We start from the raw sequence: 57,671 nt of genomic DNA on the forward strand, positions 1-57,671 counted from the left end.
TTAAACAGGACTTGAAAGATCAATTCTAAAATGCCATTTAGTACAACAACTTCTGCTTTTTTCAAGCAACAACTCTGGGGGTCAATTTAAAATTGGCGAAAGGGGGTCAAATTTATTGGTATATGCAATTATAAACCTGAAAAGTTTCTTGTAGCGCCTTTTTTGCCGATTCACCTAAGGAATTGCCTTTTGCACTGCAAACCCATTTATATAAGAAAATAAGTAAGATCAGAATCAGCGGAAATAATACAAGTAAAAACTTCCATAGACCTATCTCCATGTCTTTCGCAAATGCGGTAACCGAGGGAACATAAACAATCAGGAATAGCGAAAGAATAAATCCGACGCTCAAGGATGGCCTGTTTACTGTAGTGACCTCTTTCTCTTTAGCTAAAAGCCTTTTGTATTTTTCTTTCCATTTATGTTTATCGGCGACCAAGTCTGTACTGTCGGCGCAGAGATGATCGGTTAATTCTATCAAAATTGATCTGCGCTGATCATCCTCCTGGTGCCCCCAGACATCGTAAAGGAAAAAAGCATGATTTTTCATCCGTTTTTCCAACATCCTGACAAGGTTGCTTTTCCCTGTACCCCAACCGCCATCGATTCCAACAATCTGGAACTGGTCGTCAACTAGTACTTCTTCAAGTACCGTTGCTATCTTTTCCTGGGACTTCCCTTCAAACAAGTCTTCCCCTAACGGTACATTGCTTAGAAATTTTGGTTTATCGGTTTTCTCCATGGTATAGAAGTTTTGGCACCTGCATGCAATATCCATCGTAAAAAAAAGGATATGGAGATAAAGATGAGAGCTATTTTTTTTCTAAATTATATATAATATACCGATTTCAAAAATATTCCCTGCTGACTGCTAACCTCGCTCTTCGAGATGTTGAGCAAAGCGTATCTCGAAGTAACAATGAAAACAGATTTGCAATCTATACATTAAAAATTAGTCTTATTTATTAGAGATTTTTTGAGCAAAGCATTTCTAAATAAGTTGAACAAAGTGAATAGCGCAGGGCAGGATTGTAATAAGTAACTTGTTGTATGCAAATCTGCGTTAAACAGCTACCTATCTATACAATTTTATTAAGTTTTGTTTTGTTAACATCACTTAAGCTTAATGCACAACCAACTACGGGTTGCGGTAAGAACCTTACTGGTATCATACACTACAATAGAAATGGATTTGGCACCGGTGCGGGGAACACTTCTAAATTCAAATATGATGTGTCTCCTTTTTCCACGCTAACAACGAATACTGCTGTTTGTCCGCGATTTACTGTCTTCTCTCTCAGAGTGCCAACAACACTTTGCTGCATAAATACGGATTGTGGTATTGACAATTTTCTGTATGATTTCACAAATATTCAGTGTCCCTTAGACGACTACACTCCTATTCTATTTATTTCAATTGGAGCATTAGGGTTACTTGTGATTAGAAAAAGAAAGTAATAAAAAAAAGCCTTCAAGTAATTGAGGGCTTTTTAACCAAACTAACCAAAGTATGAATCACCATAGGTTGATGATGCTATATTAACCAAGTAATGTTACAATTGTTTTAAATTTATTATAAAATAAAAGAGTTAGCCGAAATACGCCGGCACTTTAATACAGGCGTTATAATCATTTTAATGCTCTAACTGGCATTTAAGCTGTTAAATCTTCAATCGTTTTCCATGAAACCTTCTTAAATGAAAATATGAAATTGTGCCAACAACAATGATTAAATAAATTATGTAATCATCTAATGGCACGGGGCAAGCACTAGTAAATGGAGATGAGACAGTTGGATAATATATCCCATTTCGAGTTACCCCAGATTCAGTCACACTGCAAGTTCCATTAGCAGTGCTTGTAATACTTACATAAGTATGTGGCCCACAAACGCCTTCCCATCTAACAAAATTACGTCCATTACCTGGTAGAAATGTTCTTGCTCCTGCCCCAGTTGGCGCATTAAAAACCCTATTGAAATTGTTATAATTATCTATAGCACAACCCTGTGCATTTGAATCTACTTGTCCTATGACCAATAAACAAAGAAACATTAAGTATATCCATTTAACGCTCATATTATTCACGATTTCGTATGAAAAGTTCACTGAAAGATGATTCTAATATTCCGGTGTACCACAGCACTACTAATACCATTAACACTACTAAAAGAAAATTATATTTTTCCAAACTGAGATATATGATGCGATAGCCACTATTCTGCATGGGATCAAATAGTTATAATGCATTTTGCACCATTTCAATAGCATTATCATATTTAATTTAGTAGGGGTGGCGCAAGATATACAATAAGTATTCTTACAATACGGCGCTGTAGGATAATAAATACAACCCTAAAGAATGAAAGCACAACTAGATGTTTTAATCCCGCTCTTCGTGATTTTCTTTAAGTGCCTTTGGCAGCAAAAATTACAACATATTTGCAATCTATTAAGAAAGAAAATCCAGATCTTCGAAATGTTAAGCGAAGCGCATTTCGTTAACTGTTAATACAGATTTTTAATCAGCTGATGTGAATTTTATAAGGAAGTATAGGAAGAAGGCTGTGAATTAAGCATCATCATCGGTATTTAATGGCAACAATAAATCTGAATCATTGTTAGGCTTTTTTAAAGTAGATACAGCATTCACCCGCTTACCTACTTGCACCCTTTTCATAAGTTCTTGAGGAAAAGGATCTAGTACGCTCATTTTGCTTTCAAGCGATAATGTTTTACTTAACCATATTTCTTCTTCCGTTTTAGTTAAAATAACGGGCATGCGTTTTTTAACATGTATTTCGGCCACTAATGGATTAGCTTCTGTAGTTAAGATGCCATAGGTGCGGAATGCCTCTTTTGTTTCTGGGTCAACCCATTGAGACCATAAGCCTGCAAAGCAAAATAACTTTCTATCCTTAACGGTAAAACGGTAAGGCTGCTGTTCTCCTCTTTGATCCTTCTTCCATTCGTAGAAACCATCGGCCATTACTAAGCATGTTTTATGATGAACTAAAAGTGGCCGCCACAACTTACTTTCCATAGCCGTTTCACTTTTAATGTTCCAGGTATCTCGGGTTAACTTTAAGCTATCGGCAAAGTGAGGCACAATACCAAAACTCATTTGCTGTATAATATCTGGTTCATCAGCTGTGATAACCAATCCTTTCTGTGTAATGGCTAGATTATAATTTGGTGTCCACTCTCCTTGAATTTGATGTGGATGTGTTTTGAGAATTTCTTTTTCCTCAGCAGTTAGGGTATATCTGGCACACATGATTACTATTTAAATTGATAACACGCTATGCCACTATATGGTTTTACTTCTTTTTTCGCCTGGCTTTTGGTTTGTCAGAAATTTGGTTTAATGTAGAAGCCTCCTTTATCAGATATTTTTTGATTAGCGCTAATAGTTCTTTCATATTATTTTACTTTTATTATGTCGTTCCAGTTTGTTGTGTAACAGGGTTTGAGAAACTCTCGTTTCATTGTCCACTTTTGCTTTAATCCTTCGCCAGCCATTCTTAAAGTGCCAGCCCCGTAATGCATATTCAACTTATCCAATACCTTCGAAACCTTATCGTGTTTTACACCTTTAAATTCATTAAAGATGTTCAGTTGCACTTCTGATTCAGGGATTAATCCTGTGGCATTTACTTCTACCTTTTGATACTGATAACCGCGTAAATAGATTTTCTTTAAACCCCAAAGTGCGGTATTAATTAAATCAACTGTATTATTTATAGGGTGTTCCAATGGTATTGAAATACTAGGATAAGCTTGTAACTTTTGGTCTACAAATTTATTAGTCAGCAATTTTACAGAAAGTACTGTGGCGCATAACTTTTCCTTACGCAGTTTACTGGCAAGCCTTGCCGCATAACTTGATGTAGCTTCTTTAAGTTGATTATAATCGGTTGTAAGTTTTCCAAATGCCCTGCTGGTGCACATGCCTTTTTTTGGATCAAGAACGGTTTTTAATGGGATACAACTTTCACCCCAAAGCTCACGCCACATCCTTACCCCTACTATCGTCATGTGAGCTTGTACCCAATCAACTGGTAACGCCCTGAATTGTGCAGCGGTTTCAATACCGCCCTTAATAAGTTTATGTGCAAATTGCCTCCCTACACCCCATAAATCTTCAACTGGATAGTGCTCCAATGCAGCAGCAATTTGTTCTGCACTTTCAAGTACCATTACACCGTTATTTTTTTTGGAAGTTTTATTAGCAACCTTTGCCAATACCTTAGTTGGTGCAATTCCTATACTGATTGGTATTCCTGTATTGTTAATCACAGTGTCTCTAATTTCTTTGCCATAGGCACTTAAATTATCAAAACCACTCAGCCCTAAGAAACATTCATCAATACTGTATACCTCTACATCAGGTGTAAATCTTGCTAGATTAGTCATAACCCTTGCACTGATATCTCCATACAAAGTATAATGACTGCTAAAAACAGCTATATTATGTTTAGCAATCTCTTCACGTATCTTAAAAAATGGTGCGCCCATTGCAATACCGCAGGCTTTTGCCTCATTACTCCTGGCAATTACACATCCGTCATTATTGCTCAACACAACTACGGGTACGCTATTGTATTGTGGTTCAAATAGTCGATGGCAACTTGCGTAGAAATTATTACAATCTGCTAGTGCGAACATGCGTATTAGAATGTGGTAAGCAAGTCCAGGTTACCGCACCAAATATGGTAATCATTTTACCAGTGATATTCATGCAGGCATCCATACTATCATTAATACACAGATAAGTATTTTCACCTTTAATAATCAGTTTTCGGGTAAGCCACTCATCATCAACACAACAAACAATTAATTTCCCTGAGCTTACTGGCACCGATTTATCAACCACAATTATACTCCCTTTCATAATGCCATAATAACGCATATGATCATCATCCGCTTCAAAGTAGAAAGTATTCGTGGGGTCGGTAACAATCCTTTGTGCGATATGCAATCTACGCTGTTTATAATCTTCAGCAGGTGATATAAAGCCAGAAACTTTTCCCGGATTATCCAATGTTTCCAGTGCACTATTCTTTGGTATTTCTAATTGTCTTATCATAATACTTAAACTTAAACACAACAAAATTACTAAATATATTAGTAATACAAAGGTGAGTTTTCAACACTCTAAATCAGAATAACACCATTTATTGGCTTTAATAAACAATTGTTTTTTTGTTATAAATTATATTTGGCAATTACTAAATTAATTAGCAATTTTGAATTATGATAAGTAAAAATGGATATCAGCGTATAGTAAATATTGGTAAAGATTTAATCGTTTTGAATAAAGTCGAAGGTTCCGATAATTTAATCAGGGTAATGATAAACAGTAAATTCGTTGGTTTCATGGAGAAAAAAAATGGTGAATATTATCGCCTTGATGGGCATGATATCCATAATCTAATATTTGCCCGGTTATGCCAAATGCTTTCTTAATATTCACGCCATCCATTATTAAGGATGGTAAACGTATTACTATTAATTAAATAGGCTAAAATTTGATGACTTATTAGAATCATTAAAATTTGTATAAGTTAAACTAATACCATTATCGTTATCGAATTCCACATCATAATTTCGATCAATTACCGAATATCGCTTCTTATCATGTAAGTTATTATATTTAATTCTGAAAAAACCTCTCAAGTTTCTTTCTTTTAGTGCAGAAAACAGCACACTATGTGTTTCATTATGGTTAGGGCAGAGATGTATTTTAGGAAACGAAATTGGCAATTTCTCGGCTGGGTTCAGTATAATCTTATTCAAAATATTCTCCTCTGATGATAGCTTACCATTATTGTCCTCCAAGATAAATTGCTCAAAAACAATCTCTACAGGGGTATGCCCTATGTTTTCAATATCTCCTTTCATTTCCAATGTTTCTGCACTGTATTCCATAACATTCCTTTTAACATCAGGGGCTATAATATTAATGTTGCCTGTAAGTTTAAAGTTAACTACACCTTTATTTTCAGTATAAAATTGTTCATTACTAAGTTTAAGTTGCCAAACAGTAAATATCAATCCTAGTGAAGTCAAAATTGTTGATAAGGCAACAGCAAGGTTTATTATATAAGGCAATTCTTTCTTATCTTTTTTTTCCGGCGTCTTAGTTTCTTTAATAAGAGGCGCCTTGATAACTCTATCCTTGGTGTATATTTTAAAAAAATTCATATTTGAGGGCGATTAAGACTCTAATATACTGAAATTAAGGCTATAACATAAAGTAATATTGCAAAAATGCTTCATTAGATGATAATATACTGTAATTAAAGATCATTAGATTAAAGTAATATAATTGTAGTTTCTAGGTATAATCATATATGCTCTATATTCAAAACATATCATTGAATATAAATAAGAAAACTTTTTTAAGATTTGATACAATTGGTAGAAATCTATTTGATTGTTACAGTATATTAATACTAATATGTAGTAGTAAATTATATCTAAAAATACCTAAATTCAAGTATAGTGTCCATCAAAACGTATAGCTATATTTATGTTCAAAACTGGCAACAAAAAATTAATTAAACTCAACGCTCATGTCAAACCAAAATTTATCATGCTATGCTTCTTCACGCATCAGTTTATGTCTTAAAGTAGATGTTAAACCAATTGAGAATTTAAATATAAGCAAGATTAAAATAGCCTACATAAACCTGTTAATTCAAAAAAAGATCATTTATGTACTTTTCCCCATAATATTTTTCAGCTGTAAAACACACAAAGAGATTTTTGAAAAAGGCCTTACATATGATAATTTCAGAAATTTTGTTCCAGTAGATCCAATTGAATACGATGATAAAATACAGTTGAGTAGCCAGAACCAAATGTATAATAAAGAAATTAAGTTATTAAGTACAGATGAAATACTTGAATTCTTAAATAATGAGACTGTATTGGTTAGCATTGGTAAAGTAACTGCTGAAGGTGGTATTTCTTATACACCTATAACAATTTCAGCAAAGCACTCCAGCTATAAAGTCACAATGGATTACATGAAATTTGCTACCCTTCCTCAAGTTGATGATACTAAAAAATTTATTGGGTTTAATAGAGTCGGAGTAGGTCTTAGACTAATTACACTGTTAACAACTAATGAAGCAGGTATCAATATTGGAGATTTATCATCTATAGGCATTGCTGCTAAGGCAGGTAAGGTCAAGGGCACTATGATGATTGAAGTAGTCGGTATCAAATCGAAAGAGGTCACAACACTCTTACCACTTCCATCTGAAATAAATCAAACAACAATTCAAAATGCGATGCAGGCATTAGCAACTATAAAATCAAAAATTTACGATAAAGATACAAGGTTATATCCACAAGTAATGGCTATAAAGCTGGATACCACTTATTCTAAACGCGTTAGTCCGGAAAAGGATAAACAAATATCAGTAACGACAATAAAGAATGCAAACATGGAAAATGCTTTGATTTTACAAGTTGGCAACAATAAAATGATTGGTAATAGGTATCAGCTTGCTCAAGAATATGAAAATGATGCATTCAAATTATTATTTAGTAGACAAATTGATGAGGCCATTTCAAAGTTCGAGGAATGTGAAACAAAATACCCAGGTTACCATAGTGTTTATGACATCATCAACATTCTAAAAGCGCAAAAATCTCAACTTTCGAATTCAGATTCTGCGAAATGGAGAGAATTATATGCAAGGATCTTAAAAGACTATTCATGGAAACTATCGCCTCAAATTATCAATAAATTGAAGGAGGAAGCTAAATAGCTATATTATCTTTTATTTTAGATCTTTCTTGTTTTTTTATTCTCTTTTTTTAGTCCTCAAGATTAAAAATCTTTCTTAAAAAACACGGGTATACATTTCTGTATACCCGTTCATAAATTATATAAAAGCTGCGCTACTATTATTTTATCTTACTTAACCACTGCAATATTCTGCTTACAAAAAAACTTACACAAGCCCCTAAGGCAGCCAGTAAAACCGTTTGCAATATATTGCTAGGCATTTGCCCAAGTACACTTAGTGATACACCACCAAACATACCCATTTTAGTCTCGCTGTTGCTCATTATTCTCAGTAGCTTTTACAATGCCTGCAAACATGGCAAGATATTGAGCCAGACTAACAATTTTGCCTGGTAACTTAAATGGCGCAACCATTAATATGCCCGCTATACGCCCAGCAATAGCAACACTTTTCTTAACAACTCGTAACCACTTCTTCCCCGAAGATGGAGTTACATTATTTTTCGATTTGATTTTTAAAAAATTTAATAATAGACAAACCCACAATACCCTGCCCTCTGGCATAGGAAATGATGGAAGGAGAAAACATTAAAGTTTCAGAACCAGCTTTCAATAACTTAGCTATAAGGCAACGCGTTATTCCCGATTCTACACCGGGCGCTTGTGTTGCCGCAATCGAACTTTAATGAATTTATCCGCCATCCGATCCACCTGTCCCGAGCATTTCGGGAAGCCTTGGGTTTTTGGTTACTTTTGGGCTATGCCATAAGTGACACCAGCATCTCTATTTCACCGAAGTAATTATCAGGTATACTTTTTCTCCTGCATCCAAAATGGGATAAACCAGATTTTGCAATCTGTCTAAGGCAACTCTACTATAGTTTCCTTTTCCCTCTCCGGTGCATTTAGTCACCGGTGCAATACAACCTTGCAACTCTCTTAATGCAAAATTTGCAGGATGGATCAATATTGCTTCACGGTTTGGAACAATACTTAAAGCAATCTGTAAACCATGTTTTTGATGCTGTCTTTTTATCAACAAATATCGCCCTTCCGGTACATAACTGATATTTTTCTTATTGTTTCGCCACGGCAATTCAATAGTTTCACAAATATGTTCGCCCCTGTAACTTATTTTTCCGTTTGTACCACCTTTGTAATAGGTTCGGTTTAAAACAAGCTCCATTACAAGCCGCTAACTTGGGCAACTACTAAACCATTATAAGCACCATTGCTTAAAATATAGTCAACCCCATTTACGCGTTGGTAAAAGCTAATGCCAAGCAAAAGAAAAATTGGTTTAATTGCGGCAGGCGCAACATTACAACTTAAAATAGTAGCTGGCACTGCAACATCACTAACGGGCAAAGTACTACTGTCCTGCACATTTAATTCAAAAACTCCATCTTCGAAATTGATAACCGCAGTTGCTGCGCTAAGCTTAAAATGGGTAGATCCTCTCGGCGACACAACTAAATCTCTCGCGTTAAATGCCGCAAAATTAATTGTGGCCAGCCCGGCAGCTCTGTCAATGCTTGTGGTGTACGGCATGTTTACCGTAGTACTCATAATTCCGTTAATATTGAATTCAAACCTCGATAAAAGTTCTGTTTTAGCATCAAGTACCAAACGCATGCCTCGCTCGTTAATGGTATCCGCTTGTATAACCTTTAACATCTGCTTAGCCAATCTATTGCTGATTTTATTATCAGCCAACTGACTTGTTAAAGTTTTGAAAGCAGTTCTAAACAGCTTGCCAGCCTTAGCAGCCCTGCCAAACTCTGCACCATTTTCTCTGGTGCGTTGAAACCTTGGATCCTTTGCAATTCTATCTGCCGATATACCGCCTTTTGTACGGGCTTGATATCCATCCTGAGTTTTGTAAAAGGCTAAATCCCCGATTTGTCCTTTTAATTTAATGATTCCTTCCTGACGTGCCATAATATGGTTCTTACATCTGCTTACAAAATTGCAGTCTATTAACTAAAGCAGATTCGCAAACCAACCATTGCTTCGTTAAGAATCATAATTAACCACCTATTTCGTCTGTTTCGCTTTATACGCTTTTAGCTCTTTTATTCGCTTGCAGCCTTTAAATCAAAGCATTAACTTAGTCGTAATTAATAATCGTTCTTTTAGAAAACGCTCGGGCAGGGATAGTAATTTGAAGCATCAGCTAACTAGCTAGGTAGATGAAGCATAGATCAAGTAGGGATAAAGCATAGATAGAGTACTGTAATAGTACTAAATTGGTTTTTCAATATTTTGTTCAAATAAGTTACTAAGGGCACCTCCAATCTGTTTCGGCATCAAACCTTAACACATGAAAAGAGTATGCATTTATCCGAAAGATGTTAGTTTATTAACAGGTAAAAGTTTAAGGCACGCACAAATGATGCTTAAAAATTTGAAACATTTATTAGGTAAAGATAAATTCCAATATGTAACTATTGAGGAGTTTGCAGATTATTCGGGCATCAGTATTGAGCTAATCAGAAAAATTTGATTCGTCTTTATCTAAAAAGTTAGTTGTCCTGTTAATAGAAAACCCGCCCCACATCCCCGGGTTTTTTATCATATCCACAATACTTTATGCTTAAAGGTTCAAAGGAGTTTGCAACAAAAACAATAAATCTTAATGATTTTATAAAGCTCAACATATCAACAACAACCTCAATTCATTGGCTTTTTCGAGCGGTGCCCGGTGTACGCAAGGCAATACAGCCTGCCCGGGATAATCTACCGCCAGTTTCCACAAATGCCCTACACCAAGGTTAACAATTGCGCCACCCGCTTTGGGCTGGTAATGTAAATCAAAAAAATAATCCGATAAAAAATCTTCAAAATCCCCTTCATCACCATCATATATTTCGGCTAATTTTTGTCGGATTTCAGGCAAGAGCACCTTTTGCTCCACATCTTCATTGGCAATAATATCACTGGCAGCCCCGTAATAGGTGCATAAAAAAGTATCCGCAGCTACGGGCGATCGGTCAACATGGAAAGAATAAACATCTGTAGAAATAAAATCGAAGGTATCATCCCGCGGATAAGCTTTAAGCAGATTAAGCGTGGGCTGAGCACCAAAATCTTTTAGGCATTTCAGGTCATTTAAAATTGTGTTCCTCGCCGCACTACCCGCTGCCGATAAATTTAACTTTAATAAATCTTCAGCAGACACTTCCGTAACATCATCTTTAAGTTGTAATTGATGCACAAGCGCTTCAAAATCCCCTTCCGGCTGCCTGGCCCAGCAAACAGCATTTTGCTGTCCCTCAAAAGGGCTTTCAGCCAGTTCAGTAAAGCTCGAAACAACCTTCACCTGGCGGCTGTCAGAAAATTCACGCATGGCTCAATATAAACATTTACCACAAAATTAAAAGAGGATTTTAAAAAAAACCAGCCAGAAAAAAACCGGAACAATAGCCTTTGTTAAAGCCATCATTCCGGTTGTAAAATCTGATAGAGAATTTAAAATCTACACCTAGCGGTTATAGTCTCGATTGGGTTTCACGCACCAGGTTCCCACGGTCAAAATGATGGTGTCTGTAAAAATTTTCACGATCAATTTCTACAATTTCATCCTCCATCCGTAAAGCGGCCGGGCTGCCAATAACCCTTCTGATTTCATCTTCCATTTCATAACTCACCTCATCCATAATATACCTTGGCATGGCAGCATACTGGTCTAAATGGAAATCAGGCACAATAATGGTTTTCGAATCATCAGCCAGGTCGGCTACACCAATAGGGATAAGCACCATTTTTTCTTCGTTAAGCAATGCCAAATCCAGTTCCACAATAATGTAACGGATGGCATTGTTAGCAGGGTCGAAAAGCAGGTCATTCACTTTTCCAATAACCGCACCTGCTTCATTCTGTACCGGCCAGCCCGTAATGTCTGCGCCATCATTGGCAAGGCGGTAGTCTGAAGTGGAAAGCGTTTCTAAATTGCTGTAATTTATACTGTTCGTATGCATATCAATTAGGTTTTAAATAGGTAAATAGATATAAACAAGAACAGCATCGCTTAAAAATAGTTTCATTTTTTAATCGCATGCAGGCCTGCCGCAGCAGGCAAGCCAGTAAAAAAACATGAAATATGGCTTAAAGTATTGAAACAAATCTGCCAAATGCCTTAATAAACACGAACCATAAATTCATCCGTAAAATCGGAATTATAAACCTTAAAGGTAATTTCCCATTCATCCTCTACCAGCTGACCAATAAAAGCACTGAAAACACTTTTAAACCGAAAGAAATCAGTATTTGCCCGGCAGATAACCAGGTATGAACTGTCATTTTCCATAATCACTTCCTGAACCCAGTCGGCCCAGTGGCTTTTAATTTTGCCCGGCAAAAAATTAAAATGCTGTTTATCAATAAAAGAACCAATATGGTTCAATCTCGAAACATCCAGGCTCGAATCGCCAACAGCCACCCAACGGCCGTCTGTTTTATCCAGCGTAGCTAGCAACTCGTCATCATCAAGCACCAGCCACACCGCTCCGCTCACCTGGCGAATCAGCTGGTAGGCCTTTAATCCGGATTGGTCTTCAAATAAATAATCCAGCACCATCATTTTACCTGGGCTGCTCTGGTTGGTTCGGTTAGCGTTCGAAGCGGGTTCCATATTTATCCACAAAATTAATCTGAATGTCTTTTATCTTAATTTCGCTATCCTCATGTATCAGTTCAGCCATATTGCGGATAGATTTGGCATCTTCCTTCGTCGATACAATAATATCGAGCGTTCTTCCGCCACTTTGTACAATGTCGATAATGGGATAATCCTTTAAAGTACTTTTTAAAATATTAATGAGTTTTTCCATGGGCTTGCGCTATATAACCATCAATGGCCTAGAATGTTTTCACACACAATTTATGGCCATAGATCAGAAAAAGGGGCTCATAAATGAACCCCTTTTTTACTGTAAGATGTGTATTAACTATAATGCTTTATGAGCATCTCTTAATGCCTTAATGGTATCATGGCTGGCATTGATACCTTGCTGCTGATCCAGTAAAAGATTTCTAACTTCTTCACCCAGTTCATTTTCCTGTAAAGCATCTCTGTAAGCTTTTTTAATAGCATCCTCACCTCTTTCACATTCCTCTAAAATACTGGTGCGGTCATCACCACCAAAGCTCGATTTAATGTCAATCCAGGCACGGTGTAAACTACCTAAAATGGTATTGCCGGTATCCGGGTTATCACCATGTCTGCCCACTAAACCTGCAAGCTCAGTTACGTTTTTACGGCTTTGAGAAGATAACTGCTCAAATGTTGCTTTCAAATCTATGTTCTCCTCACTGATATCTTTAGCAGCTTTATCAAAGCCATCAGCACGGTCATTATTAATTTCAATTAAGTCATTTAAGACTTCAACGGTTTTTTCTTGATTTTCCATATTTTTATTTTGATAGATTGTATGTAAAACAGCCGTTAATTCGAGATTGTTTTAAAAATAAAAATTCTCAAAAGGTTTATTTCTCTCTCATCCACCTAACATGTCAAAACTTTTATCCACATATCTGCAATTTTGAAAACATATAGGAATAGATATGGTTTCATGATTATGGACAAAACAATGCAGGAAATATTTGATGATTTCGAAAACAAATCAATCCAGGTAGAAGAAGCTAAAAAAGTACTCGATTCAGCTACCCTTCCCGATTTAAAAGATAAGGATTATATTAGTGCAGAAGAGGCCGATGCCCATTTAATCGCAGCAATGGAACGCGAAAGGGCCGAAAAAATATTGGAAGATTTAAGTGCAGAATGGGGAGAAATACAGGATGTATTAGTTGGCAAACTTTGTAAAATTAACACCAAAGTAATGGTAAAAGATAAGCGTGACGGTAGCGATGTGCTTATTCATTGCGAAGGGGGTTATATAATTATCGAAGAAGCAGAAAAATAGATGAGTACATTAACCATACAGGAACAGTTTAACGATTATATATCGCTGCTCAGCGAAGTACACGATATCGACCAGCAACTGGAAGAACAAATTAATGAAGTGGAAATATTTAATCTTCGTGAAAAACGGATGTATCGTAAAAACAGGTTAAAGCTTTTGAAAGCACAGCTGATAGAATCTTTATCAAAACTGGGCACTAAATACCCGATACACAATTACCTGGCCAGCAAAACCACCTACATTTGGGTAGAAGACAACAAGTTGCAGATAGCATATTACTAAAACTCAGGCTCTTCAGCACCAGCGTCATTTGTTGAGGAGCCCTGTCCCTCAGTCCATTCGCCTATACCCATTCTTTTGGTGAGCAGGGTAAACACACCCATAGGCAAAATATAACCCGGGGTATGGGTCCAGCCCTCCTCGGTAAGTTCTAAAATACCTTTATAGGCACCGTCTATATAAATTCTAAATTGTTTTTTATCAGGAGCTATTCTATTGACAACGATGGTGCGACTTTTAAAGACGATAATGCGTGTCCCGGTTTGCGGGTTACTGAACATGAGGGCGTGTATCTGGTTAATTGGGTGATAAATATATTGAATAAATTCAGTAACAATTACGATATTCCTATTGGTGCTGTGATTAAGAAATCTAGGCCAATGCTTATCCCCTTTTTGTTCGATTGCTAATTAACCGGATGCAATTTATTACGTACAAATACGCAGTAAATTAGCACTTTCCTCAACGTAGCAAAAGGCGATTTATTTGTACTTTTGCCACTAAGATAATGAATAGCGAAGGTTTAAGCAGGTACTTGGTTGCCCAAAACGAAACATATATGAGGGCGGTAGACGAACTCAAAAACGGTAGAAAAGAAAGCCATTGGATGTGGTACATTTTCCCGCAGTTAAAAGGTTTGGGTAAAAGCGAAACTGCACAGTTCTACGGGCTCAACGATTTGGCAGAAGCACAGGCTTTTCTCCAGCATCCCGTACTCGGCGAAAACCTTTTGGAGATAACTAAAATTACCCTGAACATTAAGGATAAATCTGCCCTCGATATTTTTGGAAACCCCGATAACCTTAAACTCCGCTCCTGCATGTCCTTGTTTGCACAGCTGGAAGAGGCAAATCCACTTTGTCAACAGGTGTTGGATAAGTATTTTAATGGCGAAGCCGACCAACAGACTTTATCCATACTTCAGAATCAAGCGTAAAACATTAGCCTAAATCTTCCGTATTTAAATCATCTAAACTCGTGTGCGTACTGGGTAATGATTTTTTAACAACCGTAAAAGTTCCGTTAAGCTCCATAACAACAGCCTGCACGTCTTCCATACGGTAGAGCCTGTACTTCCGGATTTCGGCATAAACCTCCTCTTCTGTAATCACCTCCTTGTCCATCGCATCCCTTATAAATTGCCCGTTGTAAAAAAGAAGGGTTGGAGAAGAATTAATAATCGCTTCAGCTGCCGCAGATTTTCTGGCTGTCCAGGCAAGCGCATATTGCAGTAAAATAATAATGAGCAAAGCAACCAAACCCTCCGCTATCGTAACTTTGGCTAATATCATCGAAGATAAGGTAGAACCCAAAGTAACCGTCACTACAAAATCAAATGCATTAAGTTTAGCAAGCGTTCGTTTACCGGAAATGCGGATGAAAATAAAAAGTGTGATATAACCTATAAAAGCACAAAGCGCAATGTTTGCCAAACTCTGCCAATCTTTAAAAAATAATTTTTCCATATTTACACATTGTGGATTTACCAAAAAAAACAGGCAGTGAGCAAAGCCTACTGCCTGTTGAAATCAAATTGCATTTACGGACGCTTATCTCCTGCCTATAAATAACCTGAAGCCTGCACTTTAGTTTTCCCTAATTCACAACCTGCAGCACTTTTCCTTTTTAAATTTTAGCCTTAAACCACCCAATGTTTAAACTAAATTTTTATTCTTAATAAGTGTAAAAATTTGCGAACTATTAATATAGGGAAAGGTTATCTAAGAAACTTTGCTATGAAAGAAATCTTGGAAGGATTAAAGCTATTGCTTGGAGATAAGGTGAAAGACATTTATCAATACAACCAAATGGAGATAAATTTAATGCTCTTTAAACCCGAAGACTTGGATAGCATTTACAGCCAGACAGAAACTTTCATACAGCAGTTAAATCCTGCTTACACCTTCACAAAAATTAACTTTATCAATTATAAAGAAGAAGTTTTAAAGTCGTTTTCCCTTTTACAATAATCCGGGTTTAACCTTCTGATTTTACCAGACTGCGCAGGCATTGCAGGTTTTCGAGCGCCGAACCCATCGTATTATTAAAATAAGCATATACCTTTTTGCCCTGAGCCATCCAGTCGATGATATAACTTGCATATTCTGCTAAAATAGTTTCATCATAACTGCTGCGGTAGTTACCATCCGGCCCATGGAAACGTAAATAAACAAAATCTGGATGTGTATCCAACAACGGACTTGGAGCAGCTTGCTTATCATGGAGAACCATACCTGCATCATGTTCTGCCAGGAGTGTGTAAACTTCAGGCTGGTAAAGCACATTGTTCCTAAATTCTACCGCAACTTTCCACCGCTTTCCAAGGTTATGTTCCTGCACAATCGATAACAAGGCATGTATTTTATCAAGCTGATGCCCAATACTCGGCGGAAACTGAAGGAGCAAACAGCCCTTTTTATCCCCAACACCATTCAATGCCGACATATAATCTGCAACAACCTGTGGCTCAAAATCTAAACCTTTACTATGGCTGATGCCCTTAAAAAGCTTAAAGCTAAACTCAAAATTTTCGGGAACCAATGTTGCCCATTTTTGCAAAGTAACAGCCCTTGGTATTTTATAAAAACTGCTATTTACCTCAATCGAATTATACAGAGCGCCATAATACGCCATCCTCGGTTTGTCTTGAAACGCTTCAGGATAGTGCAGTTTATTTGGCACCGGCAATAGCAATCCACTGCTACCGCTGTAATAATTTGAAATCATATTGGAAATTACATCACCCATAGTGCAAACTGGTAAAGGCTGTTTTATAACATCAAAAGAAATACATAAGGCAACACAACTTTTATGTTCAGCTACCTTTCATTATCAGAACCTTTTTTAAGATGATTTGTTCAGGTATTAAATCATAAAAGTAAAATGATAAGGGACAATTGTTTTCAGTGGATGCCGCATTTCATTATTGCGCAAATCTTTACAAACAAAGGCCTGCTGTGTCATTATTTTCCAATAGACCTATTTTTTGTAAACCTTTATTCCTAAAAGCTTGTTGTTTCAGAGAAGATACCATGCAAATAAACATTAATCAAAGAACAATTGGTCTGAATTTTAAAGACGGCGTTGCCGGGCTTTGGGTTTGGGCGCCTAAAGCAGAAGCAGTTAACCTTAAGGTTCCATCCAAAAGCCTTACCTTGCCACTGGAAGAAAAGGATTTGGGTTATTGGACGCTTTCCACAAACGCAGTTACGGAAGGAGATGATTATATGATAGAACTTTTTGGCAATGAAACTAAAGAATCTGAAATTTTCCCCGACCCGGCATCTCTTTTTCAACCGGATGGCGTTCAAGGAAAATCAAAAGCATATAACCAGCAAACCTACAAATGGCAGCATCTAAACTGGAAAGGAATACCTTTAACAGACTACATTATTTATGAATTGCATGTTGGCACTTTTAGCACCAGCGGCGATTTTAAAGGTCTGGAAGATAAATTAGATCATTTAGTTGATTTGGGCGTAACCGCAATTGAACTGATGCCCCTGGCACAGTTCTCCGGAGAACGAAATTGGGGTTATGATGGCGTATTTCCTTTCGCAGTTCAAAACAGTTATGGCGGCCCCGATGGTTTAAAACAATTGGTTGATGCCTGTCACGCAAAAGGAATTGCCGTGATTTTGGATGTGGTGTATAACCATTTCGGCCCGGAAGGAAATCATGCACCTAACTTTGGCTTTTATTTTACAGATAAATACAAAACGCCCTGGGGTTCTGCAGTAAATTTCGATGATGCATGGAGTGATGGAGTAAGAGATTTTTTTATAGAGAACGTATTAATGTGGTTTCGCGATTTCCACATTGATGCCTTGCGGCTGGATGCGGTACATGCCATCAAAGATTTCGGTCCGAAACACATTCTGGCCACCATTAGTGAACACGTAGCACGGTTTTCCGCACAATCTGGAAAAGCACATTACCTGCTCGCCGAACTCGACCTTAACGATAAGCGCTTCATTAATCCGGTAGAAAAAGATGGTTATGGCATGCATGGGCAATGGGTTGATGAATTTCACCATGCACTAAGGGTTGCCGCCGGGCAAAAGCCAATTGGTTATTATTCAGATTTTAATGGTATCGAAGATTTAGCAAAAGCCTACAACGATGCTTATGTGTATACGGGCGCCTATTCTCCTCACCGCAAGAAAAAATTTGGCGTTCCAAATGATAATCCTGGAGAGCAATTTATCATATTTTCTCAAAACCACGACCAGGTAGGCAACCGCATGCTTGGAGAGAGAAGCAGCCAGTTAATTGGTTTTGACTTAGCTAAGGTATTGGCCGGAGCAGTCTTTTGTGCTCCTTTTCTTCCATTAATATTTATGGGAGAAGAATGGGCGAGCGAAAAACCCTTTCAGTATTTCGTTAGCCATACAAACCCCGAACTAAATGAAGCCGTTCGAAAAGGCAGAAAAGAAGAGTTTAAAGATTTCCACCATCCGGAAGAACTGCCCGACCCAGCCGCTGAGGAAACCTTTATGAACTCTAAATTGGATTGGGAAAACCTGCCAAAAGAAAAACACCGGCAGATGTTAAACTATTATAAAGCGCTTATCGCCTTAAAAAAATCAAACCCTGCCTTAGGTTTAAATCGTAAAAATACGCTGGCAAAGGCTTATACCGATAAAAACCTGCTAACACTTCATAGAGAAACTGCCGGGCAACATGCAGTCTGTATATTAAATTTTTCAGAGGCTAACCACGATCTTGGCTTTCTATCCAATCTGCAAGGCTTTAGCCTTGCGTTAAACTCCGCATCCATCCAATACGGAGGTTCATTACCAATGGTTAATGCGCTAACAATTCCTAAAATTATTCAAGCACAATCGATATTAATTTTTATAAAATAAATGATCATCCCTGCATCTACTTACCGTATTCAGTTCCACAAAGAATTTACTTTTAAAGATTTTGAAGAAATTCTCCCGTACCTACATAAACTTGGTGTCGATACCATATACGCCTCCCCTATTTTCAAAGCTTTTCCAGGTTCAACACATGGTTATGATGTAATTTGCCCCTTGGAAATCAATCCAGAAATCGGGACAGAGAAAGAACTTTTAGATTTATCAGCCAGGCTTAAAAAACTAAAAATGAATTGGATACAGGATATTGTACCCAATCACATGGCCTTTCATCCAAACAACAGCTGGCTGATGGATGTGCTTAAAAATGGTCAGAAAAGTATTTATTCAAGCTATTTCGATATTGATTTTAAATCAGGAGATGGCAAAATAATGGTGCCTTTTTTAGGTAAATCACTTCAGGAGGCCATCGAAGATAAATCCATACAAATTAAAACCCGTGATAAAGATTTCTATATCGCAAGTGGTGATGATTATTGGCCGGTGAACATGGCTACCGCAAGAGCCTTATCCAAATCAAACCTGACAACGATAAACACCTCTGCAGAATCAATTCTAAGGATTGCCGAAAGCCAGCATTATCGGCTTTGTAACTGGCAGGAAACCAATGAACGCATTAATTACAGACGATTTTTTACCGTAAACAGTTTAATCTGTCTCAATATTCAGCATCCGGATGTTTTTGAGCATTACCATCGCTACATTCTTGCGCTTTGCAAACAATGCGTATTTCAAGGACTAAGGATTGACCACATTGATGGGCTTTTTGATGTAGAAGCTTACCTGAAAAGATTGCGTACAGAGGTTGGCAAAGATGCCTATATCGTTGTAGAAAAAATCCTGGAGTTAGGCGAAGAATTACCAGAAACCTGGCCTGTGGCCGGCACAACAGGCTATGAATTTCTGGCGCAGTTAAATAATTTATTTACCAATCGCGATGCAGAGAAAACCCTTGATGATACTTATGCAAAATTTACCGGAAAGCAGCATGTACCAGAAGTGTTAATGGAGGAAAAGAAGAGGGCAATTTTAACAAAAAGCATGCAGGGTGAACTGGAAAACCTTTGTAAACTATTTTACGATTTAAACCTTGATGAAGGTTTATCATTTGACCGCGATGCATTTAAAGCCGCTATAGCAGAAATGCTGATTGCAATGCCTGTATATCGCTATTATGCTTATGATTTTCCGATGGAAGGTGAAAACCTTGAGCAATTGAAATCATTAATAGCAGGTTTGAAAGCGACTAAAGAACATGCAAATGCTGCCGATATCCTTAACGAAGTATTTATTACCCGACCATCAACTTCAGATAAAAAGATTAACCAGCATCTTAGCGCATTTTATCAGCGCTGCATGCAATTTAGTGGCCCGCTAATGGCTAAAGGTGTTGAAGATACCTTGATGTTTACTTACAATCGTTTCACCGGACATAATGAAGTTGGAGATTCTCCCCTTCATTTCGGTACAGACGTTGCCGCTTTTCATAAACTAATGCAGCAGCGGCTGAAAACATGGCCGCATAGCCAAAGCGCAAGCACAACTCACGATACAAAAAGAGGGGAAGATTTCAGAGCAAGATTGAATGTGCTTAGCGATGTTCCGAAAGCCTGGTCTGCTTTTGTAATGGATTTAAAAACAGTCATGGAGCAAGATAAAAAAAGCTTCCCAACCTTAACCACTGTCCACCCAAACGACCTTTACTTATTAATTCAAACGCTTGTTGGCGCTTTACCTTATGAAGATTTTGAAGCTGAAACTTTCGCTTCAAGAATGGATGCATTTTTAGAAAAAGCAGTTCGCGAGGCAAAAAAGAGATCAGACTGGGCTTCGCCTGATGAAGAATACGAACAAGCTTTGCAAGCATTAAGCAAAGCAATGCTCGACCCTGAAAATACAATCTACAGCAAAATCAGAGCATTTATTAAAGAGATTCAGGATTATGCCATTCTGAACAGTTTAGCGCAGCTTTTAATCAAATGCACCGCTCCAGGTGTTCCCGATTTTTACCAGGGCAGCGAATGCTGGGATTTATCACTGGTCGATCCGGATAATCGCCGCCCTGTAGATTATGAAAGCAGAATTTCAGTATTCGAATCGATAAACGAAACAATGCCAATAGCATCACTATGGGCAGAAAGAGCAACCGGAAAAGCAAAAATCGGACTTTCCTCACGCTTATTAAACATCAGGAAAAAGTATCCGAAGGTATTTAGCCAGGGCGATTACATCCCCTTAAAAACTACCGGAAAATATGCTGCACAGCTTTTTGCTTTTGCCCGCAAATGGAAAAATAACTGGATAATAACTGCAGTACCATTAGGCCTCGCGAAACTAGCTGAAACTTCAGAATTTAAGGCAGAAGATTTCGATTGGAGCGATACACAAATCATTTTACCCGCTGGTGCACCACTTGGCTGGACAGATTTATTAAATGGCACAGATGGCCACAAAGATATTTTAAATGAAGGCATTTTAGCTGCGCAATTATTTAAGAAATTGCCGTTGGCGATGCTTAATTTGGTTGATAGACAACCGGCAAGAGCAGCCGGTGTATTGTTACACATCAGCTCGCTGAATACGGATTTTGGTATCGGTGATATGGGCAGCTCCGCCCGCGATTTTGTTGATTTCCTGCAGAAGGCTAAACAATGCTACTGGCAAATTTTACCTTTAAATCCAACTAAGTCTGCAAACGGAAATTCGCCTTATTCCAGTGCATCGGCAATGGCGGGTAATGTGTTGCTAATAAACCCTAGTATGCTTGGTGAAGCAGGATTATTAAGCAAGGAAGATTTGGAGGCAGCGAAGATATCCAGAGCAGGTGATGTTGATTTTGATGGTTCAGAAAAAACGAAATCAGCTTTGCTAAAAAAAGCTTTTAAGGCATTTGATAAGGCGGCAAACAGCGATTTGAAAATTGAATTTAAAACTTTTTTGAAGGAAGAACATCATTGGTTGCCCGACTATGCATTATATGCGGCAATTAAGAATCACCAGCAAGGACAAGAATGGATTAACTGGGAGCATGATTATAAGTTTAAAGACAAAGCAGCTTTAACAAAATTTAAAAAAGATTATGCAAAAGAAATAGAGGAAATCTGTTGGCAGCAATTTATCTTTTACAAGCAATGGCTGGAGCTAAAATCTTACGCAAACGAAAAGGGCATACACATTATTGGAGATTTACCTTTTTATGTTGATGAAGATTCGGTTGAGGTATGGACAAACCCGCAACATTTTTTGTTGGATAATGATTTGAACAAATTGCAGATGGCAGGCGTTCCACCTGATTATTTTAATGCTTCGGGGCAACTTTGGGGCATGCCGATATTTGATTGGGCAGCATTAAAAAAAGACAACTACCAATGGTGGGTAAACCGCCTGAAACAAAACCTAAAACTTTACGACCTATTAAGATTAGATCATTTTAGAGCTTTTGCAGCCTATTGGCAGGTTCCGGCTGGCTCAAAAGATGCAACTAGTGGCGAATGGGTTAAAGGTCCGGGGACTGCCTTTTTCGAAATATTAGAAAAAGAACTTGGCGAACTTCCTTTTATTGCAGAAGATTTAGGGGAAAGCGCACCAGAGGTGGAAGCACTTATGGATGATTTTAATTTACCGGGTATGAAGGTTTTACAATTTGCCTTTAGCGAACAACTTCCATCATCTCCACACGCACCCCATAATTTTAGTTCGTCAAATACCATTGTGTATTCTGGTACGCACGACAATAACACGGTTAAAGGCTGGTTTGATAAAGAGGCTGATGAAAATATGCACAACCGAATATCTGATTATACTGGAATTAAAGTATCTGAAAGCAATATAAATCAGGTGATGATTAGGTTGTGTTATAGTTCTGTTGCCAAACTGGCGATTTTGCCTATTCAGGATATTTTAGCGCTCGATGAAAAAGCCCGTATGAATGTACCCGGAACAGGAACTGGAAATTGGGACTGGCGTTTACAACAAAACGCCTTAAACGAATCAATTAGTAAAGCTTTGGCATTGGAAGCGGAGCGTTACGGAAGAGTTTAACCCGACAAAGGCTAAATTGGTTCGGTTCTGACTTATTTCTAAGTCAAAACTGAACAAAACTGCCTCGAAGATGTTATCATGAAATATTAATTTTAAATGAAGAAAACTATATATGTACTCGAAGATAATGAAGACATCTTGGAGGTAATCAGCGAAACTTTGAAATCTGAGGGCCATGATGTAAACGGCTACACCAATACGGTAAGTTTTAAAACAGCTATTAGGGAAACAAAACCCGACTTATGCCTGATTGATGTGGTGCTACCAGATGGCCACGGCATTAATATTTGCGAAGAAATAAAGTTAGACCGGACGATGAAAAACCTACCGGTAATTTTATTAACAGCTAATGCAGAGATTGGAAAAATGAAGTTGCGCAGCAGAGCGGATGATTTTATTGCAAAACCTTTCGATTTATCTGATTTGATAAAAAGAGTTAATGCACAACTTCAAAGCAACTAAAAATAATTTCCTAAAACCTATTCCAATATCCTTCTCTTCGATTTTCACAAAGCCAGCAGAAGGATATTGGGAAATAAAATTTTATTTAGGAAGGCTAAAGTGAAATACGGAGCCTTTTGATACTTCACTATCTACACCAATTTCCCCGCCATGGCGGCTGATGATTTCTGCGCAAAGATATAGTCCAACACCAAATCCTCTAAAGCCTTTATGGGCACTATCGGTGCGATAAAAACGCCTGAATACATGCGGCATTTCTTCTTTCTTAATTCCTACGCCAAAATCGCGAACACTGGTTACAATTTTACCATCTTTATGTGTAACAGATACTTCAATTTTAGGTGAGCGAGGGGCATACTTTACTGCATTTACGAAAAGGTTTGTTAATACCTGAGCAATTTTTTCCCTGTCGGCAATAACATGATGGCTTTCTCTGTGCTCAAAACTAAACTCATGTTCTGGTGAAGTAGATTGTACATCGCCAATGGTTTCTTTAATCAGCGCTGTCATGTCAAACGATTCAGGATTTAACCTTAACATACCTTCATCAAGTTTACTTACGTCAAGTAAGTCATCAACCAGTTTAGCCATTTTAGTTACCTGATACCTTGCCCGTTCAGCTGCATGAACGAGTGCTGGCTCGTTTAATTTAACTGATTTCATGCCAATAATTTGTGCATAACCGGAAAGCGCTGTTAAAGGGGTTTTCAGCTCGTGGGTTGCAACCGCAATAAAATCTCGCATACGTTGCTCATTATGTAAGCGTACCCGATGTATTTTAATTTGCGCCCTAACTTTGCTTAATAACTCCTGACCAGAAAATGGCTTAACCAAATAATCATCAGCGCCTGCTTCCAAACCATCAATTCTAGCCTCCTGACCAGCCCTTGCAGATAGAAAAATCAGTGGAATCCAATGTTTTTCTTCCTTTTCTCTCAGTTTCTTTAATAAGCCTTTGCCATCCAATACCGGCATCATAATATCGCTTAATATTAAATCCGGAGTAATGTGTTTTAACTGTTCCAAAGCATCAGCGCCATTGGTTGCAGTATAAATAGCATATTCCTGTGCTAGAAGACGTTGCAAATAATCACGCATATCTGCGTTATCATCAACAATAAGAACTTTAGCATCTGCAGTGTTCACTTTTAGTTCCGTATCTACATGTTGGGTTTCAGTAGATTTTGTATCTGCATCTACTAGCCCGGAAGCTTCCTGTAAAAACGATTCACGAAGCCCGATGTTGCTTGCCTGGTAATTCTTTTCCTTTACTTGCTCTGCCGGCAAATGGGCATAACCCAATGGGATATTCAAAGTAAATACAGAGCCCTTACCTAAAGTACTCTCCACAGAAATTGAGCCTCCGTGAAGCCCTACCAATTCGCTCACTAGAGATAGCCCAATACCGGTACCTTCATGCGTTCTTCCTGCAGAATTTTCTACACGATGAAAGCGCTCAAACATGTGTGGAAGTTCTGATTCCGGAATACCAACACCTGTATCCTCAATGCTCAAAATTAGCTTTGCGCCATCAGATTTGAGTTTTAAGGTAATTCCCCCTTCAAGTGTATATTTAAATGCATTTGAAAGCAAATTGAGCACAATTTTTTCCCACATCTGCAAATCAACGTAGGCTTTTATAGGTTCATTACCACTTTCTACCACAAGGTACATATCGGCTTTTTCGATAATGGAGCGAAAACTACTCGCTAAATCAGTAGTTAAGGCAACAATATCAATAGGCTGGTAAGCGGCTTTTATACGTCCGGCTTCTACCCTGCTAAAATCTAGCAGATTGTTAACGAGTTTCAAAAGCCTCATCGCATTGCGATGTGTAGCATTCAGTGTTTCTTTAACCTGTTCATCAGCTGTAATCGGATGTGCCAGCAAATCTTCTAATGGTCCGAGCATCAGTGTTAAAGGTGTACGGAATTCGTGACTAACATTGCTAAAAAAGGCAGTTTTTGATTTATCGATTGCCGCTAATGCTTCGGCTCTTTTTTGTTCTTGCTCGTATGTGTACACGTTTGATACTGCAGTGCTGAAGGTATTGCCAAGCATGGTATAAAAGCCCAAATACTCTTCATCCATTGCCCGCCTAGAACTTACACCTGCAATAACAAAAGCTGCAGGCTTATCTTTCCCGGAAATAAATACGGGCAAAATTACAGCTGAATGAGGTGCTTCGGGGTAAGGTTCGCAAGTAAAATCTCCGAATCTTTCATTTAAATTTTCGAGCACTACAGGTAAATTAATATCAGATGATAACGGCCAAATGCCCTTTGCATCAACATTAACTTTTATATTATTATTTTCAAGTGCCGATGCATTCGCCAATCCGGCACTACTTATCAGCCTTGCTGTTTCACCATCAGCATCAACAGAATAAAAAAGTAAAAAGGGTAAATCAGCTGTAAATTCATGGTGTTTCTCGCTAACCAGCCTGCCAATTTCTTCTACACTTTTTGCTTTAGCAATTAGTGTTGCCACATCACGGAGCACCTGCGTTCTTCTGGCGCTTAGCATTTTATCTGTAGTTTCTGTTATGGGATGAAAAATCCCACCAACATTGCCCGATTCATCGCGTATTGGCGCAAAAGAAAAAGTCATAAATGCCTCTTCAAGATAGCCATAACGATATAAGAACATTTGCTGATCTTTTATATACGTGCCTTCACCTTGCTGGCCGCGGGTAAATTTATCTCCAACAACCTCAAGCGCCGATTCCCAGCAAATACGGAAATTCATGCCCATAGATTGCGGATGCATTGCACCACAGATAGGGCGGTAGGCGTCATTATAAATTTGGATCGTTTCTGGCCCCCATGCAATAAGAATTGGAAAAGTAGAAGAAAGACAAAGACTTACTGAAGTACGCAAGCTTTGCGGCCAATTTTCAATCGGGCCTAACGGATTTTTTGACCAATCCATTGACCGAATGAGTGCACCCATTTCACCTCCACCCGATAAGAATTGCTCGCTCGCTAAATCCTTTTGATCCATTCTTTTATAAATTATTTAACGGATAAAGATAAGACAAAAGCAGCATAAACATCAAGCCAGATGAATTAGCCTAACAAACCGATAACAATTTGATTTTCAGTAATTAATACGCAAAAAACAACTTATTAAAATTATAATGATAAACAAATTAAGAATGTTACAAATAATTACTGCTCTTCGTAGTGATAAGTAAGTCCACCATCTACAAAATAAGTAGAGCCGGTTACGTAAGCAGCATCATCAGAAGCTAAAAAAGCAACCACACCTGCAACATCTTCTACTGTACCCATTCTACGCATTGGAATGTTTTGGGTAACTCGTTCTAATTGTTCTTTATTATTAAGTAAATCTTTATTAATTGGTGTAGAAACCGCTCCCGGTGCCACATTATTTATCCTGATGTTAAATGGAGCAAGCTCTGTTGCTAAATTTCTGGTTAACATTTTTAGCCCGCCTTTACTGGCACAATACGCTGCAAAATGTGGAAAAACGATTTCCTCGTGTACCGAACTCATGTTAATCACTACACCACCTACACTATTTTTGCGGCAATGTTTAACAAAAGACTGGATGCTGAAAAATACGCCTTTCAAATTCGTATCCATTACAAGGTCGTAATCATCTTCGGTTACCTCCCAAAAATCAGCACGCTTTTCTACACCTGCATTGTTAACCAAAATATCTAACTTACCATATTGCTTAACAGCCTTTTCTATTAAATGACTGGCCTCGTAAGCCTGGCTTAAATCAGCAACCAGAAAAGTTGCTTTTTGGCCTAATGCTTCAATTTCTTTAATTAATTTTTCGCCCCTTTCATCAAACTTGTGGCCATTTAAAATGACATCACAACCTTCTTTTGCTAATCTTAACGCACAGGCTGCACCAATCCCCTGACTGCTACCCGTAACCAACGCTACTTTACCTTTAAATCGATTCATATTATCTTTCTTATTAAAAGATAAATGCAATTAGGCCTATTATGTTTGAAAAAGTTTAGATTAATGATTTTGCCATCTATTCCAATCAAATAGCTGTATATTGATAAAAAAATATCGTAAATATCTCAGCTTAAAACCTGCTACTTCCAAACGGAATGGATTAAAATAAACCTTTAAGGAACTGTTATGTTAGTGATTTAAGGTTAAGTTTGAAAATACAATGCATTAATTGCAAAGTTTAAAAGATGCTACATCTTAAAACCAGATATTAATTCTTTAACTGATTATTTTTAAATTATAAATAAAATATACAATTATGAGTTTAACATTAGAACAGGCAGAACGCATTTCAAATGCGGCTAAAATGAAAGCTAAAGAAATTGGCGTTCCAATGAACATTGCAATTATTGATGAAGGTGCAAACCTTAAAGCCTTCCATCGCATGGATAATGCATGGTTAGGATCAATAGATATTGCCATCAAAAAGGCAAAAACTGCTCGTTTTTTTGATATGAATTCTGGCGAAATCGGTAAACTATCGCAACCGGGGCAACCACTGTACAACATTGAACATTCTAATGGCGGACTAATCTCTTTTCCCGGTGGTGTTTTGTTAAAGCAAGGCGATGGTATAGTTGGTGCAATAGGTGTTTCTGGCGGAAACGTAGAGCAAGATCATGAAGTTGCTGAAGCTGGAGCAGCGGCCCTTTAATTAACGAATACTCATATTGCAATAATGATGGTTTCCAATAACAAATGTGTTGTTGTTGGAAACCAATTGCGCTATTTTAGGTTAAGATTTTAAAGCAAAGCAGATGCAAAAACCATCTTACCTAAATTTTGACATTAAAAAATACGGTTGGAAACCTGATATTGATTATCGAAAAGAACCGGAACTTTATCGCGTAGGTAAAGGCGAGCAAGGCGTATTAATTTGCGAGCCCTATAAATCAGAAATCGGAGCTTACTGGCGTTTTAAAAATCCACAAATTGCCACGGATAGTGCCAACAAAATATTCAGCTTATTTGAAGATTATTTAAAGGCAAATGATTTTGTTGGAATGGATATGGCCAGAAAGTATTTACAAATGGGTTATACAAGGGCACGGCGATACGCTAACTACAAAAGTGGCCGAAAGTATGACGCGACCAAAAATTATGCACTTCTGGAGCGTGGAACCGGAACAGAAGAAAAAGCAAAATCAGCAGAAATCTTTTATGCGGTTTGGAAAAAAGCCGAAGCAAATCACCAATACACGATTCTAAAAAAAGAATGGAAGAAAAAATTTGGCTGAATAAATCTATATTGAAAAATATTTTAAGCAAATTTCACAAGAAGTGATATAAAAATACTTTCCTGTAATAACGCATTTTTACTTTTAACTTTCAACTTTTTACTTTTTACTTTCAACTTTTTACTTTCAACTTTCAACTTTCAACTTTCAACTTTTAACTTTAAGCTGTTTCCTAATCTGCTTTACTTTAGCAAAAAAAGCAATACTTTCCTTATCCACTAAAAAATACATCGTACTAATAAGTTCTTCCTTTATCCATTGGTGTTTACAAGTAAAATTTGCCAGAATATTTAAACAATGAGATTTAACAGCTACCGGGATTTTATCATCAATTAACCAGGCAAAAACAGTTTCAACAATACTGTCAGTTGAATAATCTGCTATCATTAACTTGATTTCAGCCGATGCTTTTTTCCCGGTCATAAAAGCTAAAATTTTAACATAATGCCTTAATGCCGAATGGTTACTTTGCTTAGGAAGATGCTCTAAAAAATAATCCGCGTAAGGTAGGAACTGCTTCTGATGATTTGAATAAACACGCTCTAAAATCCAGGCAGCCCTAAAACCGATTTGTTCGTCTTGATGCAAACTGGTGTCGATTAATTGCTTACATGAAAAAGTTTCATCAGATGCTAATGAAGCTAAATGCTCAACTTCGATTTTGCCAATAGGTTTCTGTAAAATGTCTATTAAAAATTGCATGAGCTATAAAATTAAAAAAAACCAACTGATTTACCATCAGCTGAAGCAGACCGCAATAAATGAAAAACTGTTTAAACACGTGTTATAAATCGACGTTGCCATTCATTACCGTTGGTTTCAACCAACGGATAAAAAACAAATACCAATAGGCTTTAGCCACAGTAATACTTTGAGGTTGAAATTTGCTATAAGCATTATCTCTTGTTAAATAAACCTGATTGAACGAAAATACTTTTGATTAAACCTATAAGGTTTTGAAAACCTTATAGGTTTGAAAAAGATTATAGTGAAAGCGGGACTGTTTGAGCCATAAAACACTGAAAGCTCGTTTCCAAATTTTAAATCCATCAGCTGAAGCAGACAGCATTGAAATGAAAAACTGTTTAACACAGCATAAATCGACGTTGCCAATCATTACCGTTGGTTTAAACCAAAGGATAAAAGGAAATGCAATTGGGCTTTTAGTCAAAATTATTAATCCTACTCCTTTTACCATCTATCTTTTTACCCTCAACCTTTTTGCCTATCTTTGCGGCTTATTTCTATTTAATATGATTTCAGTTTCTAATTTATCGTTACGATACGGCAAACGCACACTATTTGAAGATGTTAACATTAAATTTACCCAAGGCAATTGCTATGGCGTAATTGGTGCTAATGGCGCAGGTAAGTCTACTTTCTTGAAAATTCTATCGGGAGAAGTTAGCCAAACCTCTGGTAGCGTTGCTTTTACTCCGGGCGAAAGAATGGCGGTTTTAAAACAAAACCACTATGAATTTGATGAGTTTTCGGTATTAGAAACCGTTATGATTGGCCATAAAGAACTTTATGCCATTATGAAAGAGAAAGATGCCATTTACATGAAAGAAGATTTTACCGAAAAGGATGGCGAAAGAGCCGGAGAATTGGAAAATATTTTTGCTGAAATGGATGGTTGGAACATGGAAAGCAACGCTGCAACCATGTTAAGCAACTTAGGTATTACCGAAGATAACCATACCAAATTGTTAAAAGAGCTTGATAATACACAAAAAGTACGTGTATTATTGGCGCAGGCCTTATTTGGTAATCCTGATATTTTGTTACTGGATGAGCCTACCAACGATTTGGATATTGAAACAATTGCCTGGTTGGAGAATTTCCTGGCTGATTACCAAAATATCGTGTTGGTGGTTTCTCACGACAGGCACTTTTTAGACGCGGTTTGTACACACATTGTGGATATTGATTTTGCGAAAATGAGTACTTACACCGGTAATTACACCTTCTGGTATGAATCTAGTCAGTTAGCGTTAAAACAACGTAGCGACCAGAACAAGAAAATGGAAGATAAAGTGAAGGAATTGCAGGAATTTATCCGCAGGTTTAGTGCAAATGCATCAAAATCAAAGCAGGCAACTTCACGTAAAAAAGCTTTAGATAAAATCGACATCACGGAGATTAAAGCATCGAGCCGTAAATACCCGGCCATTATTTTCAACAATACAGGTAGAGAAGCTGGCGACCAGATATTGCAGGTAGAAAATCTCGGCAAATCTGGAAATGATGGTATTTTATTCGACAAGGTTACGTTCATGGTAAATAAGGGCGATAAAATTGCCATATTATCTCAAAATAGTTTAGCTACCGCAGCATTTTACGATGTATTAACAGGTAGAACTCCTGCCGATAAAGGCGAATTTAAATGGGGTGTTACCATTAGCATAGCTGATATTCCGAATGATAACTCTGAATATTTTGCAGGCAAAGATGAGAACCTGGTTGATTGGTTGCGTGAATACTCAGGAACAGATGCTGATGAGCAATTTGTGCGTAGCTTTTTAGGCAGAATGTTATTCTCGGGCGAAGAGGTTTTGAAAAATGTAAAGGTACTTTCTGGTGGAGAAAAAATGCGTTGCATGTTCTCGAGAATGATGCTACAACAAGCTAATCTTTTAATGTTTGATGAGCCAACCAATCACCTTGATTTGGAATCTATCGAGGCACTAAACAATGGGATGAAAGATTTTAAAGGAACAATTTTGTTTACTTCACGAGATCACCAGTTAACTGAAACGGTTGCCAATCGTATTATCGAGATTACACCAAAAGGTACAATTGATAAATTAATGACTTACGATGAATTCATCAACAGCGCTGAGGTTGCCAAACTTCGTGAAGAAATGTATGCTTAAGCTTAAGTAAAATATATTTTGAAAAGCGTTTTGATATTCCATCAAAACGCTTTTTCTTTATAGAACGAAATCTAAATAAATGAAAACGCTCGCTCTCATTCTTTTAATGTTCATCGGTTTTTCTGCATTTGCTCAAAAAAACGATTCTACACGTGTTCGAAAAAGCTTTAATAGCTATGGCTTATTGGAGAAAGCAGTAGAATCAAAATCTAAACCACATGTAAGAAATGGTTCTGCCGAGGTATTTTATAATGATAACCTTATCGCAACTGGTTTATATAAAGATAACGAGCGGTTTGGAAGATGGCGATTCTTTAAATATAAAACCGACACAATTGCACAGATTTATAATTACAGCTCAAAAAAGATTGAATTTAACCTTCCTGATAACACCCAAAATTTCTTCGTTGATTCATTAAAGCAGGGCGATAAATTGATTTTGCCGGTTAAAATTGGAAGCATGATTGATATTTATAAGTATTTGGCAATGAAATCAAAAATACCACAAGAACTGGCCAAAGACAATGTAAAATATAACCTTCTTTATATTATCTATATTAACAAGCAAGGAAAAATAACTAAACTGGAAACAGAGTATTTATTAAACACATCAAACAAAACCTTTGAAATTACTGATAAATCAAACGCTTATCTCGACTTTGATTTTGTACCGGCAATTTTGAACGGCAAAGCTGTAGAGAGCCAAATGATGTTAAAAGGTACTGCAAGTTTATCGTCAACGATATCTCATTAGCAATAAAATAAATAATGAAAACGCTTGCTCTCTTTCTTTTAACACTTGTTGGATTTTCTGCCTTTGCTCAAAAAAGCGATTCTACACGTATGAGTTACAGAATTATTCGTGCAGGCATGATTGAGCACTCTACTGAATTAAAATCTAAACCACACATTAAAAATGGTGAATCAGAAATTAAGTTAGGCAGGAATGTTGTTGCAAGAGGGCTGTATAAAAATGGTGAGCGTTTTGGCAGATGGACTTTCTACAAGGCGCCAGATTCAATTGAACAGGTATATAATTACTCAACAAAAAAACTTGAGCGAAATTCAGCATTTGCTAATATAAGCTGTGAGATAGATTCTGCCAAAGTTGGTGACCGAATCATTAAAGCAACAAAAATAGGTGGGTTTTACAGCGGATTGCGCCTTTTGATTAAACTCTTCTCCCCTTCCAAAGAATTTAAGTCGTATGCAGGAATACATCCGGTTTATTTAATTTTTCACATCAATGAAAATGGTAAACTTATTAAGTACGAAACTGAAACCGGTATAGCGAATTTAAAGCGTTCAGAAATAATTCCGCTAACGAAACTAAAACCCGAAGACTTTGATTTTACACCAGCTTACTTAAATGGAAAGGCAGTTTCGTGTAAATTAATTTTTGAATCTAAACTAACTGTAGAATAAAACTTAACGAAAACAATTTTTTTTGTAGCGTTTTTTTAATACGCTTCGTTTAATCAGAAAAAGCGTTAATGGCCATTAACCAATTTTATTAAAAATTGATTTAGAACATTAAAATGAAAACTACTCTGAAAAACTTTAGCACAACTACAAAAATTATACTCTCTCTTCTTGCCGTTACTTTATTTTTTTCAGCCTGTAAAAAAAACTGGGAAAATACTGATTCTGTAACAGTTGCAGGTATTGGCTTCGTTCATGCTTCACCTGGAACTGGCCCGTTAGATTTTATCGTTGGCGGCCAAAGAGCCAACAATGTCGATTTTACCTTTGGGAAAGATTTAGGTTATTATGGAGCTTACCCTGGTAGCCGTTTGTTTGGAATTGCAAAGAAAGACACTTTGAAATATCTTTCTACACTTGATGTTACCTTAAAACCAGGTATTTTTTATTCAGCATTTGTGGTAGATGTATTACCCGCACCTAAAATTCTGGTTTTTGAAGATGATTTAAAAGCCCCTGAAACTGATAAAGCAAAAATTCGTTTTATAAATTTAAGTCCGGATGCGCCAGCTTTAGATTTAGCTGTGCAAGGTAAAGATGCCGCTCTTTTTACCGCTAAAGCTTATAAAGAATCAACAGCTTTTATCTCTATCGACCCATCAGATAATTACACTTTCCAGATTAAAGAAGGCGGTAATGTTACAGCAACATTACCGGCAACAAAAATCGAAAAAGGTAAAATTTACACTTTGTGGGCAAAAGGTTTAAAAAGCAAAACAGATAGCACCAAATTTAATCTTGCAATATTAAGTCATAAATAACACCTACATATGAAAGGAAAATTAACATCATCCATTATTTTGGATGGTGTTATTTTCTTTAATTTAGTGATGATATTAAAATTAATCTCCAATAAGTTCTTAAAGGGTTGATAAAAAAAATACTCGATGTAGAGAAAATTATAAAAGGCTGCAAAAAGAACGACAATGCCGCTAAAGAAATGATGTATAAATCATTTTATGGGTATTTAATGGGCATTATTTTACGATATGTAAAGAACAGTTACGATGGTGAAGAGCTTGTAAATGACTGCTTTATAAAGATTTTCAAAAATATTAACAGCTATCAGCCACCTGCAAACAAAGCAGAGCTTCAAAAAACATTTAAAGGTTGGCTTGCCCGCATAGCATCAAGAACGGCGATAGATAAACTCAGAACGTTAAAAAACCAAAGTTACCTTGATGATATTACTGAAGAAGAACATCCGTCAAATCATGCTTCGGTTACGTCTGATTTGAACGTGCAGGATATATTAAAATTATTGAATGAATTACCCGATACACACCGACTTGTTTTCAACTTATATGAAATTGAAGGCTTTGCACATGATGAAATTTCGAAAATGATGAGCATCCCCGAAAGTTCGAGCAGGGTTTATTTAACACGAGCCAAGAATAAGCTGCGTGTATTATACACAAACACTTTGGTTAATTCGTACGAGAGAAATGGATAAGGAATTAATTGATCATATAAAAGATAGCCTTTCGGCGCACGAAGAAGCCTACACGCCCGGCGCTTGGGAGCGCTTTAGCGTGCAGGAAGAAAAAAAACGCAGGCGTTTCGTACTCTGGCCACTTTGGTCGGCGGCTGCTGTGCTAATGGTTTTTGGAGGGTTATTTTTCTTAAATAATAACACTGAAAAGAATGATCAGATAGCGATTAAAAAGCCTTTGCTTAAAAAGGAATTGGGTATTGATACAATTACAACAACATTAACAAATCCTGAAACACAAAATAATTTATCAGCTAATGTTCAAAAACCTAATAAGAGTTTAGATGTAGCGGAAAAACTTAAAAATAATACACTAAGCCTTCCTACTGCAGTGAATCCCAAAGCCGATGTTTATGGTCAAAGTAATCTGTTAGCTAATCCGGAAAGTAACATTAACACAGATTTAGCTACAATTATCAAGCAAAATGAAAATCCGCTATTAAAGCCAAATACAAGTTTCAGCATTGCAAATAATGACAATAAAAAGGCGGCGCTGATTATTGAGCAAAAGAAGCCTGCTCAAAGCAGATTAACTTTCGAAGATATTCTGGCTCGTGATAGTTACGCAAATAATCAGCTTAAAAACAACAAAACCAAAAGTGCTGCTAATAGCAAATGGGAACCTGGCATTTACGTTGCACCGGCAATGGGAAATGACAATAAAGTAAATATGAATTACGGTTTTTCACTATCCTACAATGTAGCCGATAAATTATCTATAAGCTCAGGCATTGCGTACACCGCATTAAGTAGTACAAGCAACCCATCCAACAGTGGCAATAACAATATGAGTTTTGATGCAGTTTCAAGTCCGATGTTGAGTGCTAAAGGTTCATCTACATTGAACACTTCAAAAAGTTTAGAATCTGTTAATGCAAATGTGAATGGTATAAATATTCCGCTTGAATTAAAGTACAGCATCAGTAAAAAGTTTTACACTGGCGTTGGTGTATCTGCACTTGCAATTTTAAATAACAGACAGGATAAAAATTATTTGGTAAGTAGCGCACAAAACACAACAGTTGCCAATAGTATTGGCGGTTATGCTGAGCAAAAAATGCTTTTGGTTACCGAACGAATTTCAGAACCGCAGGCAGAAGCGACCACCGCTGCCGGCAAATACATCGGTTTTTATAATTTCTCAATAGGTTACAAACAAAAAATATCGGGTAAAAAGAATTTTGCAGTAGAACCATTTTTAAGGCTACCGATGAAAACATTTTCGAACGATAATTTAAACCTAACCAATGGTGGTGTAAGGTTGAAGTTAGATTTTTAGAGTTTTGCTGCAATATCCTTTATGCTGGCTCTTTTTTTATAATCCTTGTCAAATTGAACAAACTTTATTTTGCCACTTTTATCAATAATGTAAGTTGCGGGTACAGGTAATACGGCATTAAGTGCACCATTGTTCTTCGCGACATCAATTCCGTAGGTTTTATATTTCGAAACCAGGCTTTCTTCCATCACAAAATCTACTTTGTAGGCTTTCATAATTTTATAATCTCTATCTGAAAGAAGCGAAAAAGAAGCGTTTGTTTTGCCTTTGGTTTTTGCTATAGATTCATTTGTTTCTGGCGTTACACCGAGCACATAAGCACCTTTTTCGCTCAACTTACTTAGCGAATCTTGTAAATCCTTTATATGTTTATTACAATATGGACACCATTGGCCGCGGTAGAAAAATAAAACCACGCTCTTGTTTTGCTTAAGCAGCTGTTTGAGGTTAATTTCTTTGCCCTCACTATTTTTTGCAATAAATTCAGGCGCTTTGTCGCCAACTTTTAAACCTGTTTGCGCATACAAAGTACTTGTTAACAGTACTAACACCGAAAATATTAAACTTTTCATATTCTTATAATTAGGTATAAATATAGCTTAATATTATCTGCTTATTTGACATTAAAATTTGGCGCAAATAATTATTAGAAAAGCAATAACAGTAGTTCTTTTGCGGCATCAGTCCCGCCTTTTGCTGCCTGCCTACCGCATGCGAGGAGAAACGACGTGGCAATCTTTACCATTAAAAACCAAAAAGTATTTTCGCGTCAGTCGGGTTTAAAATAGTTAGGTTAACCTAAGTAAATTAAACCCGACAGCAGCGAACACGGAGTGTAACGAAGTAAAGCGAATGGCGGGACTATCGGAACCGATAATCTACAGAACCTTGCTTTTCAAGGTAAATACTTTATACTGGAGTCTATCAAAGCAAAGGAAGATTAGAAACCGAATGAATACGCTGCCCTGATTCCAAATGAGCCAGATGATGCTGACCGAACAAAAGTTTCGTAACGAATACCTACATCTAGATTTGATTTTTTTGAAATAGAAAAGGAAGTACCTAATGTAGGCGCATAGATAAATCCGGTTTTGGTAGATGAATCTACAGAAAATGCAGCGCCAACTTCTCCGGCACCATAGAAATTACCTCCGAAATAATATTTAGCGCCAATTTTTACGGGTATCGAGCCCCAATTAGTTGGATAGCCATAAGTTTTCATGAACGCTTTAGTGCCATCGGTGTAAGTTGTACGCAGATATCCGGCAGAAGCTGTTAAATTTAATGATTTGGCAACAGGTTGCTCGAATTGGATGGAACCGCCTACAGAATATTGATTAGAATTCTTTCTGTCTGGCGTTGCAAATTCGGCACCTACACTAATTTTACGAACAGCACCTTCTGTTTGCGCTGAGGCATAGAATCCAAAACTTAAAATAACGGCTAATACTAAAAATGCTTTTTTCATGTGTCTGAGTTGTTAATGATTAAATAGTTAATAAACGAATGTGCACAAGAAAAACAGAACAGCGAAACCATTAGTTCTTAATTAACCTATTTTAACATAAATGCCCATAAAACGCAAAAGAGCCCCATAATTGGGACTCTTTTGTTTAACATATTTTAACCACTTGGCATTTGCCAAGCTATATTCTAGTGTCCTGAATGACCGTCAGCACCGTGAGCGTGACCATGAGCCAACTCATCTTGTGTTGCTTCGCGAACGCTTAAAATAGTACCCGCAAACATTAAGTTTTTACCAGCCATAGGGTGGTTTAAATCTACCGCAACGGTTTCATCATGCACAGCAGTAACACCAGCTCTGAATTGGTTACCATTGTTATCTTGTAATGGAATTACATCACCAACGCTTGGCACTTCGCCACCTGCCTCGGTAAACATTGCTTTAGGCAAATCTGCAAAAGCACCTGGATCTAGTTCTCCGTAACCGTCAGCAGCAGATAATTCGAAGCTATATTCGCTACCGGTAGTTAAACCAGTTAAATGCTCTTCGAACTTTGGCAACATCATGCCAACGCCATATAAAAATACTAAAGGATTTTGTTCATCAGCTTTTTCTACAAAAACCTGCTGTCCTTCTTCGTTAGTAGTATGCAATTCGTAAGTTAATGATACTACTGAGTTTGGTGCTATATTCATTTAAATTGTTTTATTGTATGTTTAAAAGGCTTATTTAACAGCTTTAACTGCAAATCAGCACGTATTATTTGCAAATAATTATTAAAACTTATTATGGCCTTTTTAAATAATGCGTGGCAAAGATAAGTTAATTATTATGCTAACAAAAATGTTGGCTTATTTGTTCAGAGAACATAACAATAAAATGAAAATGTAGTAAAAAGCTACCATTCTACAACCGATAACCCAGCCCGGCAGACAACACCTGATTTCTATCAGTGATGTAATCAGAGCCTATGCTTCTGATATTCATTAAGCCCAAACCGTAGCCAACATTTAAGGTTAAGTGCTTTGAAAATTCTATTCCGGTTACAAAATTTAATCCATAATCTGCTCGTTTGTTATCCTCACCAAACCTGGTTTTTACCTTAAACTCCTGCCCTGGTGTATTGGTTAAATTGGTTTGCCCATCAAAAGCAACTGCAAAATACGGACCGGCACCCAATAATATTTTATGGGCTCCAAAAGGAAATTTGTGTACAAGGTTTACCGGAACTTCGACGTAAAAAGTTTTAACTTTAGTTTTATTACCGAAAAATTCATTCTGACCACCTTTACCGATTACCATAGCGCCTGTTTGTAAATAAAGTGCTTTGGAAAGTGATATATCTACCGTGCCGCCAATATAGAAAGCGCTAGACATGTTGTAATCTACTGCATTAGGTGCATCTTGTAAATCCATAGATTGACTACTGGAAATACTCGGAAACGTAATACCGGCTTTAAGTGTTGGTACAACCTGGCTTTTTGCGGCACAGAAACTCAGCATGGCAGTAGCCATTGCAATAAATTGTTTTTTCATGAGGCGTTAATTAAATAGATAAGCAATTTAAGGTATCTGAGTTAAAATAAGATGAAGCTGATGTAAATAATCACGGTAAAATTTAAGCCAAATGCTCTAAGGCTTCATTAACGGTTTTAACCGGTAATTGGCAAACCTTATTCCGGCAAACATAGATCCTAGTTTCGTTACGCTCTTTACCTTTCAGTAAGGGTAAGTTGCTTTCCACTCCGCCCAAAATAATTTTATTTGGGATATAATGATTACTCAATTCTAATTTAATTATATCGGTTTCTAAGCCTGTTATTGCAATCTCGTTTGTTCCATAAACTTCATTTAAAAGTTGAATGGCCCAATTAGAATAGGCCGAACCGTAGGTTTTGATTTTGGCATGCACGCCCGATAGCATATCTGCAGCCTTAACGCTGTAGGTTTCACTATCGAATATTAAACCTAATTTTTTCAAATTCTGGCTCATGGTAGAATTTGAAGCCGGTATAACATTATCCATAACCTCATGTTTACGGGCTATTAAACCTTCTGCCTGTGCAGAAGTATAGAAAAACATTGGCGAGTCTGCATCAGTAAAATTATCCAAAACGTAATTGGTTAAAAGCTTAGCATCATTTAGCCATTTTTCATCAAAATCATATTCGTAGAGCGCAATCAATGCCTCAATAAAAAATGCATAATCATCTAAAAAAGCAGTTATAGATGCCTTACCATTTTTATAGTTTCTGAATAAACCGCCGTCTTCAGTTTTTAAATGTGTTAATATATAATTCGCAGAGGCTGATGCTTTTTCATAATAATGTGAGTAATTAAATATCTGAGCCGCATCAGCCAGCGCTTTAATCATCATACCGTTCCAGGCCGTCAGGCATTTATCATCTAAACCCGGTTTAACTCTTTTATTTCTGACGTTTAATAATATCTTCCTGGCAAGGCTAACTTTTTGGTTCAAAATTTCGGTATTGATACCGTATTTCGAAATCAAATCATCATCGTTTAATGTTTTCCTTAAAATATTGGTTTGCTCCTCTTCCCAATTACCTTCTGTTGTGATGTTGTAGTAATCGCCTATCAATGGAGCATCTTCGCCTAATAAATTATCAAATTCCGATTTCTCCCAAACGTAAAATTCACCTTCAATACCTTCACTGTCGGCATCTAAAGCAGAATAATATAAACCTTCGGGCGAAGTCATTTCGTTAAAAACCCAATCGATACTTTCTACGGCAATTTGTTTAAAAGAATTAAATTTTGTGCATTGGTAAGCCTCTGCATATAAACTGATTAGCTGTGCATTATCGTAAAGCATTTTCTCGAAATGGGGTACATGCCATTTATCATCAACAGAATATCGTGCAAAACCCCCACCTATCTGGTCGTAAATACCGCCTCTACTCATCTCTTCCAACGTGTGGCAAACCGATGTAAAAACAGATTCATCATCTTTAAGAAAACCGTATCTTAACAGAAAAACCCAGTTATTTGGCAATGGGAATTTTGGCGCACGGTTATATCCGCCGAAGGCGATATCAAAATGGCGTTTCCAGGGTTCGATGATTGCTGTTAAATGCTCATCAGTATAAATTTCTTCTATATTTGAAGGAATTATTTTTTCGCTATCGCGGATGCCTGATGTTAATCGCTCTGCGTATTGAACAGCTTTATCAGGTTCATTTGCCCATAAGCCGGCAACATTTTCAAGAATGTTTATCCAATCGTTTTTTCTAAAATACGTTCCGCCGTAAATTGGTCGCTGGTCGGGAAGGCAAATACAATTTAAAGGCCAGCCGCCGCTTCCTGTCATTAACTGTATGGCATACATATAAATCTGGTCGATGTCTGGTCGCTCTTCTCTATCTACTTTTATACAAACAAAATGCTGATTCATTACCTCTGCAACCTCATGGTTTTCAAAACTTTCGCGTTCCATAACGTGGCACCAGTGGCAGGCCGAATAACCAATACTTACTAAAATCAGTTTATTTTCTGCCTTTGCTTTTTCTAACGCTTCGGTACCCCATTCGTACCAATTTACAGGGTTATGTGCATGTTGCAAAAGGTATGGCGATGAAGCGTGAATGAGGTTATTGGGCATATTTTCCATAGTTGTAAAGGTAAAAGGTTTAAAGCGTAAGGCAAAAGTTAATCGATATTTCCTATTTCAGCCAAAACCCTATACCTTTAAGCCTCTACCTTAAACCTTTTTACCATGAAAATCACACATACCGAAATATACCGCTTTAGTATCCCGATGGAACCCTTCGTAATTGCAACAGGAACTATGCACTTTGCCCAGAATGTTTTAATCCGCATTTACACGGATAGCGGCATACATGGCATTGGAGAGTGCTCGGCCTTTCCGATGATTGTTGGCGAAACGCAGGAAACCTGCATTGCAATGGCGAAGGATTTTGCTTTGATTTTGAAGGATAAAAATCCATTGGAAATTCCGGAGCGTATGAATGATTTGTTAGCCTATGCCGACCATAATAGCACGATAAAAAGCGCATTTGATATGGCGCTGTTTGATATTTCTGCTAAACATGCTGGATTACCGCTCTACAAATTTTTAGGTGGAACAAAACGCATTATTGAAACTGATATGACCATTGGCATTGATACCCCTGAAGGTATGGCCAATACAGCTTTAAAACACAAAAGTAAAGGTTGTACAATTCTAAAGATTAAATTAGGCAAGAAAGTTAGTGATGATATTGAACGCGTTAAACAAATTCGCGAAGCAGTGGGCGATGAAATAACATTACGCTTAGATGCTAATCAGGGTTGGACATTCGACGAAGCTTTATTTGCCCTGGGAGAATTGGCACAATACAATATTGAATTTTGTGAGCAACCCATGAGAACCTGGTACGATGATAAGCTGCCTGAACTGAATGTAAACTCACCTATAAAATTGATGGCTGATGAAAGTTGCTACAATTATCACGATGCGAGGAAATTAATCAACAGCCAATCAACCAGTTATTTAAATATTAAGTTCTCAAAATCTGGAGGCATATTAGGCGCACAAAAAATACACGAAGAAGCCTTACAAACCGGAGTTAAATGTATGATTGGCAGTATGCTCGAAAGCCGGATTGCTTTGAGTGCAAATTTGCACTTCGCATTAGCCAGTCCGAATGTTGTATTTTTTGATTTAGATACTGCTTTACTCGGCCATTTGGTCGACCCTGTTGTAGATGGTTTAACATACAACGGATACTTTCTAGACGTGCCGGAAACGCCGGGAATTGGTGCAGAAGCCGATGAATTTTTCTTAGAGAAATGTGAAAGTTGGACAGTTTAACCCCTAGCCCACTAAAGGGGGAATGACAAGCGAGGTGGAAAGACAAAGTGAAAAAATAAGATTTTTGTCGTTATAACAATCGCTATAACCGCTTTGCTATAAGGCATAGGAAGTGTTGGTAGAATAGGCAGTTGAAAATTTTGCAGAAACTTTAATACCACGAATAACCAAAACTTTAATTTTCGACTAGGATATTCAACAACATTTCCACCTGTCCCGAGCATTCGGGAAGCCTTGGGTTTATACCTTCTTGTTGTAGTTTTTATTTGTAGGTATGCTTTCGCTGCGCTCAGGTTGGTTACCTTTTTATCAAGAAAAAGGTAAAAGCCCTTCGGCGGCCAGCCAGCGAAGCAGAAAATAAATTGATATCTAATAAATCCTCCCCCTGCCCTCCCGAATAGTCGGGATAGACTCTCCAAAGGGGGATAGCGAGCGCCGAAATAACTTTAATAAAAATAATACTTTCGCTATAGCCTACCTGATATCCGGCATAGGAAGTGTTGGTAGAATAGGCAGTTGAAAATTTTGCAGAAACTTTAATACTACGAATAACCAAAACAGCGGTCAGTCCAATTTTTCATTGACCTAATCCGCTGTTGCACTTTAATTTTCGACTAGTATATTCAACAACATTTCCACGCCTTGATTTTTTGTTTCTTTTTTATCAAGAAAAAAGAAAGAGCCCCTCGGCGGCCAGCCGAGGCAAGCCTGTGAAGCAGGTAAATACTTCAGCTATAGCCACTATGCTATCCGGCCTAGGAGATGATGGAAGGAGAAATGAATAAAGTTTCCCGCAGCAACTTTCAAAAAAACACAATTCAAGGCATCGCACACTCTGCGATTTTTCATCGCAGCTTGTGATGCCGAAAAAAACTTTATTCCTTTTATCAGACATCAGATCCAAGCCTTGGGTTTTTGTTTCTTTTGGGCTAAGCCAAAAGAAAAAGCCCTTCGGCGGCCCACCGAGACAAGCTTCTACAAAGGTGAATAACAATTAACTAATTTATCAAATCACTTAACCACCATCTCCGCTAACGCCGTACTATCTCCATTAAAAGCATTAAAATCAACAACATGACCAATACCGTTGATTTTAGCCTTATCAGAATGTTGCCAGAATTTCCAGCGGCTCTTATCTAAACGAAGTTTAGGCTGATAATAATGTGCAATCCAAAGCGGATATTCATCGAACTTTTCGATAAGATAATCTTCATAAAACTTTAGTCCGGTATAAATAACTGGCCTGACTTTCGTTTTCATTTCTACATAATTGAGGAAATCAGACAACTCAGCCCTCATTTTTAATGGAGAAACCCCATCTAATGTCTCAATATCAACTACCGGAGGTAAATCGCCTTTTTCTATTTTAACCACCTGAAGAAAGAATTTTGCCTGGGTTTTACCATCACGTTTCGGACGAAAAAAATGATAAGCTCCACAAAGCACACCTGCTTTTGGTGCCTCACGCCAGTTTCTTTGGAAATATGGGTCGACAAGCAAAATGCCTTCTGTAGCTTTAATAAAAGCGAAGCTTACATTCACTTCGTCTTCTTTCATTGCCTTAACCTTTGCCCAATCTATTTTGCCTTGATAATAAGAAACATCAATACCGTGAATGGTATATTTCTTCGGTATTTTAATATTGAAACTTTTATAAGTGCGGTAATTTGGGTCTTCGCCAATATCGGTTATCCACCGCCAGCTTGAAACAAAAGCACTAACCACATAACCATAATAAAAAGGCGACAATAGAATTAACAACAAGCCCGCAATAGCCACTTTCCAGGCTGTTGGAAATGGTTTTGACTTCTTCTTCCGACTTGCAGGTTTTCGTGTAGTTGGTTTTCTGGTTATAGGTATTTTTTTCTCTGGCGGCATATGGTGCCGTAAAGTTGAGGAAAAATGAGAAATTAAAAAAATCAACCAATAGACATCTTTATTTTAAAATCTAGCTAATATTTAGCCACGGAAACACGAAAACCACGGAATTTCAAATTTGTTGTTAGCACAACAATAATTCAGAATGACGGAGAGTGGCGATGTAATGTGAGCGATAAAATTTACCATATAAGGCGTTTAGTAACATTTAATAAAAGATTTGTGCTTCGACAGGCTCAGCATGACATCCCATTAAAACCGTTCATAATTACTTGTAATTTATATTTCGAAAATATCTCCGCTAGGATTGAGATGACACACGATGCATTTACAGAGAAATTTTTCAAATGTCCTTAAATACCTTATATGATAAAACCTTCTTTAATAAAACAAAGAAATTGCTACAGCACTTTTTAAAATCTCTCATCATTTATCACATCCCATTTCACTACTTTTGCAATCGAAACCAGACCAATGCTCAAACTCATATTAAATACCTATAAAACCTCATTTAGCGGCTTAAGTAAAGAAACCTGGCTGTTAAGCATTGTGATGATGTTTAACAGGTGCGGAAGCATGGCCGTTCCTTTTATGGGTTTATATGTTACGCAGAGCTTGCATCGTTCAGAAATTGATGCAGGTTTAATTATTACATTATTCGGCGTTGGTTCTATTTTAGGCTCTGCAACTGGTGGCAAACTGACTGATATTATAGGTTTCAGACCCGTACAGATACTTTCCTCCATTATTGGTGGCTTACTGTTCATCTTATTTTCTACAATAACCCACTTTTCTACACTTTGCGTTTTAGCGGTTGTAATCAGCTTCTTTTCAGAGGCTTTTCGTCCGGCGAATTTTACAGCAGTTGCACATTATGCTAAAGAAGGTACCATAACGCGTTCATATTCTTTAAATCGCCTTGCGGTAAACATAGGCTGGTCTGCAGGGATAAGCATGGCCGGGATAATTGCCTCCATAAATTATAAATTACTATTTATTGTAGAAGGAGGCGTGAGCATTTTGGTTGGTTTAGCTATCTTATTTCTGCTTCCTCAGGTTAAGGATTTCATAAAAAAAGCAAAGGAGAACCGCAGCAGTATGGTTATTTTAAAACCCTGGCAAGATAAATTTTATGTTCAGTTTATATTGTTAACCACACTTTTTATAACCTGTGCCTTTTTAATGTTTAGGGTTGTTCCGGTATTTTTTAAAGAGCAATGGCACATTGACGAATTTGCTATCGGAATTATAATCGGTTTAAATGGCGCTATAATTGCCCTTTTTGAAATGATAATGATTAATAAAATTGAGCATAAACGTTCGCCGATTTTCTTTATCATCATAGGCTCCGTATTTTTTGCGGTTTCTTATTTGATTCTCAGCGCACCCATAAGTTTCCACGTATTTTCGGCTGTGCTAACCATTGTAACCTTTACCATTGGCGAAATGTTTGTATTGCCCTTTATCAATACCGTTGTAATTAGCAGAAGTAACGAGCATAACAGAGGTTTATATGCTGCCGGATATACGCTGAGCTGGAGTTGTGCCCAGGTTGTAGGCCCTATGGCAGGCTTTTTTATTGCAAAGCAACTAAGTTATAACTGGCTTTGGTTTGGTTTGGCGTGTATTCTTTTAATTTGTGCCTATGGCTTTAGCTTGCTGGATAAAAAACAGGAAAAAGCCGTTTTGAGTGCAGATTAGTTTTCCGTTTCCGACCGAATAGCCAAAAACGGAAAAAAGAATTATTTTACCTTTTGAGCTTTTACGCCCTCATTAGTAATTTTAACCGGAAGGATATTTCCAGCTTCATCAAACTTCATTTCATCAATACAGGTAACACGATGGTTTCCATCTGTTTCTGTTAACGGACGGCGGTGATAAACAATATGGTAAGAATTCTTTTTCTCATTAATAATTACCGAATGATGTCCTGCTCCTCTTGCAATCGCAGCATCTTGTTCTAAAATTTTGCCAACTCTTTTAAATGGGCCAAAAGGCGAATCGCTTACCGCATAAGCCACACTGTAATCAGGACCAGTCCAGCCGCCTTCGCTCCACATAAAATAATATTTTCCGTTTCTAATAAACATATAAGGACCTTCAACATACTTATCTGGCGTTATTTCTTTAAAAATTTTCCCATCATCAAAGGGCAAAAAGCCTGTAAAATCCTTATTTAATTTAGCAATGTTGCAATGCTTCCATCCGCCATAAATCAAGTAATACTGACCATCTTTATCTTTAAATACAAATTGATCAATAGGTTGCGCACCGTTGTAAAATTTATCAACCAAGGGCTTGCCCAAATGGTCTTTGTATGGCCCTTCGGGTTTATCTGCAACCGCAACACCAATTCCGCCAACTTCGTTATCGCTTTGAATATCGTTAGCTCCAAAAAACAAATAATATTTTTTCCCTTTTTCTACTATTGCCGGCGCCCACATGGCTTTATTTGCCCATTTTATTGCAGCGGTATCCAAAACTTTAGGGTACTTTTTCCAGCTTACTAAATCTGCAGAAGAAAATGCATCTATAAAAACCTGCTCTTTATATTTTGCAGAATATGTAGGATATACCCAATATTTATTGTTAAAAATCGCTGCCTCAGGGTCTGCATACCAACCTTCAAAAATCGGGTTTCCCGATTGCTTAATCGATTTAGTAATTTGAGCATAAGAAAAGCTCGCTGCTAAAAGTAAAAGAGATGAGAATATGTATTTCATGCCCACAATTTAAAAAAAATTACCTTCTAAAAAAACTGTGACTGTGATGAATTTCTTTAATGATTTGAAAAGCAGTTTCAGAAGTGCTTCGGTTGGGTTTGGTCCCGCCCCCATTTCAAATCTTTGCCGATAGAAAAAATCGGCAAAGGATTTTACATTCAGGTCGGGTTTAGGTGGCTTGGTTTGTTATGCTATTAAAGTTTTCAACCACCCACAATGTCATTAAATCAATAAATTCGTTGTCAGTCTGAGCTTGTCGAAGACCTTTCTTGCGGTCTAAAAAAAACTTAGCAGTGGAGTTTTACCTCAAAGTTTAGAAATTCTCCACCTGCCCCTCCAAAGGGGGATAGCTTGATGAATAGGCATAATCTATATTTCCGCTTTCAGGGAGCTATTGTTTCGAAGTCTAAAAAAAATCCCCGTCTATTAAAAAATAAACAGGGATTTATTGTTTCCCGAGCTCGCTCAGAACGACAAATGAATTACTTACTCAATTCAGCAAAATATTTATGGAACAATGGTAAAGTTTCAATGCCCTTATAATAATTGTAAATATCGTATTTTTCATTCGGCGAGTGTAATGCATCACTATCCAAGCCAAAGCCAAATAACACCGATTTAATACCCAAAACATCTTCAAACAAGGCTACAATAGGAATAGAACCGCCACCGCGAGTTGGAATAGCCGTTTTACCGAAACTATCTTCAATTGCTTTTTCAGCAGCACGATAAGCTACACTATCTGTTGGCGTAACTACCGGTTTGCCGCCATGGTGAGGCGTAACTTTAACGGTTACATTTTTTGGCGCAATGCTTTCGAAGTGTTTAGCAAAGATATCAGAAATCTCTTCAGAACTTTGATTAGGAACCAAACGCATAGAAATTTTCGCATTTGCTTTGCTTGGCAATACGGTTTTAGCGCCTTCGCCAATATAGCCACTCCAAATTCCGTTTACTTCTAAAGTTGGGCGTGTACCTGTACGCTCTAAAGTTGAGTAACCTTTCTCTCCCCAAACTTCTTCAATATTTAGGTCTTTCTTATATTCTTCTTCATCATAAGGTGCAGAATTTAAAGCCTTTTTCTCCTCATCAGTCAGTTCAATTACTTTATCATAAAAAGCAGGAATGGTAATGTAGTTATTTTCATCGTGTAACGAAGCAATCATTTTACATAGAATAGTAGCCGGATTTGCTACCGCACCACCATAAACCCCAGAGTGTAGATCGCGGTTAGGGCCAACAACTTCTACCTCCATGTAAGCTAAACCACGTAAACCAGTTTCAATTGATGGATGTTCCATGCTAATCATAGAAGTATCAGAAATTAGAACAACATCAGCTTTTAAACGTTCGGCATTTGCTTTAACAAAAATACCAAGGTTTGCAGAACCAACCTCTTCCTCGCCCTCAATCATAAACTTAACGTTACAAGCCAAAGTGTTGGTTTGCATCATAAGTTCGAAAGCTTTAACATGCATGTAAAATTGTCCTTTATCATCACAAGCGCCGCGGGCATAAATTTTACCATCACGAACAGTTGGTTCAAAAGGTGGCGTATGCCATAATTCTAGTGGATCTGCAGGTTGAACATCATAGTGACCATACACCAATACTGTTGGTAAAGAGGCATCGATTAATTTTTCGCCATAAACTATCGGATAACCTGCAGTTTCACAAATCTCTACATTATCTGCACCGGCATCTCTTAATTTTTGAGCCACATAATCGGCTGTTTTCAAAACATCAGCTTTGTATTTTGGGTCGGCACTTACCGATGGAAAACGTAATAATTCAAACAATTCGTCGAGGAAACGTTGCTTGTTTGCCTCTACATAATTTTTAATTTCTTGCATAACAAAATGAATTTCGACAAATATAGGATTTATGCGACATAACTGACAGTAGAAGCATTTAAATCAAAAAATTGACAATTATCAATAAGTTTGTAGTTTTATAATTACAATATTTTATAATCTTTGATTGATTAATTTATATTTGCACTCAATTATTTCCGCCAAAGATTTTTGAAAATTGTAACAACTTTATTGAAACAAAATCACCGGTAAGGAAAACCATTTAAATATTTAATGCTCCAAAAAACGCTCAATGATTACCCCTATGGTTAAATTCTATCTATTTTTCGCTATCATTCTCATTTCAAAAACCGAATCATCACAAATAACCTATCAATCAGGTAGTTACGGTAAGCAAAAACAAAAAGAATACACCATAATTAGCGGCAATTTGCTCAGCAAATTTACTAAAAACGGTTTCAATTGGTTGCTTTTACAAAATAAGGGAAAGGTTTACACTGTGAATGTTGTAGACACAACTTCATACAAAAATTATGAACACAAAACATGGATTGTGCTTAATAATTGCTTCGCTATTGAAACGCAAAAGTCAAATATGAAATACTAATAGAATATTTCTTAGTTTTTTGGTAGATTGCGACCTAATAAAATTTCATTAAAATCTCTACACAGAAACCTTATCAATGAAACTAGGCGCAATTATAACTTATGCTTTGCTTCTATTTTCTTTTTTTTCGCCGGTTTTTGTTTCTGCCCAAATAAATAACGGCGTTAGCTGCCCTGAAGCCGCCCAATACTACGCTAAAGACAGTATTAACATCGTAACTTTTGGAGCGAGCACGGTAGAAGGCGTAAAGGGCTTGAGTTTTCAACCTTTGTTAGAGAGCAACTTTGCAAAATGTTACGCAGGCAAAGTGATAAACATCACCAACCAAGGTATTGGTGGCCAAACAACACGACAAGGTTTACTGCGAATTGATAATGCCATAGCAAATAGAACAGGTTTTATTGTTTTAAATATGGGTATTAATGATGCCTTAGCCATGGCAAGAGGAATTGGTAGTGTTGCCGAAACTACCGACCACATGCGCTTGCTTATATCAACCAGCCTAAAGCAAAAACTTATACCAATATTGTGTACGCTCCAATTTGTAGATGACCGTACAAATAGGGAACTAATTGCGGTAAACACCACCATTAGAAACATTAATGCAGCTTACAGAAAGCTTGCTATAGAATACAAAATATATTTAGCAGACGTAAATGCAGCCATGAGAAGGGATTTTTCACTTTATCAGGATCCATTTCACCCGAATGCCCGAGGCTACCGCTTGGTTAGTTACGTAATATTTGATGCCATAAATAAGGCTATCTTTGAAAGATTTTTAAAGTTTATAGTCACACAAAACTATCCAAATCCGGCATCAACTCAAACCTTTATAGATATTGTGATGCCAGAATCTGATAAGATAAATGTACAGATTTACGATATGATGGGCAGGTTAATTAAAACCGTAGTTAATGAATACCTTAATACCGGCAAACACACTTTAGAAATTAATACAACACCCTTTACTGCAGGTATTTATTTCTTTAAAATCTCATCAGATTCTGGACAATACAACGCTGTCAAAAAATTTATTGTAGTAAGATAAAATAAAATTTGTTGCTATAATCTTAAAATAATTTACGAATTATAGCGTCATTATACCTTTTATTTCGGCAGTCTGCTTGTAAACAAAAATTACTTCATCTGCATTTTGCACTTCTTTGTTTACTGTGATAGATAAGTATTTACCGGTTTTAGAAGGCTGCTCAATAAATTCATCATTCGGAAAAATTTTGCGTAAATCTTCTAATTTTTCTAAGCCTCCAGTTATGATAAATTTGAAACAATAAATACCAGGGAATTGCTGTACGCTTTCTAGCTTCTCTTTCAGGTTAGCATAAACATCAACATTCGTTCCATCGGGGATATCTGTAAATTCTATATTCTTTTTAAAGTTGTTATCTTCCATATAATGTACATATCAAATTCTATTCCCAAACAGCTTGCATGCAATTTTGGCATATCGCTATAAACCGTACATAGTTGTATAGGCTTGTGTTAATTAAACCTTTGGCGAAGCGGATACCGCCCTGAGATTAAGGCTTGAAGGGCCTGCCTGCGGCGGGCAGGTATGAGCATAGCAAAGGACTAACATTGTTTGATACACAGGTTCTGCTTTTCAAAAGATTTTGAAGGCTTTTTCTCAACATTTTATTTAATGCGCATATGATTTGTTATTTTTGGAGCTTGTAAAAACAGGAGCCAATTTGGATTATTTAGAAGGATTAAACCCACAGCAAAGAGCAGCAGTTGAGAATACGAAAGGACCAGTAATGATTGTTGCGGGTGCAGGTTCGGGAAAAACGAGAGTAATAACTTATCGCGTTGCGCACCTTATACAAAGCGGAACAGATGCATTTAATATTTTAGTTTTAACCTTTACCAACAAAGCCAGTAAAGATATGCGTGAGCGTATTAGCAAAGTGGTTGGTGCGGAGGCTAAAAACATCTGGATGGGAACATTTCACTCGGTATTTGCAAAAATTTTAAGAGTTGAAGCAGAAAAAATCGGTTATCCAAGTAATTTTACCATTTACGATACAGACGATAGCAAAAGTGTAATTCGCAGTATTTTGAAAGAAATGCAACTCGATGATAAGCTTTATGCAGCTAATTTTGTTTTTAACAGGATTTCTTCAGCAAAAAATAATTTAATTTCTCCTGCCGAATATAATTCAAACGAACAGATACAAGCAGAAGATAATCAGAATAAAAGACCATTAATCGGACAGATTTACGAAACCTATGCTAAACGTTGTTTTAGAGCTGGGGCAATGGATTTTGATGATTTGCTGTTCAAAACCAATATTTTATTAAAAGAACATCCTGATGTTTTAAATAAATACCAACAGAAATTTAAGTATTTAATGGTTGATGAGTATCAGGATACTAACTTTTCTCAATACACGATTGTTAAAAAACTTGCCGCAGCTTACCAAAATATTTGTGTGGTGGGCGATGATGCTCAAAGTATTTACGCTTTCCGTGGCGCAAACATTCAGAATATTTTAAATTTTGAACGCGATTACCCGGATTTAAAAGTATATAAGTTAGAACAGAACTATCGTTCTACTCAAAACATTGTTGATGCAGCCAGCAGCATAATTGCTAACAATAAAAATCAGCTTGAAAAAAATGTTTTCTCAGAAAATCCTCAGGGAGATAGAATTAAAGTTGCAAGGGCATTTACAGATAACGAAGAAGGTAAGTTGGTTGCCGAATCTATTGTGCAGGAACGTAGTTTGAAAGGTTATGATTACCACGATTTTGCGATTTTATATCGTACAAATGCTCAAAGTAGGGCGATGGAGGAATCTTTAAGAAAACTAAATGTTCCTTACAAAATTTACGGCGGCTTGTCTTTCTATCAACGTAAAGAGATAAAGGATTTAATTGCCTACTTCAGGTTAACTTTTAATCCGAACGATGAAGAAGCTGTTAAAAGGGTTATTAACTATCCAAAACGTGGTATTGGAGATACATCTATTGATAAGATTATAGTAGCCGCAGACCAACATGATAAAACCATGTGGGATGTAATTTCGAATGCACACATGTATGTAGATGGCCGTTTAGGCAACCAGCTTAACGATTTCTCGATGATGATACAAAGCTTTGCTGCCGAAGCAAAAAAACTTGATGCATACGAAACTGCTTTATTTATTGCGCAACACGCTGGTATTTTAAAGGAACTTTACAATGATGACAGTGTTGAAGGCAGAAGCAGATATGAAAACATTCAGGAATTATTAAATGGTATAAAAGAGTTTGCCGAGCGAGAAGATATTGAGGAAAAAGGCCTTGATATTTTCATGCAAGATGTTGCGCTTTTAACCAACGATGATAAAGACGGCGATAAAAATAAGGATACCGTTTCTTTAATGACCATACACTCTGCCAAAGGTTTGGAATTTAAAAATGTGTTTATCGTTGGTTTGGAAGAAAACCTTTTCCCTTCTCAAATGTCGGTTAATTCGCGTTCTGATTTAGAAGAAGAGCGCAGGTTATTTTATGTTGCAATAACCCGAGCTGAGGTAAAATTAACAATCACTTATGCAACATCCCGTTATCGTTGGGGCACACTTACAAATTGCGAACCGAGCCGTTTTATAAATGAAATCAATCCCAAATATTTGGAATTAGATGTTAAACCTGCAGCAAAAAGTGCTTTCTTAGATGGTAATTTCGATGATGAACGTAAAAGCTGGACATCGCAACCAAGAGATTTCTTCAGTAAGCCGAAGCCTGCAAGCGCAACAACATCTGCCCCACCAGTACGCCCAAAAACAACATCATTACTCGCGAAGGCACACGTGCCAACACCTGGCTTCACACCTTCGCAGCCAAACGAGTTTCAAAATGGCATGGAAGTAGAACACGAGAAGTTTGGTTTTGGTAAAATTATTAGTCTGGAAGGCACTTTGCCTGATGTAAAAGCAACAGTATTCTTTCAAGGATTAGGCAATAAGCAATTATTATTAAAATTCGCAAAGCTGATGATTAAGAAATAGTTGGTAGTAGCTACAGATTTACAATTCTATGTAAGCACGATGATTTTCTTCGTGCTTTTTTTGTCATACCCTATTAAGATTTTACAAAACCACATCCAACCTCACCCTAACAATGTTTCTGCTGTACCAATGCAACTGTGCAATCCCTCTCCTTGAAGAGAGGGAAGTAAAGGTGGTGGGTTAAGCACAGCTCCATAAAACCCTCTCTTCAAGGATAGGGCGGTTACAAAATTAGCTAAATCACAAAATTAGCTAAACCACGTACTTTCACAGGGTGAGGTAAATAGTATTATAACCTCACCCTAACCACGTTTCTGCCGTACCAATGCAACTCTGCAATCCCTCTCCTTGAAGAGAGGGAAATGAAGTTGGTGTGTTTAGCAAAGTTCCATAAAACCCTCTCTTCAAGGAGAGGGCGGTTACAAAATTAGCCAAACCACATACTTTCAAAGGGTGAGGTAAATAGTATTTTAACCTCACCCTAACAACGTTTCTGCTGTACCAATGCAACTGTGCAATCCCTCTCCTTGAAGAGAGGGAAATGAAGTTGGTGTGTTTAGCACAGTTCCATAAAACCCTCTCTTCAAGGAGGGGGCGGTTACAAAATTAGCTAAATCACAAAATTAGCTAAACCACGTACTTTCACAGGGTGAAGTAAATAGTATTTTAACCTCACCCTAACCACGTTTCTACCGTACTAATGCAACTCTGCAATCACTCTCCTTGAAGAGAGGGAAATGAAGATAGTGGGTTAAGCACAGTTCCATAAAACCCTCTCTTCAAGGAGAGGGCGGTTACAAAATTAGCCAAACCACCTACTTACATAGGGTGAGGTTTTTTTCTTCAGAACACCGAGTACACTAAAATTATTAAATCCTATTTCCATGTCTTCTATGTTTCTGTGGCTAATCTTTTTTGGCTTTATCATCATAAAAGTACTATTCCTTATATTAAAACACCTCTTCTTTCTCTGCGTAAAACTTTGCAAACTCAGCGGTTAAACAATCAGTTTCCGTTTGAAAAACAATGAAATTATCCTTAATATTGATATCCGCTTCCCCGGATTCGAACCATGCAACTTACCAAGTTAGAGATTAAAGGTTTTAAAAGCTTTGGCGATAAAGTAACCATCAACTTTAATGAGGGTGTTACGGCTATTGTTGGTCCGAATGGTTGCGGAAAATCTAATGTTATCGATGCCATGCGTTGGGTTTTGGGCGAGCAAAGTACACGAGCGCTCCGTTCTGAAAAAATGGAAAACATCATTTTTAACGGAACAAAAAACCGCAAGCAGGCACAACTCGCCGAAGTTTCTTTGAGCTTTGATAACACCAAAAATATTTTACCAACAGCTTATTCATCAGTTACCATTACGCGAAAATTATATCGAAATGGCGATAGTGAATATCGCTTAAATGATGTTCAATGCAGATTAAAAGATATAACAGATTTATTTTTGGATACTGGTATCGGTGCCGACAGTTATTCTATAATCGAGCTTAAAATGGTTGATGAAATTATCTCTAACAAAGAAAATTCACGCCGATCTTTATTCGAAGAAGCCTCAGGAATATCAAAATATAAACTTCGTAAAAGGCAAACTTTTAATAAATTAAAAGATACTGAAGCTGATTTAGAACGTGTAGAAGATTTGCTTTTTGAGATTGAAAAAAACCTTAAAACACTCGAAAATCAAGCTAAAAAGGCTGAGCGATACTACAAATTTAAAGAGCAATATAGAGATTTGAGTGTGCAACTTGCCTCGCACCGCATTTCTTTTTTTCGTACAGATTTAATTGCTTTGGAAACTCAGGAACAAAATGAGCAGGTAAATCGAACAGCCTTAAGTTCACAAATAGATTTAGGTGAGGCTAACCTGCAAAAGCTTAAACTAGAGAGTATCAATCAGGAAAAAAATTTGTCGGTGCAACAAAAAGCTACAAACGAAGTAGTTTCTAAAATTCGTGCATACGAGAGCGAAAAGAAAGTTAAAAACGAACAAATGCGTTTTTTGCAAGAGAAAGAAACCCGCTTAGCGACTGAACTTGATAAAGATAAAAATCAACTTAACCACATTAAGTACAATATTAAGCGACTTAACGAAGAAGTTTTAACGGAAACCGAAGTTTTTAATAAAGTTGAAGCAGATTTAAAAACATTAAAAACTTCGCTTGATACACTAAGAGAACAGCAGCAAACCGAGAAAAACCGAACAGATAATCTCGTGAAATCAGTTAATGAATTGCAAAGCCAGGTTTATGCTTCGCAAAAAGAAATCGATATTTTAAATATTCAAAAAGATGCTTTGGTACAAGAAACCAACAGAAATGTTGATGATACTGAAACCAAAAGCATGGAACTAAAGGCATTTGATCATGCCCTGGCAGAACTTAATATACAGGTTAGAGAAAAGCAGACAACAATTAAAAATCTCACCGAAGCAGAAGAAATTTTAAAAGAAAAACTAAGCATTGCCGAACTAAATTTAAACAGCAACAAAGAAAAGCTAAATGCCGAAAACCGCAAAAAAGATGCTAAGCAAAACGAATATAACCTTACCAAATCGCTTGTAGATAGCTTAGAAGGCTTTCCGGAATCCATTCGTTTTCTAAAAAAGAATAGTTCATTTTCTAAAAATGCTTTGCTCCTATCTGATATTTTATTTTGTGATGAAGATTATCGCATTGCAATTGAAAACTATTTAGAGCCGGTGATGAACCATTATGTAGTTGAACAATATGAAGATGCTGTTCAGGCCATTAATTTACTAACGGATGCAAGCAGAGGCCGGGCAAACTTTTTTGTACTGGAAAATATTCCTGATAAAAATGCTACTATTGCAAATCACGAAGGTTTAATTTCTGCATTGGAAGTTATTGAGGTTGATAAGAAATATAAAAACCTGGGCAACCTCCTGCTTCAAAATGTGTACATCGCAATAGCTGAACAAGAAAATATATTCAAGCAAAATGCTAAGGAAGGCATTACAATTTTAGCCAAAAACGGAAAATACGCTCAAACCAAATTCACCTTATCGGGTGGTTCAGTAGGTTTATTTGAAGGTAAAAGAATCGGAAGGGCCAAAAATCTGGAGAATTTAGCGAAAGAAATTAAATCATCAGAAACGCTGATCAACCAGTATAATGACACCATATCCACCGAAACAGAAAATATTTTCAATTTAAAAGACGCATCAAAAGTTAACCAACTTACTGTTTTACAGCAAGAAATGAACCGGCTAAATAATGAGCATATTTCTCTTCAAACCCGTAGAGACCAATACCAGGAGTTTATTACAACGAGCGAAAACCGGAAAACAGATATTGCTCAAAAGATTGTTTCTATTGAAAAGTTGCTCTCAGAGAAATTACCCGCTTTGATAGTATTGCAGAAAAAACAGCAAGACGCACATCTAAACTTACAGGAACAACAGCTCAACTATCAGGAAACTGCAGATGCAGTTAACGAAACTACAACCAAATTCAATCAGGATAATATCCGCTTTCATCAGCAACAAAATAAACTTTCTGGTTTAGAAAAGGATTTAGATTACCGATTTGTGCAAGAAGAAGCACTAAATAAGCGTATTGCGCAAAACGATAAAGAACTTCAAGCAACATTAGCAGAGATTACCAATACTTTGCAGCATACAGATTTGAGTGATGATAAGCTTTTAGATATGTATCAGCAACGCGAAGAAATGGAAAAAGGCTTGGCTGAAGCTGAGAAAGACTATTTTGACAGCAAGGGCAACATAAACGAGCTCGAAACCAGTTTAACCACATTGAGAAAAAACCGTGAAGAAACAGATTTCATACTAACGGAAATAAAGGATAAGAAAAATACACTAAAAATTGATTTAAACTCACTTAAGGAGCGTTTGGCTGTTGAATTTAATATTGATATTAACGATTTATTGGAAACAGAGACCGAGGTAACGGAAAGTGAATTCGAACTTCGCCAAAAGGTAGATAAAATGAAACGCCAGCTTGATGAGTTTGGCGCCATAAATTCAATGGCTATGGAAGCCTATAAAGAAATGGATGAGCGTTATACTTTTATCCAAAACCAGAAAAAAGACCTTAACGCAGCCAAAAGCGACCTTTTGCAAACCATTAAAGAAATTGATGATACTGCAAAAGAAAAATTTATGCAGGCTTTTACGCAAGCACGTGAACATTTTATTGTTGTGTTTCGCTCCTTATTTAATGATGAAGATAGCTGCGATTTAATTTTATCGGACACATCAAACCCGCTTGAAGCAGATATCGATATCATCGCTCGTCCGAAAGGCAAGCGCCCGCTATCAATTAATCAATTATCCGGAGGAGAAAAAACCCTTACTGCAACTGCGCTTTTGTTTTCCCTTTACCTGCTTAAACCTGCCCCATTCTGTATTTTTGATGAGGTAGATGCTCCATTGGATGATACCAACATTGATAAATTTAACAACATTATCCGTAAGTTTTCTGACCAGTCGCAGTTTATAATTGTATCGCACAACAAAAGAACTATTGCCAGCACCGATATTATTTATGGCGTTACCATGGTAGAACAAGGTGTTTCGAGAGTAGTTGCGGTAGATTTGCGGGAAGTTGCAGCTTAAAAGAATCGAAAGT

The 57,671-nt window shown here is 37.1% G+C and carries 54 protein-coding genes; 24 read left to right on the plus strand and 30 right to left on the minus strand.

From position 1 onward, the window contains the following. Positions 1-112: 112 nt before the first annotated feature. From LUA86_RS17180 to LUA86_RS17200, 5 genes are all read right to left on the minus strand, one after another. A complete protein-coding gene (locus LUA86_RS17180) occupies positions 113-742 on the minus strand; it encodes a P-loop NTPase fold protein (protein ID WP_231465074.1) in 630 nt (209 codons plus the stop codon). Positions 743-1,661: 919 nt separating this feature from the next. After that, positions 1,662-2,039: a hypothetical protein gene (locus LUA86_RS17185; protein WP_231465076.1), complete on the minus strand. Its 378-nt coding sequence runs from the start codon at positions 2,037-2,039 to the stop codon at positions 1,662-1,664. Positions 2,040-2,571: 532 nt separating this feature from the next. After that, positions 2,572-3,276, minus strand: a complete 705-nt coding sequence (locus LUA86_RS17190) for an SOS response-associated peptidase (RefSeq protein ID WP_231465078.1) — start codon at positions 3,274-3,276, stop codon at positions 2,572-2,574. Positions 3,277-3,422: 146 nt separating this feature from the next. Beyond that, positions 3,423-4,667, minus strand: a complete 1,245-nt coding sequence (locus LUA86_RS17195; protein WP_231465079.1) for a Y-family DNA polymerase — start codon at positions 4,665-4,667, stop codon at positions 3,423-3,425. Beyond that, positions 4,645-5,088: a LexA family transcriptional regulator gene (locus LUA86_RS17200; protein ID WP_231465081.1), complete on the minus strand. Its 444-nt coding sequence runs from the start codon at positions 5,086-5,088 to the stop codon at positions 4,645-4,647. The genes LUA86_RS17195 and LUA86_RS17200 overlap by 23 nt, the downstream gene beginning before the upstream one ends. Positions 5,089-5,255: 167 nt before the next feature. Here LUA86_RS17200 and LUA86_RS17205 point away from each other — a divergent pair, with 167 nt between their 5' ends. After that, positions 5,256-5,468 (plus strand): hypothetical protein, encoded by a 213-nt coding sequence (locus LUA86_RS17205; protein WP_231465083.1) that lies wholly within the window; start codon positions 5,256-5,258, stop codon positions 5,466-5,468. Between the two features lie 42 nt (positions 5,469-5,510). Here the strand turns inward: LUA86_RS17205 and LUA86_RS17210 are convergent, their stop codons facing one another. Continuing rightward, positions 5,511-6,206 carry a hypothetical protein gene (locus LUA86_RS17210; RefSeq protein WP_231465085.1) on the minus strand — a complete coding sequence of 232 codons (696 nt, stop codon included), beginning with the start codon at positions 6,204-6,206 and terminating at the stop codon, positions 5,511-5,513. 371 nt (positions 6,207-6,577) lie between these two features. On the opposite strand from LUA86_RS17210, the gene LUA86_RS17215 reads away from it, so the two are divergent. Beyond that, the gene (locus LUA86_RS17215) at positions 6,578-7,783 is read left to right on the plus strand and encodes a hypothetical protein (protein ID WP_231465087.1); all 1,206 of its coding nucleotides are present in this window, start codon (positions 6,578-6,580) and stop codon (positions 7,781-7,783) included. A 139-nt stretch (positions 7,784-7,922) separates the two neighbouring features. On the opposite strand, the gene LUA86_RS17220 is transcribed toward LUA86_RS17215, so the two are convergent. The 4 genes from LUA86_RS17220 to LUA86_RS17235 form a co-directional block, all read right to left on the minus strand. Then, on the minus strand, positions 7,923-8,087 hold the full coding sequence (locus LUA86_RS17220; protein WP_231465089.1) for a hypothetical protein: 165 nt from the start codon (positions 8,085-8,087) through the stop codon (positions 7,923-7,925). Next, complete coding sequence (locus tag LUA86_RS17225) at positions 8,068-8,328, minus strand: hypothetical protein (protein ID WP_231465091.1); 261 nt, start codon at positions 8,326-8,328, stop codon at positions 8,068-8,070. The genes LUA86_RS17220 and LUA86_RS17225 overlap by 20 nt, the downstream gene beginning before the upstream one ends. Before the next feature lie 220 nt (positions 8,329-8,548). Continuing rightward, positions 8,549-8,950, minus strand: coding sequence for a DUF5675 family protein (locus LUA86_RS17230; protein WP_231465093.1), 402 nt, complete (start codon positions 8,948-8,950; stop codon positions 8,549-8,551). Continuing rightward, positions 8,950-9,705: a hypothetical protein gene (locus tag LUA86_RS17235; RefSeq protein ID WP_231465095.1), complete on the minus strand. Its 756-nt coding sequence runs from the start codon at positions 9,703-9,705 to the stop codon at positions 8,950-8,952. The genes LUA86_RS17230 and LUA86_RS17235 overlap by 1 nt, the downstream gene beginning before the upstream one ends. A gap of 382 nt (positions 9,706-10,087) precedes the next feature. Between LUA86_RS17235 and LUA86_RS17240 the strand changes: the two genes are divergently transcribed. After that, entirely contained in the window at positions 10,088-10,270 is a 183-nt protein-coding gene (locus LUA86_RS17240) for a hypothetical protein (RefSeq protein ID WP_231465097.1), read from the plus strand. Between the two features lie 147 nt (positions 10,271-10,417). Here LUA86_RS17240 and LUA86_RS17245 read toward each other — a convergent pair whose 3' ends face one another. The 5 genes from LUA86_RS17245 to LUA86_RS17265 form a co-directional block, all read right to left on the minus strand. Further along, a complete protein-coding gene (locus tag LUA86_RS17245) occupies positions 10,418-11,113 on the minus strand; it encodes a DUF1826 domain-containing protein (protein WP_231465099.1) in 696 nt (231 codons plus the stop codon). Positions 11,114-11,255: 142 nt separating this feature from the next. Then, a complete protein-coding gene (locus tag LUA86_RS17250; RefSeq protein ID WP_231465101.1) occupies positions 11,256-11,744 on the minus strand; it encodes a PRC-barrel domain-containing protein in 489 nt (162 codons plus the stop codon). Between the two features lie 158 nt (positions 11,745-11,902). Further along, positions 11,903-12,397, minus strand: coding sequence for a hypothetical protein (locus LUA86_RS17255; protein WP_231465103.1), 495 nt, complete (start codon positions 12,395-12,397; stop codon positions 11,903-11,905). Continuing rightward, on the minus strand, positions 12,375-12,596 hold the full coding sequence (locus LUA86_RS17260; protein ID WP_231465105.1) for a hypothetical protein: 222 nt from the start codon (positions 12,594-12,596) through the stop codon (positions 12,375-12,377). Before LUA86_RS17260 ends, LUA86_RS17255 begins: the two co-directional genes overlap by 23 nt. A gap of 117 nt (positions 12,597-12,713) precedes the next feature. Next, positions 12,714-13,175 (minus strand): PA2169 family four-helix-bundle protein, encoded by a 462-nt coding sequence (locus LUA86_RS17265; protein WP_231465107.1) that lies wholly within the window; start codon positions 13,173-13,175, stop codon positions 12,714-12,716. A 168-nt stretch (positions 13,176-13,343) separates the two neighbouring features. Here LUA86_RS17265 and LUA86_RS17270 point away from each other — a divergent pair, with 168 nt between their 5' ends. Beyond that, positions 13,344-13,688 (plus strand): hypothetical protein, encoded by a 345-nt coding sequence (locus LUA86_RS17270; RefSeq protein ID WP_231465109.1) that lies wholly within the window; start codon positions 13,344-13,346, stop codon positions 13,686-13,688. Next, positions 13,689-13,970: a hypothetical protein gene (locus LUA86_RS17275; protein ID WP_231465111.1), complete on the plus strand. Its 282-nt coding sequence runs from the start codon at positions 13,689-13,691 to the stop codon at positions 13,968-13,970. Here LUA86_RS17275 and LUA86_RS17280 read toward each other — a convergent pair. Next, a complete protein-coding gene (locus LUA86_RS17280) occupies positions 13,967-14,248 on the minus strand; it encodes a hypothetical protein (protein ID WP_231465113.1) in 282 nt (93 codons plus the stop codon). The two genes, LUA86_RS17275 and LUA86_RS17280, sit on opposite strands and share 4 nt — an antisense overlap. Before the next feature lie 227 nt (positions 14,249-14,475). Here LUA86_RS17280 and LUA86_RS17285 point away from each other — a divergent pair, with 227 nt between their 5' ends. After that, on the plus strand, positions 14,476-14,904 hold the full coding sequence (locus LUA86_RS17285; RefSeq protein WP_231465115.1) for a DUF1810 domain-containing protein: 429 nt from the start codon (positions 14,476-14,478) through the stop codon (positions 14,902-14,904). Positions 14,905-14,908: 4 nt separating this feature from the next. Here LUA86_RS17285 and LUA86_RS17290 read toward each other — a convergent pair whose 3' ends face one another. Next, on the minus strand, positions 14,909-15,433 hold the full coding sequence (locus LUA86_RS17290; RefSeq protein WP_231465117.1) for a DUF421 domain-containing protein: 525 nt from the start codon (positions 15,431-15,433) through the stop codon (positions 14,909-14,911). Positions 15,434-15,703: 270 nt separating this feature from the next. Here LUA86_RS17290 and LUA86_RS17295 point away from each other — a divergent pair, with 270 nt between their 5' ends. Continuing rightward, positions 15,704-15,937 (plus strand): hypothetical protein, encoded by a 234-nt coding sequence (locus tag LUA86_RS17295; protein WP_231465119.1) that lies wholly within the window; start codon positions 15,704-15,706, stop codon positions 15,935-15,937. Positions 15,938-15,944: 7 nt separating this feature from the next. Here the strand turns inward: LUA86_RS17295 and LUA86_RS17300 are convergent, their stop codons facing one another. Further along, positions 15,945-16,715, minus strand: a complete 771-nt coding sequence (locus LUA86_RS17300; RefSeq protein ID WP_231465120.1) for a DUF72 domain-containing protein — start codon at positions 16,713-16,715, stop codon at positions 15,945-15,947. A 284-nt stretch (positions 16,716-16,999) separates the two neighbouring features. Here LUA86_RS17300 and treZ point away from each other — a divergent pair, with 284 nt between their 5' ends. From treZ to LUA86_RS17315, 3 genes are all read left to right on the plus strand, one after another. Continuing rightward, entirely contained in the window at positions 17,000-18,835 is a 1,836-nt protein-coding gene (gene treZ / locus LUA86_RS17305) for a malto-oligosyltrehalose trehalohydrolase (protein ID WP_231465123.1), read from the plus strand. Next, positions 18,836-22,891 carry a malto-oligosyltrehalose synthase gene (treY, locus tag LUA86_RS17310; protein WP_231465124.1) on the plus strand — a complete coding sequence of 1,352 codons (4,056 nt, stop codon included), beginning with the start codon at positions 18,836-18,838 and terminating at the stop codon, positions 22,889-22,891. It begins immediately after the preceding gene. Between the two features lie 96 nt (positions 22,892-22,987). Next, positions 22,988-23,353, plus strand: coding sequence for a response regulator transcription factor (locus tag LUA86_RS17315; protein WP_231465126.1), 366 nt, complete (start codon positions 22,988-22,990; stop codon positions 23,351-23,353). Between the two features lie 81 nt (positions 23,354-23,434). Here the strand turns inward: LUA86_RS17315 and LUA86_RS17320 are convergent, their stop codons facing one another. Both LUA86_RS17320 and LUA86_RS17325 read right to left on the minus strand, forming a co-directional pair. Beyond that, complete coding sequence (locus LUA86_RS17320; RefSeq protein WP_231465128.1) at positions 23,435-26,356, minus strand: cell wall metabolism sensor histidine kinase WalK; 2,922 nt, start codon at positions 26,354-26,356, stop codon at positions 23,435-23,437. A gap of 167 nt (positions 26,357-26,523) precedes the next feature. Then, positions 26,524-27,294, minus strand: coding sequence for an SDR family NAD(P)-dependent oxidoreductase (locus tag LUA86_RS17325; protein WP_231465130.1), 771 nt, complete (start codon positions 27,292-27,294; stop codon positions 26,524-26,526). Positions 27,295-27,610: 316 nt separating this feature from the next. On the opposite strand from LUA86_RS17325, the gene LUA86_RS17330 reads away from it, so the two are divergent. Both LUA86_RS17330 and LUA86_RS17335 read left to right on the plus strand, forming a co-directional pair. After that, positions 27,611-28,006, plus strand: a complete 396-nt coding sequence (locus LUA86_RS17330; RefSeq protein WP_231465132.1) for a heme-binding protein — start codon at positions 27,611-27,613, stop codon at positions 28,004-28,006. A 103-nt stretch (positions 28,007-28,109) separates the two neighbouring features. Then, positions 28,110-28,589 (plus strand): DUF4385 domain-containing protein, encoded by a 480-nt coding sequence (locus tag LUA86_RS17335; RefSeq protein ID WP_231465134.1) that lies wholly within the window; start codon positions 28,110-28,112, stop codon positions 28,587-28,589. Positions 28,590-28,736: 147 nt separating this feature from the next. Here the strand turns inward: LUA86_RS17335 and LUA86_RS17340 are convergent, their stop codons facing one another. After that, positions 28,737-29,291, minus strand: coding sequence for a hypothetical protein (locus LUA86_RS17340; RefSeq protein WP_231465136.1), 555 nt, complete (start codon positions 29,289-29,291; stop codon positions 28,737-28,739). A gap of 551 nt (positions 29,292-29,842) precedes the next feature. Here LUA86_RS17340 and LUA86_RS17345 point away from each other — a divergent pair. The 6 genes from LUA86_RS17345 to LUA86_RS17370 all read left to right on the plus strand — a co-directional run bounded on the left by LUA86_RS17345 (position 29,843) and on the right by LUA86_RS17370 (position 35,718). Then, positions 29,843-31,465: an ABC-F family ATP-binding cassette domain-containing protein gene (locus LUA86_RS17345; protein WP_231465315.1), complete on the plus strand. Its 1,623-nt coding sequence runs from the start codon at positions 29,843-29,845 to the stop codon at positions 31,463-31,465. Between the two features lie 79 nt (positions 31,466-31,544). Further along, entirely contained in the window at positions 31,545-32,219 is a 675-nt protein-coding gene (locus LUA86_RS17350; protein WP_231465138.1) for a hypothetical protein, read from the plus strand. A 14-nt stretch (positions 32,220-32,233) separates the two neighbouring features. Continuing rightward, positions 32,234-32,890: a hypothetical protein gene (locus tag LUA86_RS17355; protein ID WP_231465140.1), complete on the plus strand. Its 657-nt coding sequence runs from the start codon at positions 32,234-32,236 to the stop codon at positions 32,888-32,890. 113 nt (positions 32,891-33,003) lie between these two features. Beyond that, positions 33,004-33,708, plus strand: a complete 705-nt coding sequence (locus LUA86_RS17360) for a DUF4397 domain-containing protein (protein WP_231465142.1) — start codon at positions 33,004-33,006, stop codon at positions 33,706-33,708. 107 nt (positions 33,709-33,815) lie between these two features. Further along, on the plus strand, positions 33,816-34,400 hold the full coding sequence (locus tag LUA86_RS17365; protein ID WP_231465144.1) for an RNA polymerase sigma factor: 585 nt from the start codon (positions 33,816-33,818) through the stop codon (positions 34,398-34,400). Continuing rightward, entirely contained in the window at positions 34,393-35,718 is a 1,326-nt protein-coding gene (locus tag LUA86_RS17370) for a hypothetical protein (protein WP_231465146.1), read from the plus strand. Before LUA86_RS17365 ends, LUA86_RS17370 begins: the two co-directional genes overlap by 8 nt. Here the strand turns inward: LUA86_RS17370 and LUA86_RS17375 are convergent. The 5 genes from LUA86_RS17375 to LUA86_RS17395 all read right to left on the minus strand — a co-directional run bounded on the left by LUA86_RS17375 (position 35,715) and on the right by LUA86_RS17395 (position 40,805). Further along, positions 35,715-36,290 carry a peroxiredoxin family protein gene (locus LUA86_RS17375; protein ID WP_231465148.1) on the minus strand — a complete coding sequence of 192 codons (576 nt, stop codon included), beginning with the start codon at positions 36,288-36,290 and terminating at the stop codon, positions 35,715-35,717. The two genes, LUA86_RS17370 and LUA86_RS17375, sit on opposite strands and share 4 nt — an antisense overlap. Before the next feature lie 368 nt (positions 36,291-36,658). Then, a complete protein-coding gene (locus LUA86_RS17380) occupies positions 36,659-37,186 on the minus strand; it encodes a hypothetical protein (RefSeq protein WP_231465150.1) in 528 nt (175 codons plus the stop codon). A gap of 185 nt (positions 37,187-37,371) precedes the next feature. Further along, a complete protein-coding gene (locus LUA86_RS17385; RefSeq protein WP_231465152.1) occupies positions 37,372-37,878 on the minus strand; it encodes a peptidylprolyl isomerase in 507 nt (168 codons plus the stop codon). 211 nt (positions 37,879-38,089) lie between these two features. Beyond that, positions 38,090-38,719 carry a porin family protein gene (locus LUA86_RS17390; protein ID WP_231465154.1) on the minus strand — a complete coding sequence of 210 codons (630 nt, stop codon included), beginning with the start codon at positions 38,717-38,719 and terminating at the stop codon, positions 38,090-38,092. 82 nt (positions 38,720-38,801) lie between these two features. Then, complete coding sequence (locus LUA86_RS17395) at positions 38,802-40,805, minus strand: thioredoxin domain-containing protein (protein ID WP_370634392.1); 2,004 nt, start codon at positions 40,803-40,805, stop codon at positions 38,802-38,804. A 114-nt stretch (positions 40,806-40,919) separates the two neighbouring features. Between LUA86_RS17395 and LUA86_RS17400 the strand changes: the two genes are divergently transcribed. Continuing rightward, on the plus strand, positions 40,920-42,017 hold the full coding sequence (locus LUA86_RS17400) for a mandelate racemase/muconate lactonizing enzyme family protein (RefSeq protein WP_231465158.1): 1,098 nt from the start codon (positions 40,920-40,922) through the stop codon (positions 42,015-42,017). Between the two features lie 1,011 nt (positions 42,018-43,028). On the opposite strand, the gene LUA86_RS17405 is transcribed toward LUA86_RS17400, so the two are convergent. After that, positions 43,029-43,895 carry a glycoside hydrolase family 25 protein gene (locus LUA86_RS17405; RefSeq protein WP_231465160.1) on the minus strand — a complete coding sequence of 289 codons (867 nt, stop codon included), beginning with the start codon at positions 43,893-43,895 and terminating at the stop codon, positions 43,029-43,031. Between the two features lie 474 nt (positions 43,896-44,369). Between LUA86_RS17405 and LUA86_RS17410 the strand changes: the two genes are divergently transcribed. After that, positions 44,370-45,596, plus strand: coding sequence for an MFS transporter (locus tag LUA86_RS17410; RefSeq protein WP_231465162.1), 1,227 nt, complete (start codon positions 44,370-44,372; stop codon positions 45,594-45,596). A gap of 41 nt (positions 45,597-45,637) precedes the next feature. Here the strand turns inward: LUA86_RS17410 and LUA86_RS17415 are convergent, their stop codons facing one another. Both LUA86_RS17415 and LUA86_RS17420 read right to left on the minus strand, forming a co-directional pair. Then, complete coding sequence (locus tag LUA86_RS17415; protein WP_231465164.1) at positions 45,638-46,618, minus strand: glycoside hydrolase family 43 protein; 981 nt, start codon at positions 46,616-46,618, stop codon at positions 45,638-45,640. A 482-nt stretch (positions 46,619-47,100) separates the two neighbouring features. After that, on the minus strand, positions 47,101-48,471 hold the full coding sequence (locus LUA86_RS17420; protein WP_231465166.1) for a dipeptidase: 1,371 nt from the start codon (positions 48,469-48,471) through the stop codon (positions 47,101-47,103). 253 nt (positions 48,472-48,724) lie between these two features. On the opposite strand from LUA86_RS17420, the gene LUA86_RS17425 reads away from it, so the two are divergent. Further along, complete coding sequence (locus LUA86_RS17425; RefSeq protein ID WP_231465168.1) at positions 48,725-49,039, plus strand: hypothetical protein; 315 nt, start codon at positions 48,725-48,727, stop codon at positions 49,037-49,039. A 76-nt stretch (positions 49,040-49,115) separates the two neighbouring features. Beyond that, positions 49,116-50,087 (plus strand): SGNH/GDSL hydrolase family protein, encoded by a 972-nt coding sequence (locus LUA86_RS17430; RefSeq protein WP_231465170.1) that lies wholly within the window; start codon positions 49,116-49,118, stop codon positions 50,085-50,087. A 39-nt stretch (positions 50,088-50,126) separates the two neighbouring features. Here LUA86_RS17430 and LUA86_RS17435 read toward each other — a convergent pair whose 3' ends face one another. After that, positions 50,127-50,450: a DUF493 family protein gene (locus LUA86_RS17435; protein ID WP_231465172.1), complete on the minus strand. Its 324-nt coding sequence runs from the start codon at positions 50,448-50,450 to the stop codon at positions 50,127-50,129. Between the two features lie 298 nt (positions 50,451-50,748). Between LUA86_RS17435 and LUA86_RS17440 the strand changes: the two genes are divergently transcribed. Together LUA86_RS17440 and smc are read left to right on the plus strand one after the other, a co-directional pair. Continuing rightward, positions 50,749-53,052, plus strand: a complete 2,304-nt coding sequence (locus tag LUA86_RS17440) for an ATP-dependent helicase (protein ID WP_231465174.1) — start codon at positions 50,749-50,751, stop codon at positions 53,050-53,052. Positions 53,053-54,124: 1,072 nt separating this feature from the next. Then, complete coding sequence (smc, locus tag LUA86_RS17445) at positions 54,125-57,658, plus strand: chromosome segregation protein SMC (protein WP_231465176.1); 3,534 nt, start codon at positions 54,125-54,127, stop codon at positions 57,656-57,658. The last annotated feature ends 13 nt before the right edge of the window (positions 57,659-57,671 follow it).

It is taken from the genome of Pedobacter sp. Leaf132, from assembly GCF_920984695.1.
Classification (GTDB): domain Bacteria; phylum Bacteroidota; class Bacteroidia; order Sphingobacteriales; family Sphingobacteriaceae; genus Pedobacter.

Excerpts from the sequence above, each read along its gene's own strand:
- LUA86_RS17420 (WP_231465166.1), bottom strand. The coding sequence starts at position 48,471 with ATGCAAGAAATTAAAAATTATGTAGAGGCAAACAAGCAACGTTTCCTC.
- LUA86_RS17230 (WP_231465093.1), bottom strand. The coding sequence starts at position 8,950 with ATGGAGCTTGTTTTAAACCGAACCTATTACAAAGGTGGTACAAACGGA.
- LUA86_RS17215 (WP_231465087.1), top strand. The coding sequence starts at position 6,578 with ATGTCAAACCAAAATTTATCATGCTATGCTTCTTCACGCATCAGTTTA.
- LUA86_RS17380 (WP_231465150.1), bottom strand. The coding sequence starts at position 37,186 with ATGAAAAAAGCATTTTTAGTATTAGCCGTTATTTTAAGTTTTGGATTC.
- LUA86_RS17260 (WP_231465105.1), bottom strand. The coding sequence starts at position 12,596 with ATGGAAAAACTCATTAATATTTTAAAAAGTACTTTAAAGGATTATCCC.
- LUA86_RS17240 (WP_231465097.1), top strand. The coding sequence starts at position 10,088 with ATGAAAAGAGTATGCATTTATCCGAAAGATGTTAGTTTATTAACAGGT.
- LUA86_RS17385 (WP_231465152.1), bottom strand. The coding sequence starts at position 37,878 with ATGAATATAGCACCAAACTCAGTAGTATCATTAACTTACGAATTGCAT.
- LUA86_RS17400 (WP_231465158.1), top strand. The coding sequence starts at position 40,920 with ATGAAAATCACACATACCGAAATATACCGCTTTAGTATCCCGATGGAA.
- LUA86_RS17205 (WP_231465083.1), top strand. The coding sequence starts at position 5,256 with ATGATAAGTAAAAATGGATATCAGCGTATAGTAAATATTGGTAAAGAT.
- LUA86_RS17315 (WP_231465126.1), top strand. The coding sequence starts at position 22,988 with ATGAAGAAAACTATATATGTACTCGAAGATAATGAAGACATCTTGGAG.
- LUA86_RS17320 (WP_231465128.1), bottom strand. The coding sequence starts at position 26,356 with ATGGATCAAAAGGATTTAGCGAGCGAGCAATTCTTATCGGGTGGAGGT.
- LUA86_RS17210 (WP_231465085.1), bottom strand. The coding sequence starts at position 6,206 with ATGAATTTTTTTAAAATATACACCAAGGATAGAGTTATCAAGGCGCCT.
- LUA86_RS17265 (WP_231465107.1), bottom strand. The coding sequence starts at position 13,175 with ATGGAAAATCAAGAAAAAACCGTTGAAGTCTTAAATGACTTAATTGAA.
- LUA86_RS17350 (WP_231465138.1), top strand. The coding sequence starts at position 31,545 with ATGAAAACGCTCGCTCTCATTCTTTTAATGTTCATCGGTTTTTCTGCA.
- LUA86_RS17270 (WP_231465109.1), top strand. The coding sequence starts at position 13,344 with ATGGACAAAACAATGCAGGAAATATTTGATGATTTCGAAAACAAATCA.
- LUA86_RS17190 (WP_231465078.1), bottom strand. The coding sequence starts at position 3,276 with ATGTGTGCCAGATATACCCTAACTGCTGAGGAAAAAGAAATTCTCAAA.
- LUA86_RS17255 (WP_231465103.1), bottom strand. The coding sequence starts at position 12,397 with ATGGAACCCGCTTCGAACGCTAACCGAACCAACCAGAGCAGCCCAGGT.
- LUA86_RS17245 (WP_231465099.1), bottom strand. The coding sequence starts at position 11,113 with ATGCGTGAATTTTCTGACAGCCGCCAGGTGAAGGTTGTTTCGAGCTTT.
- LUA86_RS17200 (WP_231465081.1), bottom strand. The coding sequence starts at position 5,088 with ATGATAAGACAATTAGAAATACCAAAGAATAGTGCACTGGAAACATTG.
- LUA86_RS17250 (WP_231465101.1), bottom strand. The coding sequence starts at position 11,744 with ATGCATACGAACAGTATAAATTACAGCAATTTAGAAACGCTTTCCACT.
- LUA86_RS17430 (WP_231465170.1), top strand. The coding sequence starts at position 49,116 with ATGAAACTAGGCGCAATTATAACTTATGCTTTGCTTCTATTTTCTTTT.
- LUA86_RS17225 (WP_231465091.1), bottom strand. The coding sequence starts at position 8,328 with ATGCCAGAGGGCAGGGTATTGTGGGTTTGTCTATTATTAAATTTTTTA.
- LUA86_RS17415 (WP_231465164.1), bottom strand. The coding sequence starts at position 46,618 with ATGAAATACATATTCTCATCTCTTTTACTTTTAGCAGCGAGCTTTTCT.
- LUA86_RS17195 (WP_231465079.1), bottom strand. The coding sequence starts at position 4,667 with ATGTTCGCACTAGCAGATTGTAATAATTTCTACGCAAGTTGCCATCGA.
- LUA86_RS17335 (WP_231465134.1), top strand. The coding sequence starts at position 28,110 with ATGCAAAAACCATCTTACCTAAATTTTGACATTAAAAAATACGGTTGG.
- LUA86_RS17345 (WP_231465315.1), top strand. The coding sequence starts at position 29,843 with ATGATTTCAGTTTCTAATTTATCGTTACGATACGGCAAACGCACACTA.
- LUA86_RS17425 (WP_231465168.1), top strand. The coding sequence starts at position 48,725 with ATGATTACCCCTATGGTTAAATTCTATCTATTTTTCGCTATCATTCTC.
- LUA86_RS17375 (WP_231465148.1), bottom strand. The coding sequence starts at position 36,290 with ATGAAAAGTTTAATATTTTCGGTGTTAGTACTGTTAACAAGTACTTTG.
- treZ (WP_231465123.1), top strand. The coding sequence starts at position 17,000 with ATGCAAATAAACATTAATCAAAGAACAATTGGTCTGAATTTTAAAGAC.
- LUA86_RS17405 (WP_231465160.1), bottom strand. The coding sequence starts at position 43,895 with ATGCCGCCAGAGAAAAAAATACCTATAACCAGAAAACCAACTACACGA.
- LUA86_RS17285 (WP_231465115.1), top strand. The coding sequence starts at position 14,476 with ATGAATAGCGAAGGTTTAAGCAGGTACTTGGTTGCCCAAAACGAAACA.
- LUA86_RS17435 (WP_231465172.1), bottom strand. The coding sequence starts at position 50,450 with ATGGAAGATAACAACTTTAAAAAGAATATAGAATTTACAGATATCCCC.
- LUA86_RS17300 (WP_231465120.1), bottom strand. The coding sequence starts at position 16,715 with ATGGGTGATGTAATTTCCAATATGATTTCAAATTATTACAGCGGTAGC.
- LUA86_RS17290 (WP_231465117.1), bottom strand. The coding sequence starts at position 15,433 with ATGGAAAAATTATTTTTTAAAGATTGGCAGAGTTTGGCAAACATTGCG.
- treY (WP_231465124.1), top strand. The coding sequence starts at position 18,836 with ATGATCATCCCTGCATCTACTTACCGTATTCAGTTCCACAAAGAATTT.
- LUA86_RS17235 (WP_231465095.1), bottom strand. The coding sequence starts at position 9,705 with ATGGCACGTCAGGAAGGAATCATTAAATTAAAAGGACAAATCGGGGAT.
- LUA86_RS17325 (WP_231465130.1), bottom strand. The coding sequence starts at position 27,294 with ATGAATCGATTTAAAGGTAAAGTAGCGTTGGTTACGGGTAGCAGTCAG.
- LUA86_RS17355 (WP_231465140.1), top strand. The coding sequence starts at position 32,234 with ATGAAAACGCTTGCTCTCTTTCTTTTAACACTTGTTGGATTTTCTGCC.
- LUA86_RS17220 (WP_231465089.1), bottom strand. The coding sequence starts at position 8,087 with ATGAGCAACAGCGAGACTAAAATGGGTATGTTTGGTGGTGTATCACTA.
- LUA86_RS17340 (WP_231465136.1), bottom strand. The coding sequence starts at position 29,291 with ATGCAATTTTTAATAGACATTTTACAGAAACCTATTGGCAAAATCGAA.
- LUA86_RS17295 (WP_231465119.1), top strand. The coding sequence starts at position 15,704 with ATGAAAGAAATCTTGGAAGGATTAAAGCTATTGCTTGGAGATAAGGTG.
- LUA86_RS17275 (WP_231465111.1), top strand. The coding sequence starts at position 13,689 with ATGAGTACATTAACCATACAGGAACAGTTTAACGATTATATATCGCTG.
- LUA86_RS17180 (WP_231465074.1), bottom strand. The coding sequence starts at position 742 with ATGGAGAAAACCGATAAACCAAAATTTCTAAGCAATGTACCGTTAGGG.
- smc (WP_231465176.1), top strand. The coding sequence starts at position 54,125 with ATGCAACTTACCAAGTTAGAGATTAAAGGTTTTAAAAGCTTTGGCGAT.
- LUA86_RS17410 (WP_231465162.1), top strand. The coding sequence starts at position 44,370 with ATGCTCAAACTCATATTAAATACCTATAAAACCTCATTTAGCGGCTTA.
- LUA86_RS17280 (WP_231465113.1), bottom strand. The coding sequence starts at position 14,248 with ATGTTCAGTAACCCGCAAACCGGGACACGCATTATCGTCTTTAAAAGT.
- LUA86_RS17360 (WP_231465142.1), top strand. The coding sequence starts at position 33,004 with ATGAAAACTACTCTGAAAAACTTTAGCACAACTACAAAAATTATACTC.
- LUA86_RS17370 (WP_231465146.1), top strand. The coding sequence starts at position 34,393 with ATGGATAAGGAATTAATTGATCATATAAAAGATAGCCTTTCGGCGCAC.
- LUA86_RS17395 (WP_370634392.1), bottom strand. The coding sequence starts at position 40,805 with ATGCCCAATAACCTCATTCACGCTTCATCGCCATACCTTTTGCAACAT.
- LUA86_RS17330 (WP_231465132.1), top strand. The coding sequence starts at position 27,611 with ATGAGTTTAACATTAGAACAGGCAGAACGCATTTCAAATGCGGCTAAA.
- LUA86_RS17390 (WP_231465154.1), bottom strand. The coding sequence starts at position 38,719 with ATGAAAAAACAATTTATTGCAATGGCTACTGCCATGCTGAGTTTCTGT.